Source organism: Rhodococcus sp. NPDC059968, from assembly GCF_042738615.1.
GTDB lineage: Bacteria > Actinomycetota > Actinomycetes > Mycobacteriales > Mycobacteriaceae > Rhodococcus_F.
Genome location: NZ_JBHWUE010000039.1, coordinates 1 through 57,671 on the forward strand (window position 1 = coordinate 1; position 57,671 = coordinate 57,671).

At 67.4% G+C, this 57,671-nt stretch carries 42 protein-coding genes and 1 pseudogene (1 of these 43 running past the window's edge); 10 read left to right on the forward strand and 33 right to left on the reverse strand.

The genetic code is table 11. The features are described 5' to 3' along the window. Nucleotides 1-12: 12 nt before the first annotated feature. From ACFWAY_RS27460 to ACFWAY_RS27470, 3 genes are all read right to left on the reverse strand, one after another. A complete protein-coding gene (locus ACFWAY_RS27460) occupies nt 13-1,536 on the reverse strand; it encodes a class I adenylate-forming enzyme family protein (RefSeq protein WP_378512866.1) in 1,524 nt (507 codons plus the stop codon). 80 nt (nt 1,537-1,616) lie between these two features. Further along, nucleotides 1,617-3,098, reverse strand: a complete 1,482-nt coding sequence (locus ACFWAY_RS27465; protein ID WP_378512867.1) for an MFS transporter — start codon at nt 3,096-3,098, stop codon at nt 1,617-1,619. Between the two features lie 3 nt (nt 3,099-3,101). Beyond that, nucleotides 3,102-4,064: a PDR/VanB family oxidoreductase gene (locus ACFWAY_RS27470; RefSeq protein ID WP_378512868.1), complete on the reverse strand. Its 963-nt coding sequence runs from the start codon at nt 4,062-4,064 to the stop codon at nt 3,102-3,104. Between the two features lie 149 nt (nt 4,065-4,213). On the opposite strand from ACFWAY_RS27470, the gene ACFWAY_RS27475 reads away from it, so the two are divergent. From ACFWAY_RS27475 to ACFWAY_RS27485, 3 genes are read left to right on the forward strand one after another with little or no spacing between them, the layout of a single operon-like run. Beyond that, nucleotides 4,214-4,993, forward strand: a complete 780-nt coding sequence (locus tag ACFWAY_RS27475; RefSeq protein ID WP_378512869.1) for an SDR family NAD(P)-dependent oxidoreductase — start codon at nt 4,214-4,216, stop codon at nt 4,991-4,993. A 21-nt stretch (nt 4,994-5,014) separates the two neighbouring features. Continuing rightward, nucleotides 5,015-5,920 (forward strand): alpha/beta fold hydrolase, encoded by a 906-nt coding sequence (locus ACFWAY_RS27480; RefSeq protein WP_378512870.1) that lies wholly within the window; start codon nt 5,015-5,017, stop codon nt 5,918-5,920. 35 nt (nt 5,921-5,955) lie between these two features. Continuing rightward, nucleotides 5,956-6,612, forward strand: a complete 657-nt coding sequence (locus ACFWAY_RS27485; protein WP_378512871.1) for a TetR family transcriptional regulator — start codon at nt 5,956-5,958, stop codon at nt 6,610-6,612. Between the two features lie 77 nt (nt 6,613-6,689). Here the strand turns inward: ACFWAY_RS27485 and ACFWAY_RS27490 are convergent, their stop codons facing one another. The 3 genes from ACFWAY_RS27490 to ACFWAY_RS27500 form a co-directional block, all read right to left on the reverse strand. After that, nucleotides 6,690-8,183 carry an aldehyde dehydrogenase gene (locus ACFWAY_RS27490; RefSeq protein ID WP_378512872.1) on the reverse strand — a complete coding sequence of 498 codons (1,494 nt, stop codon included), beginning with the start codon at nt 8,181-8,183 and terminating at the stop codon, nt 6,690-6,692. Nucleotides 8,184-8,201: 18 nt separating this feature from the next. Beyond that, nucleotides 8,202-9,026 (reverse strand): mycofactocin-coupled SDR family oxidoreductase, encoded by an 825-nt coding sequence (locus ACFWAY_RS27495; protein ID WP_378458348.1) that lies wholly within the window; start codon nt 9,024-9,026, stop codon nt 8,202-8,204. A 223-nt stretch (nt 9,027-9,249) separates the two neighbouring features. Continuing rightward, a complete protein-coding gene (locus ACFWAY_RS27500) occupies nt 9,250-10,239 on the reverse strand; it encodes a GNAT family N-acetyltransferase (protein WP_378458347.1) in 990 nt (329 codons plus the stop codon). A 200-nt stretch (nt 10,240-10,439) separates the two neighbouring features. On the opposite strand from ACFWAY_RS27500, the gene ACFWAY_RS27505 reads away from it, so the two are divergent. Continuing rightward, entirely contained in the window at nt 10,440-11,609 is a 1,170-nt protein-coding gene (locus ACFWAY_RS27505; RefSeq protein ID WP_378458346.1) for an SRPBCC family protein, read from the forward strand. A 52-nt stretch (nt 11,610-11,661) separates the two neighbouring features. Next, entirely contained in the window at nt 11,662-12,813 is a 1,152-nt protein-coding gene (locus ACFWAY_RS27510) for an acyl-CoA dehydrogenase family protein (RefSeq protein WP_378512873.1), read from the forward strand. Between the two features lie 341 nt (nt 12,814-13,154). On the opposite strand, the gene ACFWAY_RS27515 is transcribed toward ACFWAY_RS27510, so the two are convergent. The 9 genes from ACFWAY_RS27515 to ACFWAY_RS27555 all read right to left on the reverse strand — a co-directional run bounded on the left by ACFWAY_RS27515 (nt 13,155) and on the right by ACFWAY_RS27555 (nt 24,108). After that, a complete protein-coding gene (locus ACFWAY_RS27515) occupies nt 13,155-14,522 on the reverse strand; it encodes an MFS transporter (RefSeq protein WP_378512874.1) in 1,368 nt (455 codons plus the stop codon). A gap of 232 nt (nt 14,523-14,754) precedes the next feature. Further along, nucleotides 14,755-17,190: a CaiB/BaiF CoA transferase family protein gene (locus tag ACFWAY_RS27520; RefSeq protein WP_378512875.1), complete on the reverse strand. Its 2,436-nt coding sequence runs from the start codon at nt 17,188-17,190 to the stop codon at nt 14,755-14,757. A gap of 49 nt (nt 17,191-17,239) precedes the next feature. After that, the gene (locus tag ACFWAY_RS27525) at nt 17,240-18,691 is read right to left on the reverse strand and encodes an aldehyde dehydrogenase (protein WP_378512876.1); all 1,452 of its coding nucleotides are present in this window, start codon (nt 18,689-18,691) and stop codon (nt 17,240-17,242) included. Nucleotides 18,692-18,719: 28 nt separating this feature from the next. Then, on the reverse strand, nt 18,720-19,904 hold the full coding sequence (locus ACFWAY_RS27530) for a transporter (protein WP_378457795.1): 1,185 nt from the start codon (nt 19,902-19,904) through the stop codon (nt 18,720-18,722). Then, nucleotides 19,901-20,332, reverse strand: coding sequence for a Zn-ribbon domain-containing OB-fold protein (locus tag ACFWAY_RS27535; RefSeq protein WP_378457794.1), 432 nt, complete (start codon nt 20,330-20,332; stop codon nt 19,901-19,903). Before ACFWAY_RS27535 ends, ACFWAY_RS27530 begins: the two co-directional genes overlap by 4 nt. After that, nucleotides 20,329-20,646, reverse strand: coding sequence for a hypothetical protein (locus ACFWAY_RS27540; protein ID WP_378457793.1), 318 nt, complete (start codon nt 20,644-20,646; stop codon nt 20,329-20,331). The genes ACFWAY_RS27535 and ACFWAY_RS27540 overlap by 4 nt, the downstream gene beginning before the upstream one ends. 86 nt (nt 20,647-20,732) lie before the next feature. Next, nucleotides 20,733-22,220, reverse strand: coding sequence for an acetyl-CoA acetyltransferase (locus ACFWAY_RS27545; RefSeq protein ID WP_378512877.1), 1,488 nt, complete (start codon nt 22,218-22,220; stop codon nt 20,733-20,735). After that, complete coding sequence (locus tag ACFWAY_RS27550; RefSeq protein ID WP_378457791.1) at nt 22,217-23,254, reverse strand: LLM class F420-dependent oxidoreductase; 1,038 nt, start codon at nt 23,252-23,254, stop codon at nt 22,217-22,219. Before ACFWAY_RS27550 ends, ACFWAY_RS27545 begins: the two co-directional genes overlap by 4 nt. A gap of 44 nt (nt 23,255-23,298) precedes the next feature. Next, entirely contained in the window at nt 23,299-24,108 is an 810-nt protein-coding gene (locus ACFWAY_RS27555) for an enoyl-CoA hydratase/isomerase family protein (RefSeq protein WP_378457790.1), read from the reverse strand. A 133-nt stretch (nt 24,109-24,241) separates the two neighbouring features. On the opposite strand from ACFWAY_RS27555, the gene ACFWAY_RS27560 reads away from it, so the two are divergent. Beyond that, entirely contained in the window at nt 24,242-25,042 is an 801-nt protein-coding gene (locus ACFWAY_RS27560) for a glucose 1-dehydrogenase (protein ID WP_378457789.1), read from the forward strand. Nucleotides 25,043-25,106: 64 nt separating this feature from the next. On the opposite strand, the gene ACFWAY_RS27565 is transcribed toward ACFWAY_RS27560, so the two are convergent. The 12 genes from ACFWAY_RS27565 to ACFWAY_RS27620 all read right to left on the reverse strand — a co-directional run bounded on the left by ACFWAY_RS27565 (nt 25,107) and on the right by ACFWAY_RS27620 (nt 42,776). Next, nucleotides 25,107-25,850, reverse strand: a complete 744-nt coding sequence (locus ACFWAY_RS27565; protein ID WP_378457788.1) for an SDR family oxidoreductase — start codon at nt 25,848-25,850, stop codon at nt 25,107-25,109. Nucleotides 25,851-25,855: 5 nt separating this feature from the next. Then, nucleotides 25,856-27,379, reverse strand: coding sequence for a class I adenylate-forming enzyme family protein (locus ACFWAY_RS27570; RefSeq protein ID WP_378457787.1), 1,524 nt, complete (start codon nt 27,377-27,379; stop codon nt 25,856-25,858). 145 nt (nt 27,380-27,524) lie between these two features. After that, nucleotides 27,525-29,657: a molybdopterin-dependent oxidoreductase gene (locus tag ACFWAY_RS27575; RefSeq protein WP_378457786.1), complete on the reverse strand. Its 2,133-nt coding sequence runs from the start codon at nt 29,655-29,657 to the stop codon at nt 27,525-27,527. Next, nucleotides 29,654-31,276 (reverse strand): FAD-dependent oxidoreductase, encoded by a 1,623-nt coding sequence (locus ACFWAY_RS27580; protein ID WP_378512878.1) that lies wholly within the window; start codon nt 31,274-31,276, stop codon nt 29,654-29,656. The genes ACFWAY_RS27575 and ACFWAY_RS27580 overlap by 4 nt, the downstream gene beginning before the upstream one ends. Then, nucleotides 31,276-33,516, reverse strand: a complete 2,241-nt coding sequence (locus ACFWAY_RS27585; protein ID WP_378512879.1) for a molybdopterin-dependent oxidoreductase — start codon at nt 33,514-33,516, stop codon at nt 31,276-31,278. Before ACFWAY_RS27585 ends, ACFWAY_RS27580 begins: the two co-directional genes overlap by 1 nt. Beyond that, nucleotides 33,513-35,642: a molybdopterin-dependent oxidoreductase gene (locus ACFWAY_RS27590; RefSeq protein ID WP_378457783.1), complete on the reverse strand. Its 2,130-nt coding sequence runs from the start codon at nt 35,640-35,642 to the stop codon at nt 33,513-33,515. The genes ACFWAY_RS27585 and ACFWAY_RS27590 overlap by 4 nt, the downstream gene beginning before the upstream one ends. A gap of 4 nt (nt 35,643-35,646) precedes the next feature. Further along, nucleotides 35,647-37,053: an MFS transporter gene (locus ACFWAY_RS27595; protein WP_378457782.1), complete on the reverse strand. Its 1,407-nt coding sequence runs from the start codon at nt 37,051-37,053 to the stop codon at nt 35,647-35,649. An 88-nt stretch (nt 37,054-37,141) separates the two neighbouring features. Next, nucleotides 37,142-38,683 (reverse strand): class I adenylate-forming enzyme family protein, encoded by a 1,542-nt coding sequence (locus ACFWAY_RS27600; protein ID WP_378512880.1) that lies wholly within the window; start codon nt 38,681-38,683, stop codon nt 37,142-37,144. A gap of 193 nt (nt 38,684-38,876) precedes the next feature. Then, nucleotides 38,877-40,127, reverse strand: a complete 1,251-nt coding sequence (locus ACFWAY_RS27605) for a CaiB/BaiF CoA transferase family protein (protein WP_378512881.1) — start codon at nt 40,125-40,127, stop codon at nt 38,877-38,879. Further along, nucleotides 40,124-40,801 carry a PaaI family thioesterase gene (locus ACFWAY_RS27610; protein WP_378512882.1) on the reverse strand — a complete coding sequence of 226 codons (678 nt, stop codon included), beginning with the start codon at nt 40,799-40,801 and terminating at the stop codon, nt 40,124-40,126. The genes ACFWAY_RS27605 and ACFWAY_RS27610 overlap by 4 nt, the downstream gene beginning before the upstream one ends. 35 nt (nt 40,802-40,836) lie before the next feature. Then, nucleotides 40,837-41,598 (reverse strand): enoyl-CoA hydratase/isomerase family protein, encoded by a 762-nt coding sequence (locus ACFWAY_RS27615; protein WP_378457778.1) that lies wholly within the window; start codon nt 41,596-41,598, stop codon nt 40,837-40,839. Then, nucleotides 41,595-42,776: a Rieske 2Fe-2S domain-containing protein gene (locus ACFWAY_RS27620; RefSeq protein WP_378512883.1), complete on the reverse strand. Its 1,182-nt coding sequence runs from the start codon at nt 42,774-42,776 to the stop codon at nt 41,595-41,597. Before ACFWAY_RS27620 ends, ACFWAY_RS27615 begins: the two co-directional genes overlap by 4 nt. Nucleotides 42,777-42,847: 71 nt before the next feature. Here ACFWAY_RS27620 and ACFWAY_RS27625 point away from each other — a divergent pair, with 71 nt between their 5' ends. Next, on the forward strand, nt 42,848-43,450 hold the full coding sequence (locus ACFWAY_RS27625; RefSeq protein ID WP_378457776.1) for a TetR/AcrR family transcriptional regulator: 603 nt from the start codon (nt 42,848-42,850) through the stop codon (nt 43,448-43,450). 33 nt (nt 43,451-43,483) lie between these two features. Here ACFWAY_RS27625 and ACFWAY_RS27630 read toward each other — a convergent pair whose 3' ends face one another. The 5 genes and pseudogenes from ACFWAY_RS27630 to ACFWAY_RS27650 form a co-directional block, all read right to left on the reverse strand. Beyond that, entirely contained in the window at nt 43,484-44,086 is a 603-nt protein-coding gene (locus ACFWAY_RS27630) for a TetR/AcrR family transcriptional regulator (RefSeq protein WP_378512884.1), read from the reverse strand. A 176-nt stretch (nt 44,087-44,262) separates the two neighbouring features. Next, nucleotides 44,263-45,492 (reverse strand): cytochrome P450, encoded by a 1,230-nt coding sequence (locus ACFWAY_RS27635; protein WP_378512885.1) that lies wholly within the window; start codon nt 45,490-45,492, stop codon nt 44,263-44,265. A gap of 6 nt (nt 45,493-45,498) precedes the next feature. Continuing rightward, nucleotides 45,499-45,732, reverse strand: coding sequence for a ferredoxin (locus ACFWAY_RS27640; protein WP_378457773.1), 234 nt, complete (start codon nt 45,730-45,732; stop codon nt 45,499-45,501). Nucleotides 45,733-45,747: 15 nt separating this feature from the next. Then, nucleotides 45,748-46,620, reverse strand: coding sequence for an SDR family NAD(P)-dependent oxidoreductase (locus ACFWAY_RS27645; RefSeq protein ID WP_378457772.1), 873 nt, complete (start codon nt 46,618-46,620; stop codon nt 45,748-45,750). A gap of 304 nt (nt 46,621-46,924) precedes the next feature. Next, a pseudogene (locus tag ACFWAY_RS27650) lies at nt 46,925-48,543 on the reverse strand (FAD-dependent oxidoreductase); the annotation flags it as partial. A gap of 243 nt (nt 48,544-48,786) precedes the next feature. Between ACFWAY_RS27650 and ACFWAY_RS27655 the strand changes: the two are divergent. Next, nucleotides 48,787-48,984 carry a hypothetical protein gene (locus tag ACFWAY_RS27655; protein ID WP_378457771.1) on the forward strand — a complete coding sequence of 66 codons (198 nt, stop codon included), beginning with the start codon at nt 48,787-48,789 and terminating at the stop codon, nt 48,982-48,984. A gap of 78 nt (nt 48,985-49,062) precedes the next feature. Here the strand turns inward: ACFWAY_RS27655 and ACFWAY_RS27660 are convergent, their stop codons facing one another. Then, nucleotides 49,063-56,172 (reverse strand): amino acid adenylation domain-containing protein, encoded by a 7,110-nt coding sequence (locus ACFWAY_RS27660; RefSeq protein WP_378512886.1) that lies wholly within the window; start codon nt 56,170-56,172, stop codon nt 49,063-49,065. A 268-nt stretch (nt 56,173-56,440) separates the two neighbouring features. Here ACFWAY_RS27660 and ACFWAY_RS27665 point away from each other — a divergent pair, with 268 nt between their 5' ends. After that, complete coding sequence (locus ACFWAY_RS27665) at nt 56,441-57,403, forward strand: NAD(P)-dependent alcohol dehydrogenase (RefSeq protein WP_378457982.1); 963 nt, start codon at nt 56,441-56,443, stop codon at nt 57,401-57,403. A 122-nt stretch (nt 57,404-57,525) separates the two neighbouring features. Next, nucleotides 57,526-57,671, forward strand: partial view of an ANTAR domain-containing protein gene (locus ACFWAY_RS27670; RefSeq protein ID WP_378457981.1) — the 5' end (the start) only. It continues 229 nt past the right edge of the window; the window shows 146 of its 375 coding nt (coding positions 1-146); its start codon is at nt 57,526-57,528; its stop codon lies off the right edge, out of view.

Sequence of the window (57,671 nt, forward strand, 5' to 3'; positions counted from 1 at the left end):
CCACGACTTAGGTCATACACCAATCCGCCACCCGCACCACAGTTGACCAGCCATAACACCCTCCATGATCAACTTATCCAGGAAACTCCCGCTAGGGAGGCGCGGCAGTGGTTCGTTCCGGATCACGACGTATCGGGGCACCTTGTAGTCGGCGACGAGTCGGTCGCAGTGCTCGACGATGGCGGCTTCGTCGACGTCACCGGTCACCGTCACGATCGCGGCGGGTGTCTCGCCGAACCGCGGGTCCTTCGCGGCGATCACCGCGACTTCCTCGACTCCGTCGATCTCACCGATCACGCGCTCCAGTTCCACGGGTGAGATGTTGATTCCTCCCGTGATGATGAGGTCCTTGAGCCGGTCGACGAACTGCAGGCGCCCCTCGCTGTCACGGGTTCCCAGGTCGCCGCTGTGCAGCCAGCCGTCCCGCAACGCGGCCGCGGTGGACTCCTCGTCGTTCCAGTAGCCGGGCGTGACGCCCGGGCCGCTGAGGAGAATTTCGCCTTCCTCGCCGGGGTCGGCCTCGGTTCCGTCCGGGCGGACAACTTTCATCTCGGTGAAGATGGAGCCGTTTCCGCACGTCCCGGGGTGGTCGAAGGCCTCACTCACGAGAGTGGCGGTCGCGACTCCCCCGGCCTCCGTCATTCCATAGATCTGACGGAGCGCGACCCCCTTGTCTGCCCACCTCTGCAGCAGTGCGGGCGCGACGGCGGCGCCACCGACGATCGCCGTGCGCAACGATCCGAGGTCGGCGTCGTCGAATTCGGGTGCACGGGAGATGGCGTCGAAGATCAGGGGGACACCGAAGAGGGCCTGGACCCGGTGCTCGCTCAGCAATGCCGCGGCACGTCCGGGTTTCAGTTCGCGTTCGATGATGATGGTCCCGCCGAGCACGGTGGTCATGAGGAGACCCCACACGAGGCCGGGTGTGAAAACAAGCGGTAGTACCAGCAGTGTGGTCGCCCCGGGTCGCAGCCCGTCCTCTGTCAGTGACGCCTCGAAGACGATGTTCAGCAAAGTGCGATTGGTGCAGATCACGCCCTTGGAGAGCCCCGTCGAACCGCTGGTGAACAACAGCGCTGTCGGTTCGTCGGGCCCGACGTCGATCCGGAAGTCGTCGACGCCGCCCCGGCGCAGGGCGGAGAATTCGTCGAAGGGCAGCGCATCGAACGCCGCGCCCAGGACGTGTGTCGCGGCGACCGAGTCGCCGAACTCGGCGGGCGCAAGCACCAGCCGGGCGCCCGCGTCGTCGATCACCTTGCGCAGTTCTGCCGGCTTGAGCCGGGGATTCAGCGGTACGAGGACTGCACCCGCTTTGAGAACACCGAGGGCGATGGCCGGCCACTCGATCGAGTTCGGGCCGAGGACTCCGACTCGATCCCCCGGCTCGATCCCGGCCTCGACGACCCGGCGAGCGATTCGGCTCGACCAGTCCTGCAATTCCCGGTACGTGAGCGCGTCGTCGTCGACGATGATCGCCCGCTGGTCGCCCTTCGTTGCCGCCCACCAGTGCAATGCCGACCCGATTGTCGCAGCCATCTCCACTCAACCTTCCGCCGTCGCCGCCTGGCGACATCGATGTCACGGCACGCCTCGCGCCACCGCTCCAAACCTATGATCTATAGATTAACTGATACTGTCCCGAATCGGATACCCCGATCGGCAGAACTTCTCCAAAAGTGTTCCGCACAAGCGATTACCAGTCCGGCGGCTCCCGCCGCCGCTCCGCCGACCCAGAACGCGATCACGAAAGCCCGCTCGGACGCCAGATCCGTGCCGGCGACGGTCACGGACGCGAGCAGCGTCGCCACCAGGGCGCTGGCGAGCGAACTGCCGAAGGTCCGCGCAATCGCGTTGATGCCGTTGGTGACCCCGGTGAATTCGGAAGGCACGGTGTCGACGAGCAGCGCAGGCAGCACCGCACAGGACGCACTCACGAAGACGTTTATCACGACGAGCGCCACGATCACCTGCCACAGTCGGGTGTGGGCCAGTGCCAGCATCACGAATCCGGCCACCCCGATCCCGCAGGCCGCGATGAGCACGCGGTCGGCGCGGTAGCGGTGAACGAATCGGCCGCTCGCCGATGCCGCGACCACACCCACCACCGAACCGGGGAGCAGCACGACGAGGCTGGTACGCAGCACCGACGCGTCGAAGCCGTATCCAACGGCGGCCCGCGAGGCCTGGACGAACTGCGCCGAGCCCAGAAACTGGATGTACATGGCCATTCCGACGAGAAATGCCGCAAGGTGAGTGCCCGCGACGCGCCGACCGGACAGCAGCGGCGGCGGGACGAGGGGTGCCCTGGTCCGTCGCTCGTGTAGGTACCAGCCCGCCGAGACGACCACCCCCACTGCCGCGACACCGATCGTCTGCGGCGAGGCCCACCCCCACCGGCCGCCTTCGGCGAGGGCGATAAGAAGCGCGGAGAGCCCCACAGCCATCAGTCCGACGCCGGCCACGTCGACGCCGTCCCGGGACTGCGCCGCCCCGCCGCGAGGAACAGTCACCCAGGCAACGACCAGGGCGGCGAGGTTCAGTGCGACGAGCAGCGCGAACACCCGCCGGAAGTCCGCACCCTCGGTGTGCATCACGCCGGCGGCGACCATGCCGACTCCCCCGCCCACCGCCAGGATCCCCGACATCAACCCGATGGCGTTCAGGAGCCGGCGCGGGTCGAGGCGACCTCGCAGCACGGCGACGCCGATCGGAAACAGCGCGAACGACACCCCTTGGAGGATTCGGCCGAGGACGAGGAACGGAAGGTGGTCGGTGACGGTGCACAGCACCGAGCCGAGGAGTACCAGGACGAGCGTCCCCAGCAGAACCGGGCGCGGACCGCGCCGATCGGCGAGCCGGCCCAGGACCGGCGTGCACACCGCCGCGGCGAGCAGGTTCGCCGTGACCACCCAGCCCACGGCGGCCGAATCGACGCCGAGTTGCGACGCCATGGCGGGGAGCAGCGGCACGACCGCCGTCTGTATCACCGCCGTGGTCATGACGACGAAGCACAGCGCCGGCACCAGCACCCGATTGCGCTTCACGGGGCGTCGAGCCGGGTGCGTGACGGTGGCCGCCTCGGCGCCCTTCGTCGCCATCTGTCACAGATCCAGGATCAGCTTGGGTGTGCAACTGCGGGACACGCAGATCATCATGGCGTCGTTCTCCGCCTGCTCGTCTTCGCTGAGAACGGAGTCTCGGTGATCGGGGGTGCCGCCGAGCACCGCGACCTCGCACGTTCCGCAGGTACCCTCCCGGCAGGAGAAGTCGGCGTCGACGCCTTCCCGGAGGACGGCGTCGAGAACCGTCTCGTCCGCGGCGACCTGCACCGTTCGCCCCGATCGGCCGAGTTCGACTTCGAATGCGCCGTTGTCGCCAATTGCCAGAAGCTCCTTCGGCGCGAAACGCTCGACGTGAAGTGTGACGTGTGGACGTTCCCGGCACGCCGATTCGATGGCCTGCAACAACGGTTCCGGCCCACAGCAGTACACGACGGTTCCGGGCTCGACCTCGTCGAGGGCCGTGGCGAGATCGAGGTGGCCGTGCTCGTCCTGCGGCCGGATGAGCACCCGATCCGGGTGTCCCGCCGCGAGTTCTTCGGCGAACGCCATGCTCGCGCGGGTCCGTCCGCCGTAGAGCAGGCGCCACGGCGTTCCCTTCGCGTCCACTTCCCGCGCCATGGGGAGCAGGGGCGTGATGCCGATCCCGCCCGCCACGAACAGGTACGAGTCGGCGTCGACGAGCGCGAAGTGGTTTCGGGGGCCACCCACGGCGACGAGATCACCGGATTCGAGCTTGTCGTGGACGCGGATCGAGCCACCTCGACCGTCGGCCTCACGGAGCACGGCCACGGTCAGTGACATCGTGTCACCGGGATCCCCGCACAGCGAGTACTGGCGGGTGGTCGTGTCGTCGAGGATCAGATCGATGTGCGAACCCGGCGTCCAGGCCGGGGCCGCGGCACCCTCGTGGTCGACCAGCGTGAGTTGCACGACGCCGTCGGCAAGCGTGTCCTTACCGGCAACCTGCATCTGGCGCCGTTCCTGGTTCGCATTGCTGGTCATTCACACTTCTCGTTCCACTCGGCTCCGCTTGCCCTTAAATCTTATGCAATTAGGTTAATGCCGCGCAAGACGCCGACCGGAGATGTTGCCCCACGGCGACACCTGCGATAAACCTATACCTATTAGAATTCAGATGGGAGACCTCACTCATGAACCTGCCGGCAACCGAATCGGTGCTCGACCTGTTCAGCCTGACCGACTCCGTGGCCGTCGTCACCGGCGCGGGCAGCGGCCTCGGCGCGGGTTTCGCGTGCGCTCTCGCGGAGGCGGGCGCGGATGTCGTCATCGCCGCACGACGGCGCGACCGACTCGACACGGTCGCCCGATCGGTGACCGAACGCGGTCGCGACTGCCTGGTGATCCCCACTGATGTGACCGACCCACAGCACTGCGACGCGCTCGCACAGGCCGCGATCGACAGGTTCGGCAAGCTCGACATTCTGGTGAACAACGCCGGCGTCACCCATGCCGCACCCGCCACCCGCGAGCGGCCCGAGGACTACCGGGCAGTGCTCGATGTGAACCTCTTCGGCGCCTACTGGGCCGCGCAGGCCTGCGCCCGCGTCATGGGGCCCGGTTCCAGCATCATCAACATCACCAGCATGCTCGGCCTGGTGAAGTCCGTGCTCCCGCAGGCCGCGTACTCGTCGAGCAAGGCCGGGCTCATCGGTTTGACCAGGGATCTGTCGAACCAGTGGTCGAGACGGAAGGGCATCCGGGTCAACGCGATCGCACCGGGATTCGTCGACACCGACATGATCGGCGAGATGTCGGCCGAGACACTCGCGGCCTTCCTCCACGACTGTTCACTCGGACGGACCGCCACCCAGCGCGAACTCGACGCGGCGGTGGTCTTCCTCGCCAGCCGCGCCTCGGGCTACATCACCGGTTCGACGCTGGCCGTCGACGGCGGAACCTCCGGCCACTGACCGATGAAAGGCGACAACATCATGCCGATCACCACGCTTCGCACCGAACTCCGAGGCGACGGAGTCCTGCTCACCGCAGACCGGTGGGAGCCGACCTCCGCCGGGAAGGGGATCGTCCTACTTCTCCACGGCGGTGGGCAGACCCGCCATTCGTGGCAGCGCACCGGAATTCGTCTCGCCGAAAACGGCTGGTGCGCACTCGCGATCGATGCCCGCGGTCACGGCGAGAGCGAGTGGGCCGAGGACGGCGACTACGGAAGCGATGCCCACGCGCGAGATCTCGCCGCCGTCGTCGCCGGTCTCGACGAGCCGCCGGTACTGGTCGGCGCGTCCATGGGCGGAATGGCGTCTTTGCTCGCGCAGGGCGACCACGGCATCGGTCGCGCGCTGGTCCTGGTGGACATCACTCCCCGCGCCGAACCCGGCGGACTCGCCAAGATCACAGCGTTCATGGAGAGCGGTCTCACCGGTTTCGACACGCTCGACGACGCTCTCGACGCCGTCGTCGCCTACAACCCGCACCGCCGTCGTCCGCCGCGCATCGAGGGACTCCGCAAGAACCTTCGCAACCGCGACGGACGCTGGTACTGGCACTGGGACCCACGGATGATCACCTATCGGGGGAACAGCCTCGACGAGGCCGCGGCCCGGGAGGCACGGGCGCGTGCCGCGGCACGCGCGGTGACCGTCCCGACCCTCCTGATCCGGGGCGCTCAGTCCGACGTCGTCAGCGCAGACGGCGCACGTGACCTGCTGGAACTGATCCCCAGGGCCCGTCACATCGATGTCGGAGGCGCCGGGCACATGGTCAGCGGCGACGACAACGACCTGCTCAGCGGTGGTCTGCTCGATTTCCTCGACAAGGAGGTCGCCTACACCCATAAGGTGACCACGACCCGCTACGATTCACCTCACCATGCCAAATAACCACTCGAGCGAACACCCCCACCGGAAAGCCTGATATGCCCCGACCATCGAAGCCCCTGATCAGCCGTGCAGCTGCGGTGCAGGCGTCCATCGAGATCATCGATTCCGAAGGGCTCGAGGCATTCAGTCTGCCGCGACTGGCCAAGCACCTCGGAGTACAGGCGCCGTCGTTGTACCACCACTTCGCGGACAAGAGCGAAATCCTCTCCGCGGTGGCACGCCACATCGCCGGCGCCTCCGTTGTCCGTCCCCGCCGCAAGCCAGGTCCCGACTGGCCGGAGTTCTTCGTGGCGTTGAGCATGAATTTCCGTCAGGCAATTCTGCGGCATCGCAACGCGGCGCCGATCCTTCTGCAGTATCTGCCACGGGACATCCTGATCGGCACGTACGAGGACACGGCCCGATTCCTCCTGGACTCCGGAGTGCCGACGCATCTCCACGTCCAGATCCTGGACGGGATGGAGACGCTGTCGGTCGGCGCGGTCCTCACGGAGGCGATGCGCAAGCCGAGTACCCGCGCCACGATCTTCCCGAACGTAGATCCGGAGTCCCAACCCCTCCTCGCCGAAGCGCTCGCCGCCAACGAACTCTCGTCGAAGCGCTTGTTCGAGGAGATGATCCGCAGCTTCCTCCACGGCGTGATGCGGAACGACGCGGGCGCCGGACACGCACCCCAGGAACGCTCGGCTTGAATCGTCACCGTCGATGACCGAAGGGCCCCTGGACGATACTTCCAGGGGCCCTTCGTCATCTCTGCATCACCGGCCTGCTACCCGGTCGACGGAAGGTGGACCGTCTTGGTCTCGAAGAACTCCTCGAGGCCCTCGATCCCGCCTTCGCGTCCGACGCCGGACTGCTTGTAGCCGCCGAACGGCAGCGTGAAGTCGATGATGGCGGCGTTCACGCTGATCGTTCCGGTCCGGATGCGCTGCGCCACCTCGAAACCGTGGTCGAGATCGGCGGTGTACACCGCACCGGACAGCCCGTAGATCGAATCGTTGGCGATAGCGATCGCCTCTTCCTCGTCCTCATACGTGATCACGGAGATGACAGGCCCGAAGATCTCCTCCTGTGCGACTCGCATGTCGTTCCGCACGCCGTCGATCAGAGTCGGTTCGACGAAGAAGCCGTGCTCGACCCCGGCGGGGCGACCACCGCCGAGCACGATCGTCGCGCCCTCCTCCTCGGCCGAGGCGATGTAGCTTTCGACGCGGTCACGTTGCCGCTCCATGGCGAGCGGACCGAGGAATGTCGTCGGCTCCCACGGATTTCCCATCGGGAGGAAGCTCAGCGCACCCTTGAACGCCTCGATCACCTCGTCGTGGCGCTTGCGGGACACGAGAACACGCGTCAGCGCGATACAGGCCTGACCGCTCTGCATGCAGCCACCGATGGGGAGAGACTGCATGACATGCCCCAGATCGGCGTCGTCGAGGATGATCGCCGCCGACTTGCCACCGAGTTCGAGGGACACCCGCGCGATCCGCTCACCGGCGAGTGACATGATGCGCCGTCCCGCGAGAGTGCTTCCGGTGAAGGTGATGTGATCGACGGCGGGATTCGTGACCAGGGTTTCGGACACGTCGCGATCGGCGCAGAGAACGCTGACAACACCCTCGGGGAGCACACCTTCCGCCGTCAGTTCCCCGAGGATGTCGGCGAATACGGACGGCGACAGCGGGGCCTCCGGTGCCGTCTTGAGGATCACCGAGCACCCGGCGGCGAGGGCCGGGGCAACCTTGAACGCAATTGTCCCGATCGGCCCGTTCCACGGAATGATGGCCGCGACGACACCGGTCGGCTCCTTGAGGATCCGCGAGATCCCGCCGTCGGCCCGGGTCCGGTCCTCACGGGTGGAGAAGTCTCGGGCCACCGCGGCGACAGCGCGGAACAACCCGGCGGTCATCTGCTGGGTCGGGCCGCTGACGGCCACGGGGATGCCGACCTCGATGACCCCGAGCGGGGTCAACTCCTCGACCCGGCGCTCGAGCCGGTTCGCGATCTCGTCGAGGACGTCGGCGCGCTCGGCCATCGTGCGCGACGCCCACACGCCGGAATCGAACGACGCGCGGGCTGCCTGCACGGCTCGTTCGACGTCTTCCGCAGTGGCGCTGCGGATTCGCGCTGCGCGTTTCTCGGTCCATGGGTCGACGAGATCGATCCACTCGTCTCCAGTCGACTCCACCCATCGGCCGCCCACGAATACCTGCTCGCGATCGGCGATCTTCGGCGGCGCTGCGGCCGCTGATTCTGTTGTCGTCATGGTCGGAAACTCCTTCGCTCAGCGATTGTTGTAACCGGCATCGACCGGCAGGGTCACGCCCGTGACGTACCGCGCCTCGTCGGAGGCGAGGAACACGATGGCGTTGCTGATGTCGACGGCCTCGATCAGCTCGACCGGCATCGGATTCTTGTACGATTCGTCATTCGCGACCTCGGGGTGCGAATTCACGAACTCGCCGTATTCGGCATTGGCCACCATCGGGGTGTTCACACCGGTGGGATGCACGGTGTTGACTCGAATGCTGTGCTTGGCAAGCTGCTTCGAGTACAGACGCATCAGACCGACGACGCCGTGCTTGGCCGCCGAGTAACCGGCCTGACCGGGGAAGGTGTTCAGCCCGATGCTGGTCAGGCCCGCGGCGGAGCTGGTGATGACGATCGACCCACCCCGACCTCGCTCGATCAGCCCGGGCACGGTCACCTCGAGGACGTGCCACACACCGGTGAGCATCACGTCGATAGCGTCGTGCCACGCCTGCGGCTGATCACCGGGTCCGATGACGGGCATGATGCCGGCGTTGGGCAGGACGACGTCGACGTGCCCGAACTGTTCGATCCCGGCGTCGTACGCACGCTGGACGTCCGCCCGGTTCCTGACGTCGCCCACCGACGTGACGATGGAGCCGCCGGCCTCCTTGACCAGACGTTCGGTCTCGGCGAGGTCGTCGGTGGTGGCCATCGGATAGAACACCGAGTCGATCTGCTCACAGATGTCCATCGCGATGACCGAGGCGCCCTCCTCCGCCAGTCGCACTGCATGCGAACGCCCTTGTCCGCGAGCCGCACCGGTGACGAATGCGACCTTTCCCTCGAGTCGTGCCATGACGTGTCCTCTCGTGCTGATGAGTTCGTGAGATGTCGGTGGAGTGTGCCGAAATGTCGCGCGGTAGGCGCGGGGCTTGGGCACTGGATGTGAGCCTTGGGTTCGAGGTCCGTCGGCGGGACGCCCTCGTCACGGACATCGTTTGTGAGCCGCGTCACAGGACACTAGCGCGGCATTCGGCGTTCGTCAACAGTGGAACAAATATCGTCATACGTCTCATGCCTCAGAGGTAGCCGGGAGGCTCGTGCCAGTCGCCGACCTGGTAACACGTGTGCGCCTCCTCCTGCTCGAACGACAGCAACCGGCAGAGGCGGACGGCTCCGTCGTCCTCGGGATCGATTCTCATCAAGGCGATCTGGGCACCCGCGTCGCGCAACACCTCGAGCGCTCGCACGAGCAGGCCGGCACCCACGCCACCGCCACGCGACTCCTTCTCCAGAACCAGTGCCCGGATCCACGCCGCCCGCAGGTCGAGGTGCGTGTGCAGCGCCGGATCCAACCAGACGAACCCGTGGGACCGGCCGGCGTCCCCGGACGCGACAATCACCGAACCGGTACCGTAGGAGCGGCTTTCCGAGAGCTTTTCCAGCTGAGCCGACGGCATACCCGAGCGACTCAGCACGGCGTCGAGGGCCTTCTCCGACTCGGGGTCGTCCAGCACGCGCAGCTCCTCCAGCCGGGACCCTTCCGGGACGGTCACCGGATCGAGCGGAACCGCGAAGGGACCGGTCAGGCTGCGGAACAAGGTCCACAGCCGGCTGACCGACGGGATCCCGAACCTGCGCGTCAGGCGTTCGGCCGCCGGATGCGTGCCGAACGCCCAGGTGCGCACCGCGCGCGCGCCGGTACCCATCCAGCCGTCGGTCCGGTCCACGTCGAGGCCCAGTTCCTCGACGAGCAAGGTCGCAATCCCCCGCGATCGATAGTCGGGGTGCACGACGAATTGGACCGTACCGAGACCGTCGTCGTCCACAGCGACGTGGAGGTATGCCACGATCACGAGCGGCACATCCTCGAGAGCACTCAAACCCCTACGCGCCTTCACGGCAAGATGCGATACCCGCAACCCGTTCCGCGAATGAGCCGTGACCTCACGCGGTTCGATCCGCGAGAATCCCGCCTCGTCGTCATAATCCGCGGCCGCGGCCACCAGAGCGAGAACTTCGTCGCGGTCGTCGTCGGCGAGTTCCTCGCACCATTGACAGGAAATCATCCGTATCACTCCTCATCGGACGGTGTCACCTAAACCTAATGTTCATTGATAAAACCCGCAACGGCCGGACCTGCGAGGGTTTACACATAAATCTATGTAGGTTAGATTTACGAGGTCGATCCACACCGCATTCGGAGACGGTGGCGGGTAGCGGCGACAACGCCGGCCCATCGACTCCGCACGACACTGGAGGAAACGCAATGACCGAGGTCGGAGCACCCCGCGAGGAACGCATTCGCCGGGCCCTGGATCACCTGCGCAACGACACGACGGACGAATTCGACCACATCACCTGGTTCCGGCCGGAAGAGTTCACCGATCCGGCCGTGGCCAAGCAGGAACGCGATCTCATCTTCGGACGTGTTCCCTCGATCGTTGCGCACGGCTCCGAGATCCCCCGCTCCGGCGACTTCTTCACCCTGCAGATGCCGCGGAACAACATCATCGTGGTCCGCCAGCGCGATGGCGGAGTCAAGACGTTCGTCAACCTGTGCCGGCACCGCGGGGCCCTCCTCGAGAAGGAGGAGAAGGGCCGCTGCCGCCTCTTCTCGTGCCCCTACCACCGGTGGTCGTACGACACGGACGGCACCCTGCGGACGATCACCCGCGACAACACCTTCGGGGAAACCGACACCACGAACATGGGCCTCGTGGAATTGCCGACCGAGGAGCGCCACGGTTTCATCTGGGTCGTGGACGAGGCGAACGCCGAGATCGACGTGGCGGGCTGGCTCGGCGAGGAGATGGATACGATCCTCGCCGGTTACGACCTCGGTTCCAAGATCGCGTTCCAGTCCGAGGGATTCGACGAGCCGGTGAACTGGAAGATCATGCAGGACGCCTTCCTCGACGGATACCACATCCAGTACGCTCACCCCAATACCGCAGCCAAGCACATCCACACCAACGTGATGGCATTCGAGGACTTCGGCAGGCACTGCCGTTTCATTGCCCCACGCAAGTCGATCGATCGGTGGATCGAGGAAGATCCCGGCGACCGGAGCCTGGCCAAGGACATCACGGAAACCCACTTCCTGCTCCCCAACAGCACCCTGCTGCGGCAGCCGGATCACTTCCAGCTCCTCACCTTCCGTCCGCACCCCACCGATCCGCAGCGCTGCCGCATGGAGATGCGCTTGATCGTGCCGCCGGTCGCGGACACCGAAATGACCGAGGAAAGGTGGACTCGCCTGTGGAACAAGAACTGGGAGATTCTCCTCGCAGTTCTCCACGCAGAGGACTTCCCGCTCCTGCGGGACTCCCAGCACGGCATGACGAGCGCCAACGCCGGACGGATGGTGCTGGGCCAGAACGAGGTCGCCAATCAGGTGTTCCGTCGCGAAACCCAGAAACTGCTGGCAACGAACTGACAACATATGACGAGCGGGGCGCCCGGCGGGCGCCCCGCCGCAGGAGGAAAGCATGCAGAGCGATCTCTTCGACCGGGACCACGAACTGTTCCGCGAATCTGTCCGGGGATTCGTCGACAAGCACGTGGTTCCCCACCTCGAGAAATGGGACGCGGATCGCCTGATCGATCGCGAGACCTGGCTGGCAGCGGGTCGCCAGGGCCTGCTCGGACTGCCCGTCCCCGAGGCGTACGGCGGCCCCGGCGAACTCGACTACCGCTTCCGCTTCGTGATCCAGCAGGAGATTGCCCGCGTCGGCGCGTCGGCCCTGCAGTCCGGGTTCTCCACGAACGACGACATCGTCCTGAACTACCTGCTCCGTCACGCAAACGAAGAGCAGCGCCGACGCTGGTTGCCGGGATTCGTCACCGGCGAGACCATCGGTGCGATCGCGATGAGTGAGCCTGCCGCGGGCAGCGACCTGCGCGCCATCCAGACCACTGCCGTCGCCGACGGCGACACCTGGGTGATCAACGGGTCCAAGACGTTCATCACCAGCGGAATCCTCGCCGACCTGGTGATCGTGTTCGCAAAAACCGATTCCGCGGCCGGCTCCCGCGGCTTCAGCCTCTTCGTCGTCGAGGACGGCACGCCGGGATTCGCCCGCGGTCGCAAGCTGGACAAGCTCGGTCTGCACGCCCAGGACACTGCCGAGTTGTTCTTCGAGGATGTCCGCATCCCGAAGGAGAATCTGCTCGGTGAGGTCGGCTCCGGCTTCGCATATCTGATGCAGAGCCTTCCCTTGGAACGACTGGGCATCGGTATCGCCGCACAGGTGTCCGCCGAGGCAGTACTCGGATGGACGCTCGACTACGTCAAGGAACGCACCGCGTTCGGCAAGCGGGTCGGGGAGTTCCAAGGTCTCGGCTTCACGCTCGCCGACCTGCAGACAGCCGTCGAGGTGTCCCGCGCGTACATCGACCGGTGCGTACGTGAACACAATGCGGGTACCCTCACCGCCGTGGACGCGGCGAAGGCGAAGCTCTGGGCCACGGAACTACAGGGCCGCGTGATCGATGCCGGAGTGCAGTTCCACGGTGGCTACGGCTACATGATGGAGTACCCCGTCGCCAAGGCATACATCGACGCCAGGATCCAGCGGATCTACGGCGGCACCAACGAGATCATGAAGGAAATCATCCATCGAGATCTGATGAAGGCCTGAACGATTTCAGACAAGGGAAGGGGTGCGGCCGGGGATTCCCGACCGCACCCCTTCTCGCTGTTCTCACCCACTCACTCCCGGTCAGAATCTACACTTCGTAGGTACGGTGGCCTATTCGATCCAACACCCCGATGCGTTCCGCCGGGGATGAACGGGTCTACGACCGACATCACGCTCCGTATCGCCCGGAACATCCTCGATCCGACGACGGCCGTCTCCCCCACCTGCCATGCGGTTGCGCCACTGCCTGAACCATCGATCCACGCGCAGTGACCACGCGCAGCGAGGTGGACCGAGACTTTCCTCGGCCCACCTCCCACGCGTACGCAGATCCGTAGTTCCTAGTTCAGAGCTTCGGACGCATCGTTCTGCTCCGCGCCGTCGCGTGCCCGGTGCGCCCGCGACACCGAGAACCATGCGGCGGCGACACCAGCCACCGAAATCCCCACCAGCAGAATGCTCAGCGCCGCGGTGCTGCCGCCGTCGTTGAACGCGAGTTGCACCGCGAGGACCGGCACGAGCGCGGCGCCGAGAGCGTTCCCGAGTTCACGACCCAGCCCCAGGCCGCTGAAGGCATGACGGGTCTCGAAGAGTTCGGTGACGTACGCCCCCATCGGACCGAAGATGGCCGCGACACCGACACCGTTCCCGAGGACCAGAACCAGCCAGAACGCGGCAGAGCCATTGGCGTTCCCCACCAACCAGAACGCCGGGAACGCGAGGAGCGCGGAGAACACGAAACCCGAGATGATGACCGGTCGCCTGCCCACCCGGTCGGACAGCATCCCGAAAACGGGAATGAATGCCGCACAAGCGAGTTGCGCGAGCACCAGGCCGACCAGGATGTCAGTCTGCCCCATGCCCAGTTGGTTCTTGCCGAACGTCAGCATGAAGACGAGATAGAAGTAGCCGAGCCCGGCCTGCCCGAACACCATCACGAGTACGGACAGGATGGCGCGGGGTTGCCTGCGGATGACGTCGAGCACGGGCGAGGTGGTCTTGCCGTTCGACTCCTCGATGTGGCGGAATGCCGGGGTCTCGGGCAGCCGGGCGCGCAGCGACAGACCATACAGCAGAATCAGCCCGCTGAGCAGGAAGGGCAGGCGCCACCCCCACGACATGAACGCTTCTTCGGGGAGCGCAGCCGACACCCCCAACAGGGCGCTGGTGCCGAGGACGCCACCGATGGACGCTCCCGCGCCTGGCAACGATCCGAGAAGTCCCCGTCGACGCTGCGGCGCGAACTCCACCGCCACCAGCGTGGCGCCTCCGTACTCGGCGCTGGCGCCGATGCCCTGAAGGATCCGCAGCAGCACGAGGAACGCCGGTGCCAGCCAGCCGATCTGCTCGTAGCCGGGCAGCAGGCCCACGAGCATCGTCGCGGCCCCCATCATGACGAGGGTGAAGACGAGAATCTTTTTCCGCCCGATCCGGTCACCGAGGCTGCCGAGGATGACGCCGCCGATCGGCCGGACGAGGAAGCCGACGGCGAATGTCCCGACCGCCTGCAGCGTGGCGAGGAACGGGCTCGCACCGGAGAAGAACACGCTCCCGAATACCACCGACGCGGCCGAGGCGTAGAGGCTGAAGTCGTAGTATTCGAGCAGAGTTCCGACGAAGGCGGCGCGGCTGGCTCGTTTAGAGTCGCCCGCCGAGTTGGCACCGGCCGTAGTTGTACCGTCTGCGGTGGTGGATGGGCTGGTTGTCATGCACACACTCCGTGTCGTGCGGTCTCGAAGAGTTCGAGAATGGTTGTGACGGATGCCACGTTAACCAATACCCATTAGGTTTGTCTACGCTTTACCCTCGAGTCTTTCGATATCGACCCGAACCCTGGTCAATGATCTCGATCATGTAGCAGCTCAACGGATTCCGGACAATTCTGCATCGCCTGGTTCACGTTGACACCGGCAGGATCCGAAATGAACTGTGCGGGTCTTGTCACCTCGCAGCAGTCGCGGTAGATGCTGCCACCCCGATCAGCCGCCGAGCGGCGGCGGGCGGTTGCAGGATTCCTTCCGCCACAAGATGATCCACCTCGTCGGGCGTCATGCCCAGCAGCTCCTCACAGATCTCGCGGGTGTGCTGCCCGGCAACCGGCGCCTGCCGCAGCGGCGGATCGGGGATGGTCGAGAATCGCGCGACGCGGGCCGCGGTGGGCAACGCCTTGGGGAGCAGGTCGTGGTGCGTGGCAGTGTAGGCCACCCTGGCCGCCAGGTGCGGATCGGTGAGCAGTTCGGGAAGGCGAAGCATCATCCCGGCCGGAACGCCCGCCGACTGCAGCTCCGCGACGGCCTGCGCGGGAGACCGCGTCCGCAACCATTCCTCGAGAACGTCGTCGACGTCGACTCGGTTCCTGATCCGCTCGGCCCGTGTGCGGAACGCCGGAGCATCCGCCAGTTCGGGCCTGCCGATCGCGGCGCACAATCGAGCCCAGTCGTCGTCGTCTCTCACCGACACGACGCACCATTCGTCGTCACCTGCACAGGCGAAGACTCCGGAGGGCGCCGCGAAGGCATCGGAGTTGCCGGGTGCGGAGACGGTGCCGGGGCGCAGCGATTCGGTCACGAGTTGAGCGCCGAGCTGGACGAGCGCGGTGTCCGCCTGCGCCACCTCGAGCGCCGCCCCCTTGCCCGTGCGCGTGCGCTGGATCAGCGCCGCGAGCACCGCGATCGCCGTGACGTGGGCCGCGATGTGGTCGGGGTAGACAGTCGAGCCGTCGCAGAGCAGTTCCTCGTTCCCGGGGTACCTCCACAGCGCGGACACACCGCACGCCGCGCGAACCAGGGGGCCGTACCCGAGCCGGTTGTTCCACGGTCCGGCACTGCCGAACGCGCTGCTCTCGGACACGATGATGCGGGGATTGAGTGCGGCGAGCTCGTCGTACGAGAGTCCCATCGACGCGAGTGTGCCGGGCTTGAAATTGGCCAGAACCACGTCGGCCTCGACGACGAGGCGACGGAACAGCTCCCCGCCCTCCCGGCTGCGCAGATCCAGACCCAGGCTGCGCTTGTTACGGTGCCCCCAGGCCACGGAGGCGGCCAGCGCGGCGCCGCGCTTCGACTGGCGCAGCCCGTCGGGGAACTTGGCGTTCTCGACCTTGATGACATCGGCCCCGTAGTCCGCGAACTGGCGGCTCAGTTCGGCACCGAAGACGATCACGCCCAGGTCGAGGACGCGAAGACCTTCGAGGGGCCGCGAGCCGGGCTGCGCCGTCCCGGAAGGCTCGCCGGTGTGGGTCTCCCACTTCGCCTCCGGCGAGCTGTCATGCTCCCCGACCGCGGGCGCTGGGGTCCTGATTCCGAGGCGTGCGCCGTCGACCGACACGTACCCCGTCGGAACCCGCGCGTGCACCCCATCGGCGATCTCCACGTCCGCGAGCGCACCGGCCACGTCGAAGTGCTCGGTGGTCAGCACTTCCCCGAGCGAGAGGACGCCGCCGACCGGCACTCCCCTGGCCGCACCCTCCGCGACGAGTTGATCTCGGGTGCGGGTCGCGAAGAGCACCTCGATGAGGGGGTGCAGGGTGTCGGCGGCGGCGAACCGGGCCGGAATCGTGTCGTACTTCGGATCGGCGAATTCTTCGGGCTCGCCAAGCCATGTGAACATTCCCCGCCACTGCCGCTTGGCCAGCAGGCAGATCCGCACGTGTCCGTCGGCGCACGGGAACACCGGGTAGAAGTTCGACGCGTCCGGTCGCCCGCGGGGAAAGTCGTCGGAGCGTCCCGCGGCCGCGGAACCCTGCGTCCCGAAACCGGGATCGAAGCCGTGGACGAGCGCTTCGAAGGCGGACAGATCCACCACTTGGCCGCGCCCGGTGCGGATCCGATCGTAGTAGGCGAGCAGCGCCGACCAGGCGGCGTGCATCCCCACGGTTTCCTCCACCAGACCTGTCGGAGGAAGCAGGGGTTCGGCTCCCGGAGCGCCCGAGCGGGACAGCACACCACTGAGCGCAAACAGCACCTGCTCCGTGGCCGCCCAGTCCCGGTACGGTCCGGTCTGCCCGAACGGGGTGACCGACACGCACACCAGTGCCGGTGCGAGAGCGGAGAGTTCGGCCGTACCGACTCCCCGCGCACTCAGCAGTCCCGGAGCGTGCGATTCGATCAGGATGTCGGATTCCGCCGCGAGTCGCCGGAGCCGGTCCCGGCCGGCGGCATCGTCGACGTCCACGACGATGCCCCGCTTGTTCGCGTTGCGGAGCGCAAACGGGATGCTGACACCGTCCACCACGGGCTCCGCACGACGTGAGCGGGCGCCGCCCGGACCTTCCACCTTCGTCACCTGCGCACCGAGGTCGGCGAGGTACCGGCCACACGATTCGCCGAGGCCGTCGGTGAGGTCGAGAACGCGGACACCGGTCAGCGGTAGCGTCATCGTCTGCTCCGTTCGATCATGTCTGATAGTCGATGAATAGCGTTTTTGTTCAGCGTGTTCCGAAGTAGACGGACTTCGTGGCGAAGTACGGGTGCAGGCCCTCCGGCCCGAGTTCGCGTCCGAGACCGGAGGACTTGACTCCGCCAAACGGTGCATCGAGGTCGAGGGCGTAATGGTTGACACCGACGGTCCCGCTGTGGATGCGGGCGGCCAGTGCGAGGCCGCGGTCCTCGTCGGTGGTCCAGACCGTACCGCCCAGGCCGTATTCGGAGTCGTTGGCGATCGCGACGGCCTCGTCCTCGTCCTCGTAGGGGGTGATCGCCAGAACGGGCCCGAAGATCTCCTCCTGGGCGATGCGGGCGGAATTGTCCACGTCCACGAACACGGTCGGTTCGACGAACCAGCCGAGGGGTTGCGAAGCTGGTACGCCCCCGCCGGTAGTCGTGCGGTAGCCCGCACTGCGCCCGTCCTCGATATAGCCGAGCACGCGCTCGCGCTGGGCAGAGCTGACCAGCGGACCGATCGCGGTGGTCTTGTCGAGTGGATCCCCCACGGCGAGGCCCCGGACGGTCTCGGTGACCGCCTCGACGACCTCGTCGTATCGTGCTCGAGGGGCGAGGATCCGGGTGCTGGCATGACACGTCTGACCGTTGTTCACCAGCGAGACCTCGGCGAGGTTCGCGGCGAAGACGGACAGGTCGGCGTCGGCACCCACGATCGCAGCGGACTTTCCGCCGAGTTCGAGAGTGACGGGGCGCAGCAGCCTGCCACACACCTCGCCGATCGCTCGTCCCGCCGCCGTCGAACCGGTGAACGCGACCTTGTCGACCCCCGGGTGCTGCACCAGGTAGGCGCTCGCCTCGCGGCCCGCGGGCACGATGTTCAGGACGCCGGGAGGCAGACCGGCCTCCTCGGCGGCATCCGCGAACGCGAACGCGTCGAGCGCGGTTTCGGGGGCGGCCTTGAGCACCACGGTGCAACCGGCCGCGAGCGCGGGCGCGATCTTCATCGCGGCGAGGGGTTGCGGGTAGTTCCACGGGGTGATCGCGGCGACGACCCCCACCGGCTCCCGCCGGACCACCGTGCGCCCGCCGAATGCGCTGGGACGGACGTCCTCGGACGCCGCGTCGCGGACGAGCGCGGCGTAGTAGCGGATCATGGCGGCGGGCCCGAAACCGTTGACCCCGGCGGACAGTGAGATCGGCATACCGTTCTCGCGGCTCACCAGGGTCGCGGTGTCGCGACCGCGCTTCTTCAGGGCGGACGCGAAAGCGTCGAGAACGTCTGCGCGAGCGCGGTTGTCGAGTTCGCCCCATGGTCCGCGGAGTGCGTCGCGTGCGGCGGAGACGGCGGTGTCGATGTCGGCGGCCGAGGCGACGGCCGAACGTCCGAGCACCTTCTCCGTGGCAGCTTCGACGACGTCGACCGTCGCACCCTCCTGCGGGGCGACCCAACGGCCACCGATGAACAGCGCGTCGCGGTCCACAGTCATGTTGTCCATGTCGATCCTTCTCACAGAGTCGGTGGTGCTACAGCACGTCTTCGTGGGCGAAGAGCGTCGAGCTGACGAGCGGCGCCATCGGACCTCCGATGAACAGTGACGTCTTGGCGTGTGCCACGGGATTGGTCGAGGTTCCCCGGATCTGCCGCACCGCCTCGACCGCGAGGCCCATTCCGTTGACGAACGAGTCGGCGATGTTGCCACCGCTCGTGTTCACGGGGAGCTTGCCCACGCCCGCGGTGAGATTGTCGACGGTGAGGACCTCGCCGGCGGCGGGACCGGACGGCGCCAGGCCGTGGTCGATGAGGGCCGCGACGGCGGGCCCGCTGAAGTTCTCGTACACCTGGACGACGTCCACGTCGTCGGGTCCGAGACCGGCGGCGGCCCACAGCCGGTCCGCGACGCCGGGCCGGCCCGCGGTGCCCGCGAATCCCGCTGTGGCGTACTGGTCGTCGTTGTCGATGATCGAGGAGTAACCGCCGGGGGCCCCCTGGGCGCCCGCGAGGACATAGGCGGGATCCGGTCGCAGCGACTTCGCCCTGTCGGCGGAGACCAGCACCACCGCGACGGCTCCGTCGCTCTCCCGCGAGCAGTCGTACAGGTGGAACGGTTCGGTGATCAGGCGGGACGACTCGTACGTCGCCTCGTCGAGCGGCTTGCCGTAGCCCTGTGCGGTCGGATTGTTCTGGGCGTGCCGGTACGCCGCGAGTACCAGGGCACGCATCGTCTCCCGTGGCACTCCGTCGTGCTCGAGCAGTCGTTGTGTCCGCAACGCACATACCTGGGCGGGCGAGCCGACGCCGTGCGCGAGGAAGTGCGGACCGTAGTGGTACTTCGCGTATCCGAGACGTCCGGTGTCCGCCTGCGCCATGGCGCGATAGACGACGACGCAGTCGGCCTGCCCTGCGGCGATCGCGACAGCGGCATTGTTGATCGCGGCGGCGACCGTTCCGCCGCCACCGCCCCACATCATGTTCGACCACCGGACGTCGTCGACCCTCAGCGCGCCGCCGATGACCGCACCGTCGTGGCCGCCGCCCGCGTAGGACACGAATCCGTCGAGCTCGCGCGGCGAGATGCCCGCGTCGGAGCACGCGGCGAGGATCGCCTCGAGGGCCATCCTCAGTTCGCCCGCCGGGGCCTCGCCGCGGCGGTAATGCAGTTCGGACACGCCGACTACGGCGGCCGCCCCGCGCATGGTGAGTGCACTCATGCCTGCGCTCCTTCTGTGGATCGACGCCAGCGCAGCAGCGGCCAGGTCGCGCCTTCGTCGTGCTCGATGTGCCCGACGACCGGGTCGCCGATGCGGATGGCGTCGGTGTCGGCGCCGGTCAGTATTCCGAGCACCCGGCGGTGCCCGGCCTCGGGAAGCTCCACGAGGACCGTCACGTACGGGACCCGGTCGGCCAGTTCGGTGATGAACGGGTACCAGCTGCGGGACCAGCTGTACACGGTGCCGACGGGCGTCACGGCTTCCCAGTTCGGGTCGAGGGTGTGGCAGGACCCGCAGACCCATTGCGGTCCCCAGATCCAGGTCTTGCAGGTGCCACAACGCTGGAGTCGCAGCTCACCTCGGGTGAGCCCGTCCCAGTACGGTTGGTCGAGGCCGTCGGCGGACGGTCCCCACGGTTCGTCCGTCATGCGGGCTGCCCTTCGTCCGCGGGGAAGTTCTCGAGGGCCGCGGCCAGCCACCGGCCGTCGTGACGCTCCCAGATCGATCTCAGGCCGATGACGCCGTTCGGGGTCGTGTACACCGTCTCGCCGATGCGGCGGTCACCGTCGGCCCGGACGTCCTTGATCTCGAATCCGTCGACGTCGCCGCGGGGAACGGTGACGCCGTCGAACACAGCAGGCAGATTCGCCTGCACCATGTCGGCCAGGGCGGCCTTCATGTCTCCGGACACCACGTATCCGACATGCCGTTCATACAGCTCGCGGAAGTCTTCGACAGACATTCGAAACTCCTTTTCTCCGTGAGGCCCTCACGCCTCACGGCGGATGCTCTCATTGCCAATACCTTATGTCGTTAGGTACACCGGAGTCAATCGTCCGCGAACCGGAATGTCCCGTCGGCGGCGACGGCCACCTCGTCCCGCGCGACGTCGACGCTGATCAGCCGGTCGAGAGCGTCCGCTTCCGTCGTAGTGGCCAGTGTGCGTTCACCGGTCCCGGTCCGCACCGCCACGAAGCCTCGCTCCGGGGCCCCCTCCCGCCCGTGCACCACGGTCCAGGACTCGATCGAGCCGGTCCCGTCGTAGCTCGTGAGCGCTGCGGTGGTCGGTTGCGCATCGACTTCGGACTGAACGTCCTGACGCCGGAACCCGTCGCTCGGCGGCTCGGTCCGATAGACACCGAACGCGTGCTTGGTGAGGTAACCACCGTTCGCCGTGATCAGCCCGTACGTCCCGGGCGACGCGCGCAGTCGGGTGGCCAGCGTGGCGATCGCGTGGGTGCTGTAGTTGTTCCACGGGCCACCGGCGAAGGTGAGGCCTCCCGTCAGCGTCAGCGCTCGACCGGGATCGTCGAGCGGTAAGCCCAACTCGGCCGCGGCCACCTGGACGGCCGACGGGAAGCACGAGTACACGTCCACGTGCGCGACGTCGTCCCGACCGATCCCCGACAGTTCCAGCGCCCGGGCCCCGGCGATCCGGATGGCGGGTGACCGGTCGAGCGCATCCCGCTCGGAGATGTCGTACGCGTCGTGCGCCTCGGTTCCGGCGTGCGGGAAGACCCACCGGTCGCGCGAAATTCCAAGGCGGGTGGCGACCTCGACCGAGCAGAGCAGCAGCGCCGCACCCTGCTCCACCATGTTGTTGGAGTTCATCAGCTTGGTGTACGGCCGGCTGATCCACCGATTGTCCTCGGACGGCGTGACGATCTCGTCGGCCGTGTATTCACGGGCGGTCCAGGCATACGGGTTCGTCGACGCCACCTTGCTGAAACCCGACCAGAGTGCGCCGATCGCCGCACGGTGATCGTCCACCGAGCGTCCCGACGAGATCCGGAGGGCCTGTTCGAACAGGGGGTACACATACGCCGGCCGGTCGAGGCCGATCCTGGCCTGACCGTCGAAGACCATCGGAACCTCGGGAACGAGGATCTCCGCGGACGGAACCGAGTCGTCCTGCACGGTCCACTCCGGGCGAACGCCCTGCGAGCGCAGCTTCATCCGGGTCCGCCACGACTCGGCGCCGCCGACGAGGACCACGTCGGCGCGGCCCGCCGCGATGTCCTCGGCTGCCCCGTTGACGAGGACCTGCGGGCCGCTGCCGCCGCTGCCGGTGTAGCCGGTGTGCCGGACGGCGGCGCCAATGCGTTCGCCGACCAGTGCGCCGGGGTCGCGATAACGCCACGACAGCATGCCGATCAACCGGACCGAATCGACGAGTTCGAGCAGGCGGGACGATCCCGCTTCGGCGGCGGCGGCGCGGGCCGCCGCGACGATGAGATCGACGGGCTCCACTCCCCCGGTCCGCTCGTTGATCTGTCCGCCGCCGACGAGGATCGGGGTTCGCGGATCGAGTGTCACGACATCACCGCCTCGAGGATGCGTTCCCGATTCTCCGGCCTGGGCCAGCCGCCAAGGATCAGCGTGGTCAAGCAGGTGGGCTTCCAGCGGTTCACGATGTCCTCACAAATCTTGTCGGCGGGTCCGATCAGCGCGACGTCCTCGACCATCTCGGTCGGAACAGCCTGTGCCGCGAGATCGGGCCGTCCGCGCAGGTACAACTCCTGGATCTCGGCACACGCGTCGGCCCAGCCCATCCGGGTGAAGACGTCGTTGTGGAAGTTGGCGCCTTTCGCGCCCATTCCGCCCGCGTACAGTGCGACGACGGGTTTGATCTTGGCCGCGGCCTTCTCCACGTCGTCGTTCTCGATCAGCCAGCACACGTTCGCGATCTCGAAGTCCGACTGCGTCCGGCGTGCCCCGTCCCGGCCGAACCCCTCGGCCAGCGCGGCGCGGTAGAACTCGTCGCTCTTGGGTGAGAACCACAACGGGGTCCAGCCGTCCGCGATCTCCGCCGCCAGCGCCACGTTCTTCGGCCCCTCGGCCCCGAGGTAGACCGGGATGTCTTCGCGCAGCGGGTGAACGATCGACTTCAGCGGCTTGCCCAGGCCGCTGCCACCGGCGAGGGGGAGCTGATAGTGCCGCCCCTCGTAGGTCACGGGCTTCTCCCGAGCCCACACCGCGCGCATGATCTCGACGTACTCGCGGGTCCGCTCGAGCGGGCGGGGATAGGGTTGCCCATACCAGCCTTCGACCACCTGCGGGCCGGACGCGCCGATACCGACGATCACCCTGCCCCCGCTGAGGTGGTCGACCGTCTGCGCGGCCATGGCCAGGGCGGTCGGCGTCCGCGCCGAGATCTGACAGACCGCGGTTCCGAGCTTGATGGTGGAGGTGCGCGATCCCCACCAGGCCAGCGGCGTCAGCGCGTCCGATCCGTAGGTCTCCGCCGTCCAGAAGCTGTCCACGCCGAGCGCCTCGGCCTCGCCGAGCATACGTTCGACGTTGCGCGGCGGTCCGGATTCCCAATATCCCACGGCGATACCGACTTTCACCGTCGCCCCCCATTCTTGTCTCGACTCGTCACAGCTGTCGCCCTTCAATGGTTCTGATAGACCGGCGGGCGCTTCTCGAGAAACGAGTGCACGGCTTCGCGGTGGTCCTTGGTCATGGCGGCGAGGATCTGGGTCCGGTTCTCCAGGTCGATCGCGGCGCGCAGGCTCGGAACCTCGAGGTTGGACCACATCACCTCCTTGGTCATCCACACGCCGAACGGGCTGTTGCGCGCGATGTTCTCGGCGGTGTCGAGCGCCGCGTCCAGCAGTCGCTCCGCCGGTTCGACCGACGACACGATGCCGACGCGCTCGCACTCGGCGGCGTCGACGGGGCGTCCGGTGAGGAGAATCTCTGCCGCCCTGGAGAATCCGATCATCCGGGGCAGCAACCAGCTGACGCCGATGTCGCAGCTGGACTGTCCGCGGTTGATGAACGACGCATGCAGTGCGGCGGTGTCGGCCATGAGCCGGACGTCCGCCATCAGCGCCAACGCCATCCCACCTCCCGCGGCGGCGCCGTTGATCGCGGCGATCACCGGCGGCCTGGCACCGCGGAACGCCTCGACGAGCGATGCGATGTGCTGCTGGACGCGCATGCCCGCCTGCGCCCTGCCCTCGCCGTCGGCCGCGCCGGGCGGGGTGCCGTAGCCGCGCAGGTCGATTCCCGCGCAGAACGCCCGCCCGTTCCCGGTCAGCACTATCGCGCGGGTCTCGGAGTCGTGGCGGACGTCGGCGAGTACCGCGTGCAGCGCCTCGACGAGTTCGACGTTCATTGCGTTCAGGGCGTCCGCGCGGTTCAGGCGGATCAGCAGAACGCCCGGCCGCGGCCGTTCGGTCAGTATCAGTTCGGACATCCGGGGCCTTCCCCTCGTCTGGTTCCGACGGCCTCCACTTCGCATTGGCACCGTCGACATATCAAGCTAATACCTTTAGGTTAATACCTCAAGATCCACTGTTCGGACGGACGTCGAGGAAGGACACGACACAATGACGGAACTGCACGGCAAAGTGGCGGTGGTGACCGGTGGTGCGAGCGGAATCGGGGCTGCGACCTGCACACTTCTCGCGGAGCGGGGTGCTCGGGTGGTGGTCACGGACATCGACGACGAACGCGGCGAGGCGGTCGCGGCCACCCTCGGCGAACACGGCGTCTATCTGCACACCGACGTCACCCGCGAGGAGGATGTCGCGGCGGCGGTCCGCACCGCGACCGAGCGCTTCGGACGCCTCGACGCGATGGTCAACAACGCCGGGCGGGTCGGCGCCTGGACGTACGTCGCCGACACCACCGTCGACGAGTGGGACTCCTCGTTCGCCGTTCTGGCGCGCAGCGCCTTCCTCGGCACCAAACACGCCGCCCGGGTGATGCGTGAGCAGGGGTTCGGCACCGTCGTCAACGTGTCGTCGGTGGCGGGCGTGCGCACCGGCTTCGGCCCGCACCCGTACGGCGCCGCGAAAGCCGCCGTGCTGCAGATGACCCGCAGCGCCGCACGCGAACTCGCGGAATTCCACGTCCGGGTCAACGCCGTCACCCCGGGTGGGGTCGCCACCCGCATCGTCGGCCACGGCGCCGGGCTGGAGGGCGGCGCTCTGGACGCCAGCGTCGACAAGGTACGGCAGGGGCTGGCGTCGTTCCAGCCGATCCCCCGCGCCGGCGAGGGTCACGACATCGCCGGCGCCATCGCCTATCTGGTCTCCGACGACGCAACATTCGTGACCGGGCAGAACCTCGTCGTCGACGGGGGGCTGACCCTCGGGAAGGCGTGGCCCGCCAACTACAGGCGCTGACGCACCCGTGCGCACTTCCGGTAGTCCTGGCTACCAAAAGTGCGCACGGGCAGCGGAGCTGCCTTCAGATGCCGACCGGACCGCCGAGCCATACGCCGACCTCCTCCCCGGACACGTGCCTGCCGTCCTCGCTGACGAGGAAGGACACAGTCGACGCAATCGACTCGGCCGGGATGCGCGGCCAGTGGGCGGCGAGGGTTTCCACCGCGTTCTCGCCGCCGGAGCTGATGATGTCGGTCTCGACGAATCCCGGCATGACCGTGTTGACCGTGATGCCGCGGCGCGCCACCTCGAGCGCCATCGACCGGGTCATGCCGACCAGTCCCGCCTTCGCGGCAGAGTAGGCGCTCATGCCCGGGGACGGTCGTCGCCCGCCGGACGGGCTGCTGACGAAAATGACGCGGCCCCAGCCGCTGTGGTACATCGCGGGCAGCGCGGCGTGGGTGCAGTAGAAGGCGCCGCTGAGGTTGACGCCGATCACCCGGTCCCAGTCGCTCGGCGACTGCTTGCGGGCCGCGCCCGCGATGTTCATGCCCGCGTTGTTCACCAGCACCGTCGGCGCGCCGAGTTCGGCCGTGGTCTCGGCGATCAACTCCTCGGCCTGCGCCGCGTCGGACACGTCCGCGCGAATCGCCGCCGCCCGGCCGCCGCCGGCGACGATCTTGTCCACCACATCCTGCGCGTCCGCCGCGCTGGACGAGTAGTTGACGGCGACCGCGAACCCGTCGGCCGCCAGCCGACGGGAGATCGCGACCCCGATCCCGCGGCCTCCACCGGTCACCACCGCCACCCGCTGTTGCTGCGCCATCGCCGTCACCGCACCTTCGGGTAGGTCTGCGGAACATCGGAATACGTCTCCCGCAGATCCCGTTTGGAGATCTTGCCGCTCGCCATCCGGGGCAATCCGCCGTCGACGAACACCACGTACCGTGGCACCTTGTAGTCGGCGAGGTTCTTGTTGCAGTACTCGACGATGTCCGCCTCGGTGATTCCCTCGGCCTTCTTCACGATCGCGGCCGGGGTCTCGCCGAACCTCTCGTCTGGCACGCTGATCACCGCGACCTCCTCGACACCGGGCAGCCGGTTGATCACCTGCTCGATCTCCGCGGGCGAGATGTTGAGGCCACCGGAGATGATCATGTCCTTGAGTCGGTCCACGAACGTGAGGTAGCCGTTCTCGTCGAGCTTCCCGAGGTCGCCGGTGTGCAGCCAGCCGTCGATCAGCGTGGATCGGGTAGCGTCCTCGTTGCGCCAGTACCCCGGCATCATGCCCGGGCCTCGCAGCAGGATCTGGCCTACTTCTTCAGGGGCGCAGTCCTTTCCGTCGGCGTCGACGACGCGGATCTTGGTGAAGATGCCGCCGAACCCGCACTTGTCGGGGTGCTCGGCGGCCTCGTCGCGGGGCATCGCGGTGGCCGACCCGCCGATCTCCGTCTGCCCGTAGATCTGCCGCAGCTGGACGCCCCGGGCGAGCCACGTACCGACCAGTGCCGACGGCACCCGGGCACCCCCGACGTGGGCCGTGGTCAGGTGGCTCAGGTCCGCGTCCGCGAATCCGGGCACGCGGGCGATCTGCTCGAACAGGATCGGCGGTCCGGTCAGGGTGGTGGCACGACTGTCGATCATCACCCGCAGCGCGGCCTCGGGGTCGAACCCGGGCTGCAGCAGAAGGGTGCCGCCGTGCAGCACGGTCCGGGAGATGCCCCAGATGATCCCGGCCGCGGTGAACAGCGGCAGCACGAGCAGCGGACGGAAGCGGTTCTGCTCGATCGGCTCCATCAGCGCCCACTCGTGCATCTCGCCGGCGATCGTCGCGTGCGTGAACACGACACCCTTCGGCTTGCCCGTGGTGCCGCTGGTGAACACGATCGCGGTGGGCGCGGACTGCTCCGTCACCGGCGTGCGGAACGGCAGGTGCGTGCCGCCGCGGAGTGGCCGCACGTCCCGCTCGAACTCCACGACGGCGAAGGTGCCGCGCGCCGCGTGCACCTCGTCGAGACGCGGGCGCAGGATCCCGTCGCAGTACACGACGGACGGCTCGCAGTCCTCGATCAGGGCGGTCAACTCACCGGCGAGCATCCGCTGGTTGAACGGCGCCGAGATCGCGCCCACCTTCATCGCGCCCAGCGCGGCCACGCACCACTCGAGCGAGTTGGTTCCGAGGAAGCTGACCCGGTCCCCGGCCGTGACGCCGCGGGCGGCGAGGTCGTGGGCGACGCCGTCGGCCCAGGTGTCGAGTTCGCGGTAGGTCACCACGTCGCCGGCGAAGTCGATCGCCGGCTGGTCGGGGACGGTTCGCACCCAATAGGTGAGTGCGTCGATCACGGTTCCGCTCATGGAATGCCTCCCGGAGGTATCGGCGCGGCCGGTGTCGGTCCGGCCGCCGCGCAGGACGGTGCGGCCATAGGTCCACACAGCATGCTCTGCGTCACAACGGTAAATCTAAAGACATTTGGTTCAGATGACAAGATTCACGCTAGGTTCAGCGCCGGACCACGTCGACATTGATCCCGGTGAGCTGCGACTGGTTGCTCAGCGGGTCGTAGCCGTCACGTCCCGTGGGAGCGAGCCGGTTGACGTTCACACCCGGATTGCGCCTCGCGACGTCCAGCCCTCGGGCCGTGCCCTGACCCCAGCCGTGTGTCATAGCCACGACCCCCGGACGAAGGGTGTCGTCGCACACCAGCACCGCGTCGACCTCCCCGTGCCGGTTGCGCACGGTGACGTCATCGCCCTCGACGAGTCTCCTGTGCCGCGCGTCGTCCGGGTTCATCCACAGCGGATTGCTGTGGTGGACACCCTGTTTAAACACCGGAAGGTTGTGCAGCCAGCTGTTGACCATGTAATGGGTGCGCCGGGTGATCAGCTTGAGTTGGTCGGCGGGCTCCGCGGCCAACTCTTCGAAGATGCGCTCGACGGTCCGGTACGAACGCCGAAAGATCCTCGGGCAGCAGTCGATCAGGCCGTCCTCGTGCTGAACCGCGATGTCGAAAACGTCGGAGGGCACGGCCTCCGGCAGCACCGCCGTCTGGCACGGCATCGTCGCGAGCACGTCGATGCTCAGACCCGATTCCCGCATCACGGCGTCCACCGCTGCGAACGGATTCGGTTCCGGCTCGTCGAGCAGTGTCGGGACACCCATCTCCTGCTGAATGCGGGACAGGATCCACCAATCGTCGCGACGCTCCCCCTTCGCAGGCACCACCGCGGGCGTGTACTGCACGTAGGGTTCCATCGCGACGCCCATGGTGTTCAGGAAGTTGACGTCCTCCCGCTCCAGCCAATCCGTGGCCGGCAGAATGTAGTCCGCGACCTCTCCGGTAACCGTGCGGTACAGGTCGACCGTGACGATCAGATCGAGTTGCCCGAGCGCGCGGCGCAACCGCTCGTCGCCACCGACCGACAGCAGCGGGTTGCCCGACACCACGATCAGCGCGCGAATCGGGTCGTCGGGGTTCTCGATGAACTCCGGCAACAAGGCTGCGGGCAGATCACCGCTCACGGTCCGCATCTCCCCGAACGGGCTCTCGAAGAACGGGTCCTCCCGCTTGCGTTTCGAGTTCTGCACCACGTCGGCGACGCCGCGGGAGTAGATGTTGCCGCCGCGCCTGCCGAGGTTGCCGGAGAACAGGCTCACCATGGTCAGCATCCAGTAGGCCAGTGCGCCCTGACGGCCCTGGTTCACACCGGTGGCCATGTAGATGCTCGCACTCGGCGCCGCACAGAAGTCTGCCGCGACCCGGCGGATCGCGTCGGCCTCGATTCCGGTGACCGCGGCAACCCGGTCGACGGGATACCGCCGGACGAAGTCGAGCAGCTCGTCGACGCGTCGCGCGTGACGTTCCACCTCGGCCCGGTCGTACCCGATCCGGAAGACGATCTCGTGCAGGATCCCGGCGAGGAAGTAGAAGTCGCTGTCCGGCTTGATCAACAGCACGTCACCGGTCTCCGGCGACGACGACTCGATGCGGCGCGGGTTGACGAACAGCACGGTCCCGCCGCGCTTGTTGACCGCCCGGATCTTGGCCATCGGATCCGAGATGTGGATCAGCGTCATGTGCGAGACCTGCGGATTGCTGCCGAGGCACAGGAAGTAGTCGGTGTGCAGCAGGTCGGGGATCGGATGTGCCATCGACGCGCCGTAGATCGCCTCGCTGGCAGCGTATTTGGCGGACGTGTCCTGCGTTCCGGCACTGAACCGCATTCGGGTGTCGAAGCCGCGGGCGATCGTCGCGGCGTTCGCGTAGTAGGCGCCGTTGAACGCGGACGGATTGCCCTGATAGACGGCGAGGGCGTTGCGGCCGTGCTCGCGGCGCACTTCCTGGAGTCGTGCGGCGATCTCACGCGCCGCGACGTCCCACTCGACGTGCTCGAAGACACCGCGCTCCTCGCTCCGCGGGTTCGTCCTCTTCAGCGGCCGGTCCAGCCGGTCCGGATCGTGATGGACCTGGAGGTAGTGCACGCCCTTGTGGCACGAGAACCCCCGATGCACCGGATGGGTCTTGTCGGGCTGCAACCGGACGACCTCGTCGCCGCGTACCTCCGCGAGCAGTCCGCACCCTGGCTCGCAGATCCGGCAGAACGTGTGCACGTGCGTCGACTCGGCCGGGCTCATCTGCTGGCCGCACCAGCGACGACGGCCGCCTCGCCGGCATCCACGATCTTGATGCGCGGCCGGCCCGCCTCCCGCCCCCGCTCACGCTCGAAGCGGTCGATCGCGCGCCAGTCCGCGCCACCGAGGGCGTCAGGTCGCCGAGCCCGCACCAGCGCCGTCAGGTCCGCCGCGGCCGCGGTCCGCGCGGCGAGCAGACCCGCGTGGTGATCGTCGAGCAGGGCCTCGACGGTCTCAGCGGCGCAGTAGCGGTTGGTGCCGATCACGCCGGTCGCACCCCGCTTGATCCAGCCCGCCACGTACTGGCCGGCGACGGGGTGCCCGGTGCCGGGTTCGACGACGCGGCCCGCGGCGTTGGCCACGGTTCCGGCGGTCTCGTCGAACGGGAGGCCGGCGATGGGCAGCCCGCGGTAGCCGACTGCCCGGAGTACCAGCCCGCACTCGATCCGGTCCACGGTGCCTGTGTCGGTCACCGTCAGGGCCGCGGTTCGGCCGTCGCCCATCACTTCCCGAGGGGCGGTGCCGAAGCGCAGCACGATGCGCTTGTTCCCCGGAGTCGCCTCCCGCCGGGAGTACTCGTCCAGGATCTTCAACTTGGCCGGTGCGTCCGGGCCTGCCGTCACCGGGCCGTCGACGAGGACGTCGAGGCCGGGCAGCGAGCCGAGCGCGAGCAGTTCGGGGGTGGTGCAGGCCGCGTGCTCGGGTCCACGTCGGCCGAGCACCACCACTTCCTCGATCCGGCTGCCGGCGAGTGCGTCGAGCGCGTGATCGGCGATGTCGGTGCGGCGCAGCGTCTCCACGTCGGAGACGAGAATGCGGGCGACGTCGAGCGCGACGTTGCCGTTGCCGACCACGACGGCGCGCGACGCGGTCAGGTCGAACGTGCGGTCCGCGTGGTCGGGGTGACCGTTGTACCAGGCCACGAACTCCCGGGCGGCGTGGCTGCCCGGCAGGTCCTCGCCGGGGATGCCGAGGCGGCGGTCCCCGGCCGCTCCGGACGCGTGGATCACCGCGTGGTGGTGGGCCAGCACCTCGTCGATCGTCACGTCCCGCCCGACCTCGACGCCCAGGTGGAACGTGAAACCGTCCCGCCGCGCGGTGCGGTCGAACACCCGGTCCACCGTCTTGGTGTGCCAGTGGTCCGGCGCGACGCCGAACCGCACCAGTCCGCCCGCGACGGGCAGTCTCTCGAACATGGTGACCTCGGCCGCGATGTCGCGGCGGGCCAGCAATTCCTCGGCGGCGTAGAACGCCGACGGTCCGGATCCGACGATCGCCACCCGCAGCGCCGGGGGGTCGGCGACGCCGGCGGTCGCGAGTGCGAGAGGAAGCGGCTGCACGTGCGCCCCCGGCGCCGCGGTGCGCGGATTCCGTTGGAAGTACTCGGCATTGATGTCGCGGTACCGGTCGATGTCCGGCGCGGCCGCGTCGCCGGGGACGATCGCGTCTACGGGGCAAACATCGGAGCAGGCTCCGCAGTCGATGCAGGCGGCCGGATCGATGTACAACATCTCGGTGCGCTTGTACTCCCGCTCGGCGGGGGTCGGGTGGATACAGTCGACCGGGCAGACCGCGACGCAGGTCGCGTCGTTGCAGCAGTTCTGGGTGACCACGTACGCCATCAGGGATGCTCCTCGCTCGTGCGCGTCACCGTGACCGGGACGCCGTTGAAGATCGGGGACGCCGTCAGCGCCTCGAGGTCGGTGGTGTCGTCCACCAGCGCGTTGTAGTTGCTGCCCGGGACCGAGGCCGACCGGGACGTCCGCAGTCCCGGCCCGTCGTGGCCCCACCCGTGGGGCATGCTCACCACTCCGGGACGCAACGCGTCGTCGATCCGCAGTTCCGCGGTCACGGTGGTGACGCGGGAGGTCACCGCCACCCGGTCGCCGCCGACCAGGCCGCGCTCTGCCGCGTCGTGCGGGCCGATCAGCAGCGCGCACTGGCCGCCGTCCGTCTGCGGCAGCGCGTTGTGCAACCACGAGTTCATGCCCCGACGCTGGCGCCGGTTGATCAGCAGCAGATCCGGGGCCGGCCTCGCGATGCTCGCGCGCAGCCGCGGCAGATCCGCGGCGATCATCTCCGGCATCAGGTCGATCCGGCCGTCCGGCGTGCGCAGCACCTCCGGGAGGCGCGGCAGCAACGGCCCGTAGTCGATGCCGTCCGGATTGTCCTCCAGCAGCGCGAGGGTCAGCCCGTCCGGATCGCGGCCGAAGCGGTCACCGTACGGTCCGCTGCGCAGCCGCAGGTCCAGCAGACGCTGAGGTCCGTGGCGGCCGACGGTACTGCGCAACGCGCGTTCCGGCTCGCAGCCGACGAGTCTCGCGGCGCGCCGGGCCGCGACGGCGGCCACCTCGTCGTCCATCTCCTCGACCGGACGGTCCGGGGTTCCCTTCGCGATCCCGGCCAGCCGCAGCAGGATCTGCCATTCCGCCAGTTCGCCGTCGGCGAGGTCGAGCAGCGGCGGGGTGTAGCGGGCGACGTTCCGAATCTGGAAGTGCGCCAGCGTCACGTCGTGGTGTCCCCGGGTGGTCACCGGGGGCGGGGGCAGGATGACGTCGGCTTGCCGGGTGGTCTCGTTGAGATAGCAGTCCACCGAGACCATGAACTCGAGCGCACCGAGTGCGTCCTCGATCGCGCCGCTGTTGGGCAGGGACCGGGCGGGGTTCCCGGCGAGGGTGATGAGCGCCCGGGTGCGGCCCGGTCCCGGCGTGAGGATCTCCTCGGCGAAACACACCGCGGGCAACTCCCCCATCGCCTCCGGCAGGCCGCGTACCCGGGACCGCCACCGGTCGAATGTCAACGCCGGCGGTCTGGTCACCGGCCAGGTGTTCTGCCCGCCGGCCGGCGGCAGCGCGAACATCGCACCGCCGGGGCGGTCCAGGTTGCCGCTCACGATCGTAAGTACCTCGACGAGCCAGTTCGCAAGGGTGCCGAACTCCTGCATGCAGGTGCCGATCCGCGAATGCGCCACCGCCGCAGGCGCCGCGGCGAACCCGCGGGCGACCGTCCGGATCAGCTCGGTGTCCACCCCGCACGCGGCGGCGACTGCTTCGGGGTCGAACTCCGCCGCCATCGCCAGCGCGTCGTCCAGACCGTCCACCATCGCCGGGACCAGTTCCGGTCGGGCGCGTCCCTCGGAGGCGATCACCGCGAGTACACCGAGCAGGAACAGAGCATCGGTGCCGGGGCGGATCGGCACGTGCAGGTCCGCGACCTCGGCGGTGCGGGTACGCACCGGGTCCACCACGACGAGGGTGCCGCCCCGCTCGCGCAGCGCCTGCAACCGGTGGTGCATGCCGGGGGCGGTGACGGTGCTGCCGTTGGAGACCATCGGATTCGAGCCGAGGATCAGAAGGTAGTCGGTGCGGTCGAGGTCGGGCAGGCTCATCCCCAGCCCGGTGCCGTACAGCAGCATGTGCGCCAGGTTCTTCGGCCACGTGTCGACGCTGGCCGGCGAATAGATGTTCCTGGTGCCGACGGCGCCGATCAGCTCGCCCAGGTAGAAGGTGGCGTCCAGGTGGTGGGCGGCCGGGTTGCCGTGGTAGATCGCGCAGCTACCCGGATCACCGGTGACGAATTCCGGTAGCCTGCTCTCGATCTCGGCGAACGCCTCGTCCCAGGTCGCCTCGCGGAATCCACCGCCCGCGGTGCGCAGAAGCGGTGTCCGGATCCGGTCCGGGTCGCCCTCGATGCGCCCGAGGCCGAGCCCCTTCGCGCAACTGTGCCCGGCGCTCATCACGTCGTCGGGGTTCGGCGCGACCCGCACGATGTCGCGGCCTTCGAGTTCGACGAGCAGACCGCAGGTCGATTCGCACAGTGGGCAGATGCGGTGTCCGGCTTTCGGTTCGGTGTCGGTCTTCACACGTCCTCCTCGGGTGCGGCCGGCCCGACCGCGACGGGAACGGCGGTCATGGTCGGCATCGCGTTGATCGCCTGCACTCCGTCACCGGTTCCGGTCAGCACGTTCACGTTCACCCCGACGTCGTCCCGCGGGTCGACGCTGCCGAAGCAGTGTGTCATCGACACGGTGCCGCGGGCGAGGGTGCGGTCCGCCCGCGCGGTCGCGCGCAAGCGTCCGGCCGCCGAGCGCACGGTCACCTGCTGTCCGTCGTCGATCCCCAGAGCGGCGAGGTCGTCCGGGTGCAGACACGCCGGATTGGCACCACCCGGAACGAGCCCCGGCACCCTGGTACCGGTGGAGTTCACGGCCTCGCGTATCCGGCGCACCGTCAGGAGGAGCGGAAAGTGTTCGACGACAGCCGTGTCCGCCAGCGCCGCGCGCAGCTCGGCGCGCACGTCGGCGGGCATCAACATCAGCCGGTGCCCGGCACCGTCCTCGGTCACCGGACCCACGACTGCGCCACTGGGGCCCGCAAGGTGTCCGTGCGGGGCGCCGACCACGTCGGCGAACGGGACCCGTCCCCGCTCGGCCGTCATCGCCAGCATCTGCTCGGACGTCGGCGGCGCGTCGGGATCGAGAATGCGGCCGGCGAACTTCACCGGCTGCCCCGAGGCGGCGGCGAGGTCGAGGAAGAACCGCCAGTCGTCGACGACGCCGGGCGGCGCCGGCACGACAGCGGGGGTGAACTGCGCGAACGGACGCGGGAAGAACGGTTCCATGATCGCGGTGTGATCGGGGCGTTCGTACATCGTGGTCGGCGCGATCACGTAGTGCGCGAGCCGTGCGGTGTCCGACATGCGCGGGTCGACGCACACGAGCAGGTCCAGTGATCGCAACGCGCGCAACGCCTTCCCGCGGTCGGGGAGAGCCGCGGCCGGGTTGCCGCCGGAGACGATCAGCGCCCGCACGCGGTCGGGGCCGGGTTCGAGGATCTCGTCGGCGAGGATGCCGGACGGCAGCTCACCGCGCATCGCCCGCACCCCGTCGATGCGGCTGCGGAATCCGTGCTCGTAGGCCCGGGTGGGCGGGGTGACCTCCGCGCGGGCGGGCACGTGGCGGGTGAGGACGGCGCGGTCGTCGGCCCGCTCCCCCTCGCGCAGGTACCGGCCGCACACCACGTTGAGGGCGGCGACGAGGTGCTCCGCGAGGTTCGAGTGCGGGCCCATGCACAGCCCCGTCCCGCTGGTTGCCATCCCCCGGTTCCCGCCCGCGAACATCCGTGCCGCGACGCGGACCCGGTCGGCAAGGATGCCGCAGATCCGCTGCACGACGGTGGGAGTCACGTCAGCCACCGCGTCGACGAGACAGGCCAGGTCGGCGGTGTACCGGCGACAGAAGTCGGCGTCATGGAGATGTTCGGTGAGGACGACGTGGAGGAGACCGGCGAACAGTACTGCGTCCGTCCCCGGTCGGGGCGCCAAGTGCACGTCCGCCAAGGCCGCGGTCTCGGTACGCCGCGGGTCGACGACGATCAGCCGCAGTCCCCGCTCCCGTGCGGCCCGCAGGGTGACGGACGGGTTCTGCACCACCGCACCGTCCCCGTCGCCACCGTTGCCGGAGACGACCGGGTTGGTGCCGGCCAGCAACCACACGTCGGCGTCCTCGAACCGCTGCCGGCCGCCCCGGTAGGTTCCCATTCGTTCGGCGACAACCCACTTCGCGGACTGGTCGATGGTCATCGTGGAGAACAGCTTGTGCGACCCGGTGCCCCGGAACCAGGCCCTGGCCATCGGTGGGGTGAGTGCGGCGAAGTTCTGCTGCGTTCCCATGAACAGCGCGACCGAATCCGGTCCGTGGCGGTCCACGATGATGCGCAGCCGGTCCGCGATGTCGGTGACGGCCCGCGCCACCGGCACCGGCGCGTGGGTGCCGGCGGCGGTACGCCGCATCGAGGTGGTCAACCGGTCCGGCCCGTGGACCAGATCGCCGCCGCGACGCCCCTTGGGGCAGGTGTACCCACCGGAGATCGGATGGTGCGCGTCGCCGAGAACCCGTGCGATCCGCCCGTCCTCGACGTCGAGCAGGACCCCGCACGAGGAGGCACACAGCCTGCAGAACGAGGTACGCCGGGACGTTACGGGTGGCATCGGTTCAGTGCGCCTCGGCCGGCACGGCCGCCGACTCCGCGACCCCGGCCACGGTGCGTCCGCGCAGACGTTCCCGCACGAACAGCCCTCCGAGAGTGAGGACGGCCAGGGCGGTCGGCACGATCATCAGCAGGAAGATGGTGCGGGCGTCCATTCCGGCCGCGATCAGGGCGGCGCCGAGTGTCGGCCCGGCGATCGATCCGATCCGCCCGACTCCCATGGCCCAGCCGATCCCCGTCGAGCGTGCCGCCACCGGATAGATCGAGGCGGCGATCGCGATGATGCCTGCCGAGCTGCCCGACATTCCGAATCCGACGACGCAAATCGTGATCAGCAGCAGCGTGGAGTTCGCCAGGAACATCGCGACGGCGCCGATGAACAGTGCCCCGACGGTGTAGCCCGCCATCACCACCGCGTAGGCGGCGTCCGAGCCCCGGGACCGGGCCCACGCGGCGCCGACCCGGTCGGTGATCCACCCGACGGACAGCGCGCCCGCCATACCGCCGAGATTGAACAGCGCGGCGGCGAGGATCGCGTGGGACGCGCTCTGCCCGGCCTGACTGAACAGCGACGGCATCCACCCGAACAGGAAGTAGATCACCAGGAAGTTGATGACGAACACCACCCACAGCAGGATCGTGTCCAGCGCCCGACCGCCGGCGAAGAGTTCCCGGATGGGCGATTTCGTGGCCACCGTGGCATCCACCGTGAATGTCACCGACGCGCTGATTCCAGCGTGTGGGGCGATCGCCGAGAGGATCTTCGCGGCGCCTGCGTGATCACCGCGGGCAGCGAGGAACTTGCCCGACTCCGGCAGCCCGGCCCACGCCAGGGCCGCGACGATCAGCGGAAGGACGCCGCCGGCCACGAAGATCGACTGCCACCCGTACGTCGGGATCAGTTGAGCGGCAGCGAGTCCGCCGAGGAAGCCCCCGAGGGACATGCCCGCAACGACGATGGTGACCATGGTGGAGCGGCTGCGGGCGGGGCTGTACTCGCTGGTCAGTGCGATCAGGTTCGGGGTGACGCCACCGAGCCCGATTCCGGCGAGGATGCGCAGCACGATCAGCACACCTATCGACGGCGCGAACGCGGACGCGAGCGTGAACACCGCGAACAGCACGGTGCACAGCAGGATCACCCGGCGCCGGCCCCACCGGTCGGCGACCGGACCGAACAGCAGGCTGCCCACGACCATCGCGCCGCTGCTGAGTGCCAGCAACAGTCCGAACGACGCCTTGGACAGGCCCCAGTCCTCGGACAGCGCGGGAATCGCGAATCCGATCAGCTGGGCGTCCATGCCGTCGAGGATCGCGAGCGCCAGGCACAGCGCGATGGCACGCTTCTGGAGGGCCGACACCGGTGCGGTGTCGATGAGTTGGGAGATGTCGACTTCACGAGTGGGGGCCACGACGTGTATTCCTCTCGGGTGGGGGAACCGCGGGGGATGAAGCCTCGAGCTGGATGGGCAGGCCGAAGGCGTGCCTCGAAGTCATGCTTCAGACCGGCGTGACGGTGCCGTCGACCGCGAGCGCGCCGGCGGGTACCTCGGGAAAGCGCTGGCGCAGTGACGGTTTGGCGAGCTTGCCGGAGAACGTGCGCGGCAGCGGCTCGCCGAGGGCGACGGCATGCTTGGGGCGCTTGAACTTTGCCAGGTTCTCGCCGGCGACCTCGGCGATGTCGGCGACGATCTCGGCGGCGGGACGCTCGCTGTGGAACACCACCATCGGCACCTCGCCCCACCGGTCGTCCTTGACCCCGATGACGGCGAGATCGACCAGACCGTCGATGCCGTGCAGCGCCTTCTCGATTTCGGCGGGGTAGACGTTGAGTCCGCCGGAGATCAGCATGTCCTTGCTGCGGTCGACGATCTTGAGGAATCCGCCCTCGTCCTGCATGCCGAGGTCGCCGGTGCGCAGCCACCCGTCGCCGAGGGTCGCCTGGGTGGCCTCGGGCTTGTTCCAGTACTCCCGCAGCACGTGCTCGCCGCGGACCAGGATCTCGCCGACCTCGCCGGCCGGGGTATCGACTCCCGGTTCACCGATCCGGATGTGGGTGCCGACCAGCGGAAGCCCCGCGAAACCGGGCCGCGACACGGCGTCCTCGTAGGCGAGGGTCGAAACCATGCCGGATGCCTCGGTCAGGCCGTAGCACTGGGTGAGCGGGATGCCGTGCGAGCGGTAGTAGTCGAGCAGGTCCAGGCTGACCGGCGCGCCGCCGGTGCCGGCGAAGGTGAACTTCGCGAGCTGACGGGCGCCGAAGTCCGGCAGCATCGTCATCCGTTCCCAGATCACCGGGACGGTCGTGGTGGCCGTGATCTGCTCGCGTTCGAACGTGTCGAGAGCGATCTCCGGGTCGTACTCGCGCAGCAGGACCATCGTGGCGCCGGGCACGACGACGAGCTGCATGAAGATCGACAGGACCGAGCCGGTGTACACCAGCGGGGCAGAGCACAGCACCCGGTCCCGATGCGAGAATCCGAACGTGATCGACTGCGAGATGCCTGGGGTCATCGCGTTGCGATGGGTGATCAGGGCGCCCTTCTGCACGCCGGTGGTCCCCGAGGTGTAGCAGATGAAGCCGGGGTCGTCGGCGGCGATGGCGACGACGGGCGCGGTTCCGGGGTCGATCAGCCGCTCGTACGGCGGATGGGCACTGCCCCCGATCGCGTAGGTCTCGAACTCCGTCTGCTCGGCGGCGACCTCGAGCAGCGGCGCGAAGCCGTCCTCGACGATCACCACGCGCGGCGCGGAGTCGACCACCATCGGCGCCAACTCCTTGGCGGTGAGCCGGAAGTTGAGCGGGACGCTGATCGCGCCGAGCTTGAGGGTCGCCAGGATGACATGCGCGAGTTCGGGACGATTGAGCATCATCACCGCCACGCGGTCGCCCTTGCGGACTCCACGGGCCGCCAGTCCGCGGGCGAGCGCGTCGGTGATCGCGTCGACCTCGGCCCAGGTCTGCGATGTGTCCCCGAACACGATGGCCTGCTGCTGCGAACGCGTCTTACCCCAGAACCGGGTCAGGTCCGCGAGATTCATCTGTGCTCCTCATGCTCGTCAGCCGGGTGTGACCACCCTCACTTCGTGTGCCGTAAACCTAACAGCTGTAGGCGAATGACGCAATGCTCGATTCGGAAATTTCGGGCACCCGGTAGAACCGGCCGTTCGCACGAAAACAACACCCACACAACATATTTCGTGTGGGTGTCGTTTTCCTGCGGGATGCGCCCGGTCAGCCGGCGGGAGGCACCTCGCGCCGAGCACTTCTCGGGTCGGTCGCCGCCGAGATCCGCTTGTCGTCGTACCGAGCCACCGAGCGCAGCACCTCCGCGGTGTCCGCACCCACGATCGGTGGCAGCGCGGGCGCGAACTTCTCCCCGGCGACACGCACCGGGCTGACCACGAACTCGAGCTCGCCGACCCCCGGGTAGTCGACCCGGTAGGTGTTTTCCCGCGCCCGGAAGTGCGGGTCCGCGAGCATGTCGGCCACGCTGTTGACCGGACCTCCCGCGATGCCGTGTTCGAGGAACAGTTGCACCCATTCGGCGCGGGTGCGCTGCGCGAAGATCTCCGTCAGCGCGCGCCACACCAGGTCCGCACGGGCGGCGGCGCCCTCGTCGGTGCTGGTGAGGTCGACGCCGACCAGGTCCCGGCGCCCGACCGCGACCAGGAAGTTGTGCCAGAACTTCTCCACGTGCGACCCGAACAGGATCGCCTCGCCGTCGCTGGTGCGGTAGGCCTCGAGCCGTGGCCAGTCGGGCAGACGGCCGTCCGGGAGCCAGGACGGACGCGGCATCGAGCGATCCTTGTTCAGCTCCGCATCCACCAGGTCCGGCATCCACGCGGCCGCGACGTCGATGCCCGCCACCTCGACGTGGCACCCGACACCGGTGGCTCCGGCCTTGTGCAGGGCAGCGAGCAGCCCCATCGCCCCGTACGCGCCGAGGGCGTACATCGCGATCGGCGGCGTGGTGGAGCCGGCCATGCCCTGGGTCGGCGGCTCTGCGGGAGTGTTCACCTCGCGGAGCCCGGCATAGGCGTCGAATACGGGACCGCCGGTACCCAGAACCCGGTACGGGCCGTCGGTGCCCATGCCCGACACCGTGCACAGCACGATCTTCGGATTCACCTGTCGCAGTTGCTCGTAGCCGACTCCGAGCCAGTCCAGGTAGCCGCCGCGCATGCCTTCGACGACGGCGTCACACGAGCGGGCGAGGTCGAGGAAGGCCTGCTTGCCCTCGGGGCTGCGCAGGTCGAGCGCGACGGACTTCTTGCCGCGGTTCCACCGAAGGTGCATGAACGCCGGTCCGTCCGGGTCGCCGATCGCCCGGCTGCCCCCGATGCGCACCGGGTCGCCGAGCGGCCCCGACTCCACCTTGATCACCTCGGCGCCGAGGTCCGCGAGGTGCCCACCCAGCGAGGCCGGGGCCAGCTGAGCGACCTCGAGGACCCGCACTCCGTCCAACAGCGAGTACCCACTCATGAATCCTCCTCCACTCCCCGACCCACGGCCAGCGAGACATTCTGTGTCTGTTCAGGTTTCAGTTCGATCCAAAGTCCCTCGACGTCGGCCACGAGAACGTCTCCGTGATACATGGCACCGCGCATGAACCGCTTGCGGCCGTCCTGGCCGGCGAACTCCGCCTCCACCCGCAATTCGACGTCGAGTGGCGCCGGCGCTCGATAGTTGACGTGCAGGTACGCCGTGCGGGCCCACGGTCTGCCGCTGCTGTTGGCGAGGCGCGCGAGGATCTCGTCGAAGATCAGCGGCGTCACGCCACCGTTCATCGCGTATCGCCCGGAATGGAATCTGCCGACGACGACGTGCCCGCGCGCCCGGGTGTCGGTCACCTCGTCGAGATGGAGGGACGGCGTGAGGGTTTGCGCCCACCCCGCGAGGTCCCAGCGCCGGCCGGAGATCTGCTCGTCCTCACCGACCTCGAACTCTGCCAGCCGGGCCGCGAGGTCACGGAGCGTTCGCGCTGCCCGGCTCGCCGCGTCCGGGGTGGGGCGGCTGCGAGTGACGGCCTCCTGCACCGCGCGCAGGGCGTCGGTCAGTTCCGCGAACTCGTCGTCACCGCCGGTAGTCGGTTCGAACGGGTCGTCCCAGCTGGGACTCCAGATGTCGTCGGCAGTCGAGACGGTGGCGGCGTCCATCCGGACCTCACTTTCTGTGGAGGAAGAACCACGAATCACTCTGCGCGACTTTCGAAGTACGAGCTGAACATGTCCTCGACCGGGCGTGGTCGAAGGGTCGTGCGCGACACGACGTTCTCCCGGTCGTACCGGCTCCGCAGACCGTTCCCCGCTCCCTCGAGCAGCAGCGCCTTGATCTCGCGCATCGATTCGGGAGGCTGAGCCGCGATCTGTTCGGCCGCTTCGAGCGCAGCGCCGAGAACGTCGCCGTCGGCCGCGTACCGGGAGACGAGCCCCATCCGGAAGGCCTCCTCGCCGGTCACCGCCCGCGAGGTCAGCAGTAGATCGCGGGCCGGCCCGGCGCCGATCAGCTGGTCGAGGACCCACGTCAGGTTGGCCCCGCCGTACTTCGCCGCGGTGACGGTGAGACGGGTGCCGGGGCCTCCCACCCGCAGATCCGAACACACTGCCAGCAGGGTTCCCGCGCCGTAGGCCATCCCCTGGACCGCGGCGACCGTCGGTTTGGGGAACGTCAAGTACCGCCACAGCAGCTCTTCCCGTTCGAGCATGCTCAGGACTCCGGCATCCGGGGTCATCGCGCGGAGTTCCTTCAGGTCGTATCCGGCGGAGAACGCAGTCGCGCCCTCTCCCGCCAGTACCACCACCCGAACGTCCGGGTCGCCCGCCGCTTCCGCGAGCGCGGCATCGAGCTCACGTTGCAGCCCGAGCGAGATCGCGTTGTGCACGTCCGGCCGCGCGAGGTCGAGCTGCAACACCCCGGGAGCCGGGGACGATCGACGCAGGTCGCCCGACGTCACCTCGCACCGCCGACCGCGGCCTCCTGTCGAGCGACCTCCTCGGCATCCCGGGTGATCATCTTGTGGAAGACCTGACCGGGGAGCTCGTTTCGTCCGTAGATCAGCTCCTCGACCTGCCCGTGCGCCGCGTTGGCGGTGATCGTCTTCGTGACGAACCAGTCCTCGGCATGCAAGGTCTCCATGAGGAGTTCCCAGTTCTTGTCGAGAATCCGCTTCTCCCGCGGCGTCTCGGGCTCCTTCGGGGAGAGCAGACGGATGGTGCAGTACGACACGTTGGGGTCTTCGGTGTCGGGAACGATCGTCCAGATCTCGAAGTGATTGGGCTCCGTCACGAGCATGGTGCCCGGATAGATCGTGTAGTTCGCGAGGGAGTAGTCGCGGACGTCGAACGAGTCCGGATCGGCACCGCGAACCTCGGTGATCGACTTGCGGGCCACGACGATTCGCCACGATCGGTCCACCAGGTCGTACGCCGTGATGTTTCCCTCGAGATAGTTGCACACGGTCTTGGTGTGCAACTGGCACAGGTGGTACGAGTCCTGCACGCCATCGACGGCGATCTTCCAGTTCATGTCGAGCTTCCAGGTCTCCTTGCGCACCTGGAACGACTCCGTCATTCCGGTCGACGTCACCTCCGCGTCGTGCTTCGCGCCGAGAATCGCGGCGATGTCGAGATCGGCTCCAACCGTCGGAACCACCCAGACGAGACCGTGCCGTACCTCGCAGGGAAATTCGACGAGCCCGTACTGCGAGCGATCCATTCCGTCGAAGCCCTCCGCGTGGGGCATTCCCCGCAGATCACCACCGCGACCGTACGCCCAGTTGTGATAGGGGCAACTGAAGACGCGTTTACAGCCCGAATCCTCGAACTCCACCTTCGCGCCCCGGTGCCGGCAGACGTTGGAGAAGGCTTTGACACTGCCGTCCGTCTGTTTCACCACCAGCAGTGGCGTGCCGATCAGCTCGGTCGTGACGAAGTCGCCCGCCTTCTTCAGCTCGTCGACGTGGGCAACGATGTGCGGCAGCCGTCGGACCACCTTGCGCTCACGTTCGGCGAGTTCGGGGTCGTTGAACACCGAGAACGGCACTCGAAGCAGGTCGTCCGCGTAGTCGGTGCTGTTGTTGTCGACATGTGCGATCAGTCGCTCGGTGAGTGTGATCTTGTCTTCGCGCTCCATACACCGAGAGTGGCACATGAGACATTCATTGTCTAGCGTCTCATGCAAATTCGGGACGGTACTGTTTGCTCGTGGCTGCAAGGACTGGAAACGACCCCGCGACCGACGTCCGCTCGACGATCCTCGCTGCAGCGGAGTCGTGCTTCGAACGCTTCGGAATCACGAAGACGACCATGGAAGACGTCGCACGCGCAGCGGACATGTCCCGCGCGACCGTCTACCGATACTTCTCGGACCGCGAGAGTCTGATCATCGAATCGGTCGCCCGGCGCGCGCGAAAGAACATGAAGCCGGCCCGCGCCTTCATCGCGAAGTGGCCCACCATCGAGGAGCGCCTCGTCGAGGGCATCTGCAACAACGTCGAGAGCGGCCTCCGGGACCCCATGGTGCACCTGCTGGTTTCCCCGTCGGAGATGACGCTGGCGAACTCACTGCTCACCACGTCGGGCAAGGCCGTCGAACTCACGAGTGAACTGTGGGAGCCGATTCTGCGCGAAGCCCAGGAGGCAGGCGACATCCGCGCCGACGCCGATCTGACACTGCTGTGCGAGTGGATCTCGGAACTCGAGATCATGTGCATCAGCCAGCTCAACGGCGGCACCGGCTCACTGGAACGGTTCCGCGAGAAGCTACGCGCCTTCCTCATCCCCTCGCTGTTGCCTGCCGGCGCCTGAGTCCGCGATGGACGACGCCGCCGGCGGCGGGAACTACGGCAGGAAGGCAGGTAGGACGAACCGCCTCATCATCTGCCGGTGCGAGGGATCGCTCGGGTCCGAATTGTCCAGTCGCGGTGCGAGCATCAGCTGCACGAGGGTGATCCAGGAGCACGCCTCGTCAGTGTCGATATCCGCTCTCATCTCGCCGCTGGACTTGGCGTCGTCGAAGATCGGCCCCCAGAGTTCGGTGGTCAGACTCGTTGCGAGGGGGATGGTCTCGAGCCACGAATCCCCGCCGACGTGTTCAGGACTGACGAGTATGCGCACGATCGGATCGTTGATTCCGTCGTAGACCAGGTAGATGAGGCCTTCGATCAGCCTGTCCTCGAACGTTGCACACCCCATCAGGAACTTCCGGCCGCGTTCGAGCGTCTGGCGCGATCGCCACCTGATCAGCTCGGTCGTGAGCGTTTCGCGATCTTGGAAGTACCGGTAGACGGTCGGGCGTGAAACGCCAGCCTCCTTGGCAATGTCCTCCATCGTGGTCTTCGAGATTCCGAAACGAAGAATCATCGTCTGGGCAGCCACAAGTATCTGAGACCGTGCGACATCGGCGTCCTGACTCAGCACGCCGGCGGTCTTCCTTCTTGCCATCCTCGCTCCAGACACGGTCACTTCCGACCAGCCACCCCGACCAGTCACGATACAAATGACAGTACACGTAAGATGTTGCATCTCCGGTGCCGGCGGGCCCAGCCCATTACACCAAAAGAACGAGACAGTTGTCCGAAGTCCCACGGGACAACGGACGACTGCCTCGAATCTCGGCCTCAGGACGAGGGTGTGAAGGTGATCGGGAGTCGGATGCAACCGCGTACCTGGCTCGCATGCAGGATCGGCGGGTCCTCCGGAACGAGGCGGTAGTCGGGCAGGCGCTGGTGAATCTCCTCCATGGCCAGCTTCAGCTCGATTCGTGCCAGGTGAGACCCGATGCACCGATGCGGCCCGGCACCGAAGGACAGATGACGATTGGGCGATCGGTCGATCCTCAGCTCGTCCGGATCCTCGAACTCGGCGCCGTCGCGGTTCGCCGAGCAGAGCAGCACGATGAGCTGGTCTCCCTCCGCGATCGTGACTCCGCCGATCTCGACGTCGCGGGTCGCTCGCCGGCCCGCGATGACGGCGGCCTCGATCCTCAGGATCTCTTCGACCGCCGCCGGGACGGTGTCGGGATCGTCCACGATCTCCTGCCTCTGACCCGGATTGTTCGCCAGGTGGATGATTCCCCAGGCAAGTGAACCCTGGACAGTGTGCAGACCCGCGATGAGCAGAAGGAAGAACATGCGGTAAAGCTCTTCGTCGGTGAGGAGCCGTACCCCGTCTTCCATCTCGATCGGGGTGTTGATGATCTGTGCGGTCAGAGTGTCCGAGGTGGTCTCACCCGAACGTACCCCGGCCACGATGGCACCGAAGTATCCGAAGATCTGGTTGGCCGCATCCTCGCGCGCCTTGGCTGATTGTTCCTCCGTTCCCCCGGGAATACCCTGCAGTGCGATGTCTGTCGTCTTGGTGAACATCTCGGCGTCTTCGAGCGGCCAACCCATGAGGGCGAGGAACACTCGCGTCGGCAACTCGTGAGCGAACTCCGAGATGAACTCGGCTTCACCGCGTGCCGCGAAATCGTCGATTAGCTCGTTGATGACGTCACGGATCCGGGGCTCGAGTTCCTTCATCCGCTTGGGACTGAACAGTGGTTGCAGCGCCTGCCGGTAGTACGCGTGCTCCGGCGGGTCGAGTTCGATCGGGATGAACTTCCCCTGACCCGCGTTCACGAGGTTGTTCGGGTAGCTGGAGAATGTTTCCGGATCACGCAAGACCTGGTGGATCTCCTCGTAGCGCGTCACGATCCAGTGTCCGCCGTGTGCCTTCGAGTACACGACGGGGCCGATTGCCCTCAGCGCCGCAGCTCGTTCCTGAAACACATCCTCAGGCATCGCCAAGGACTGGTCATAGACGTCGAAGTCCACGATGAGCTTGTCGGGTAGATGGGTAGTCGTCACTGCTTCTCAGCCTTCCGAAGTCGGGTGTTCGACGCTCAGCGCGCGTTCGGGGCACATCTCGACGAGGGCACCCAGTTGGTCTCGTAGTTCCTGTGGAACCGGTTCGGCAACGACCACGGGGTAGCCCTGGTCGTCGCTGTCGACTATTTCGGGCGCCGAACCGTAGCAGAGGCCGTGTCCGGCACACGCGGATCGGTCGACCTTCAACGACAGCGCACGCTTCTGCGCATGAATGGTCATCGACGGACGCTCCACTCAGTCGACGGAAAGCGTCGGATTCGGTGCGTCCTCTTCGAACATCATTGCCACACGTGACAGGGTGCCGCCGTCCGTCGCAGGCAGCGTCAGACCCGAAATGTACGCGGAGTCGTCCGACACGAGGAAAAGTGCGACCTTCGCATTGTCCACGAGCGACGGCGGACGCTGGAGCTTGAGCGGAATCGGCGAGACACCCGGATCCCACGGCCCCGCGGTCTCCTCGTAGGACTGGCCGATCACCGGGGCGCCCGGACCCATCAAAAAGTTCGGAGACATCCCATGCGTGGGAGCGAGAGCATTGACGCGAATTCCATAACGTCCGAGATCCAGGCTGAGCCCGCGAACCAGGCCGTTGACACCGGCTTTCGTCGCCGAGTACATCGCAATACTGTGATAGGCGGCGAAGGAAGCCGCAGACGACGTTGCCAGGATGGTGCCACCACCGTTCGCCCGCATCGCCGGCACCGCAGCCTTACAGGAGTACACGACGCCACTGAGGTTGACCCCGAGAACGTACTGCCAGTCGGCATCCGTGAGGTCCTGGAACTCCACGTGCTCGCCGCCCGCCACCGACGGCACACCGCCACGGGAGACGACACCCGCGTTGGCCCACATGATGTCGAGCTTGCCGAACCGCTCGACGGTCGTCTCGACGCTGCGATGGACTGCGGCCTCGTCACTCACATCGGCGGTGATGGCGATCGCCGTTCCACCTTGCTGCTCAACCAATTTCGCCGTCTGCTCGGCCCGGTCGCCGTCGATGTCGACTACCGCCACCTTCGCACCTTCCGATGCGAACAATTGTGCGCCCTGGCGTCCGAGCCCGGATCCACCTCCGGTAATGACGGCGACTCTGTCCTGAAGTTTCATGTGAACTCCTCTGTGATGGTTCGTCAGATTCCGGAGACTCGCGGTGCGGGACAGCGTCCAACGCAGTTGGGTGGCGCGACTTTCCGATCCTCGACGGCGGGGCTGTCGCCGCTCGAGTGGATCGGGTGCGGGCCGCATCTCCGATCCAAATAAACCTTATATCGTTAGGCTATGAGACGTCAATCACTTTCTCGGACGCGCGGCGAATCGGCGTACCTAGGTAATGTCAGCCAGAAATAACTGTACGCGAAGCGATTTCAATCATCGAGGCGGTATCCACCAACTTCACACGCGGCCGGCACTACTCCCTGCCGAGCCGCCGCTCGTACGCGTCGATCGCTTTCCATCCGTCGTAGTCGATGCACTCGGGCCTTCGATCCGCGACCAGTCTGCGGAGCTCCTGCCGACCGCCCCAGGGTGCCGTCAATCGACCGCCATGAAAGTCGTCGACGAGTTTGTCGACCGTTTCGGCGGCACAGGCCTTGTTGGTTCCGATGACACCGGAGGGACCGCGTTTGATCCACCGACGGTATACACACCGGGCATCGGACTCCCCGAGTTCGGATCCAGCACACGGCCTCCGTCGTTCGGCATCGTGGATCGTGCGCCCGAGACAGGGATTCCTGCGACCGGGATCCCCCGGTACCCCACCGACCGAAGGACCAGGCCGCAGTCGATGTCCTCGACCACACTCGTCGCCACCGCCCTCGAGTGGCCCTCCTGATCCGGAACCAGCTCGTTGCGGATCAGGCGGATCCCCTCCACCCGGTCGCGTCCCAGCACCTCCACCGGAGAAAGCAGATAGCGCAACGTAATACGTTTTCCTCCCGGCGCGGCCGAGGCAGTCGCAAACTCCGCGACGATCCTCGATTTCATCGCGCCGATCGAGCCGGGGTGCCCACCGGGTGACGACGGCGTCGACGCCTCCCGCGCCACGTCGCCAGGTTCCGCCGCGACATTCACGCCGGAAAGGTAGCCGAGCGCAAGCAACTCCGGAGTCGAATACGCCGCTTGCGCCGGACCTCTCCGCCCGACCACGAACACTTCCTCGATCCTGCTCACCGACAACGCTTCCAATGCATGCCCGGCGATATCGGTCTTCGACAGCTCGGCCGCACTCGCAACGAGCACTCGGGCCACATCCAACGCGACATTGCCGTTTCCGATGATGACTGCACGCTCGCCCGACAAGTCGAAGGGACGGTGCGCGTGATCGGGATGACCGTTGTACCACGCCACGAATTCCGTTGCCGAATGACTTCCGGGCAGGTCCTCGCCGGGAATCCCCAATGCGCAATCAGCAGGGGCGCCGACCGCGTAGATCACCGCATCATGATGTGCGAGCAACTCGTCGTGAGTCAGGTGTGCGCCTACCTCGACATTCAGGTAGAAGTCGACGTTCTTCCGCGACGCCGTCTTCTGAAACAACGAGGCAACCGCCTTGGTCCCCTGATGATCGGGTGCGACACCGAATCGGATCAGCCCGAACGGGGTAGCAAGCTTCTCGAAGAAGGAGACTTCCACGGCAGGACCGCTTCGCGACAACAGGCTCTCCGCCGCGTAGCAGCCGGACGGCCCGGACCCGACGATCGCCACCCGCAGCAGTGCGCGTTCTGATACCTGGACCACCGCAGCGACAGGCGGTTCGGCAGCATAGATGGGCTGATTCCGGTTGGCGTAATAGGCCGCGTTGATCTCCTCGTAGCGCAACGTTTCCGAAGTCAGGTCGTAGTCGGGAACGATCGCGTCGACCGGACACGCATCGATACATGCGCCGCAGTCGATGCAGCCGACCGGATCGATGTACAGCATCTCCGCGCGACCGTAGCCGGGCTCGTTCGGAGTCGGATGAATACAATCGACGGGGCACACCGAGACGCAACTCGCGTCGTTGCAGCAGGATTGAGTTACTACATGAGCCAACGTGAGCTCCTATCGCCTCATGACCGGATCGGTGGAAAGCGCACGTTTGTCACGTTTAACAGTGATACAAAATACGTTAGATGTCAGACTTACTATGTGTCAAGCCTCACACCGAGGCGGTGATCTCGGGCGACGAGCGATGGGGTGCCGATCCGGCCATGGTCGGCACCCGAGAGCGGGTGGTCATGCCCCGCCCGGTGGGGACATGGGAACTACCGGTCCTGTGGCCCGCCCCTGATCTGCATGACCACCGACCGGTCCGCCACGCGCGACCCGGGCAGGAGCATCTCGCGACGCAGTTCGAACCGGTGCACGCCGTTCAGGGTGCGCAACCAGACGGCCATGATCGGTGATGCGCTGATTGCCGACGTCGGCGCGTTCGGCAATCGCGCGGCCGTCGATGCCGAGTTCGTGATGGATCACGCGTTTCAGGCCGGATGAGACCGTCCGCGCGGCCCGGGGCGGGGCGCGGGCGCGCTCGCCACCGGATGCGAGTACGCGCCGCCTGGGCGTGAGCGCCTAGGACAGGGCGAGCCGGCGGTCGGCGAGGTTCACGTGGTGTGCGAGGACGGGGCCGATGCCGGCGAGCGCTTCCGGGCTCGTCATCTGCTGGTGCGTTACGGGAACGGCGTGTTCGAGGATCGCGCCACTGATGTGCGGCCTCCACGCGGAGACGCCGGTCGGCGCATCCACCGAATCCGCCGCGCCGACGTACAGCAGGTCTAGACCGATCGGTGTCGACGGACGGTGCGCGAGGGCGAGGTCGACCGTCTGGGTGAACACCCGGTGGACGGCATCGAGGTCGTCCACGGTCACAGCTGCGAACAGTCCGCCGGTGCGACGCAGCACTTCCACCGCTCGATCCGTGGTCGCCGCCGCATCCTCCTCACCCGGGACCACCGCGCCGAACTCCGCCAGAAGCGCTGCGACGGTAGGCTTCTCCGTCGTGTGACCGTATCCTCCGGTCAGGTGTGTGTCGAGCATCGCGAGGGTGGCCACCTCGTCGCCGTCATTCGCGAGCTGCACCGCCATCTCATGGGCGATTTGACCGCCGACCGAGTAGCCGACCAGGTGATACGAACCGTGCGGTTGCACCGAGCGGATCCGTTGGACGTACCGAGCGGCGAGATCCTCCAGGGAATCGACACGCAGGTCCGGGTCGGTCAGCGCCGGGGACTGCAGCCCGTACACGGGACGGTCGCCGAGATACTGCACCAGTCCGGTGAAGCACCAGGCCAACCCGATCGCGGGATGGATGCAGAACACCGGGCTGCCGGTTCCGGTGGTGCGCAGCGGCAGCAGCACATCGAGCGACCGGTCGGCGGCATCCTCCGCCCGGGCGTCATCCGGCGCCGTGGCGATCATGTGCGCCAGGGCTTCCGGCGTCGGATGGGTGAAGATCCACTGCACCGGCACGGCGCGCGCGGACGATTCGGCGATCTGGGCGATCACGCTCGTCGCGGTGAGCGACGTGCCACCGAGCGTGAAGTAGTTGTCGTCGAGGCCGACCCGGTCCAGTCCGAGCCCCTCGGCGAACGCGGCGGCCACAACCTCCTCGGTCGCGTTGCGCGGTGCCCGGTACGCGGCGCGCGCCGCGGTGAAGTCCGGCTCCGGCAGGGCGGCGCGGTCGAGTTTGCCGTTCGCGGTCACCGGCACGGCGTCGAGCACCGTCACGGTCGCGGGGACCATGTGCGGGGCCAGCCGCGCACGGGCGTGCGCCAGGACCGCGGACGTGTCCAGTAGCGAACCCGCAGCGGGGACGACGTAGCCGGCCAACCGGTCGCCGCTGGTGTTCACGACGGCGCGATCGATACCGGGGTATCCGAGGAGAGCCGATTCGATTTCGCCGAGTTCGACACGGAAACCACGAATCTTGACCTGAAAATCCGAGCGACCCACATACTCGAGCACCGGCCCACCCGCCGAACGCCGCCACCGCACCACATCCCCCGTCCGATACATCCGCTGCCCCGGCCCACCGAACGGATCCGCAACAAACCGTGCCGCCGTCAACCCGGACCGATTCCGATACCCCCGCGCAAGCGCCGGACCCGACAAATACAACTCCCCCGCCGCCCCGAACGGCACCGGCCGCAACCGCCCATCCAACACCAGCTCACCGAAACCACGAACCGGACCACCCACCGTCACCGGCTCCCCCACCACCAAACCACCACTGGCATTCGACATGATCGTCGCCTCCGTCGGACCGTACGCATTGAACATCCGCCGACCCGGCGCCCACCGAGCAACCAACTCCGGCGGGCACGCCTCACCCGCCACCACCAGCGCACCCAACGCCCCCAACCCGGCCGGATCGACCGACGACAACGCCGTCGGCGTCAACACCGCATGCGTCACACCCTCCCCCACCAGAATCCGCGCCAACTCCTCCCCACCGTAAACCGTCGCCGGAACCACCACCAACCGCGCACCCATCCCCAACGCCCACACCAACTCGAACACCGACGCATCGAAACTCGGTGACGCACAATGCAACACCCGAGCCCCCGCACACACCCCGAAACCCGAACGCTGCGCAGCCACCACATTCGCCAACCCCCGATGCGTCACCACCACACCCTTCGGCACACCCGTCGACCCCGACGTATAAATCACATACGCAGCCTGACCCACCCGCACCGGCGCACCCCGATCCACATCCGTCACCACCCCCGCCGACACACCACCAAGCCGCGACACCGTCACCGCGTCATCGAGCACCACCCACCGCACCGAACCCGGCAACCGATCCCGGACATGCGCGAGCGTCACCCCCACCACCACACCCGAATCCACCAACATGTGCTCGATACGCCCCGCCGGATACTGCGGATCCACCGGCAAAAACGCCGCCCCCGTCTTCGCCACCGCCCACACCGACAACACCGACTCGACCGACCGCGCCACCGCCACAGCCACCACCGACTCGGCGCCCACCCCCACCTCGAGCAACACCCGCGCCAACCGATTCGACACCTCATCCAACTCCCGATACGACACACGCCGATCCCCACACACCACCGCAACCGCATCCGGATCCACCGCCACCGACGCCGCCAACAACCCCGGCAACGACACCTCCGACACCGACACCTCACCCACCACCGGACTCAAGCACTCCAACTCCGCCACCCCGATCACGGCGATGTCGCCGATCGGGCGGTCGGGTGACGCCGTGACCGCGTCGAGGATGCGGACGAACTGGTCCGCGAAACCGCGCACGGTGCTCGCGTCCAGGATGTCGGTGGCGAAACCGAACGCCGCGGACATTCCGGCGGGCGCGCCGGTTCCGTCGAGGTTCTCACTCAGGGTCAGGTACAGATCGCATTTGGCGACCTCGACACCGGCGTCGACGACCTCGACGGTCAACCCGGGCAGTTCGAGGCGGCTCTCTTCGGTGTTCCGGAATTCGAGCAGCACCTGGAACAGCGGTGTGTGCGCGGTCGATCGCACCGGGTCGACCGCCTGCACCACCCGGTCGAATGGCACCTCCGCGTGTCCGAACGCCCCGAGGTCGGTATCTCGGACGTGGGTTACCAGGTCGGTGAATGAGCGCTCGGGTGCGACGCGGGTCCGCAGCACCACGGTGTTGACGAACATTCCGACCATCTCGTCCAGTGCCGCGTCGCCGCGACCGGCGACGGGCGTGCCCACCGCGAGGTCCGTCTCGCCGCTCAGCCGGCCGAGCAGGACGGCGAGCGCGGCGTGCGCGACCATGAACAGTGTCGAATCGTGGCCCCTGGCGAGGTCGGACAGCTTATTGTGCAGGTCCGCGCTGATCGCGAACGGCACGGTGGCGCCCTGTGCGGACCGCTGCAGTGGGCGCCGGCGGTCGGTCGGCAGCTCGAGCAGCTCGGGCATCCCGTCGAGGGTCCGGCGCCAGTAGTCCAGCTGCGCCGAGATCGGCGAGTCCGGGTCGGTGTCGCTGCCGAGGGTGCGGCGTTGCCACAGCGCGAAGTCCGCGTACTGCACCGGCATCGGCGCCCACCCGGGCGGACGTCCGTGCGTACGCGCGGTGTACGCGACCATCACGTCGCGGGCAAGCGGCGCCATCGACGACCCGTCCGCCGCGATATGGTGCAGCACCAGGACCACCACGTGCTCGTCCGGACCGACCCGCAGCACCGCGATGCGCATCGGGACGTCGCGGCTCACGTTGAATTCGGCCGACGCCAGAGGCACCAGCTCGGTGCGCAGCGCCGCCTCGTCGGCCACGATGACCGGGGTCAGGTCGAGGGTCACCCGATCCGCGGCCAGCACCACCTGGTGCGGGCCGTCTGCGGACCCGGGATAGACGGTACGGAGGGGCTCGTGCCGTTCGACGACGTCGCCGAACGCGGCGCGCAGCGCTTCGATGTCGAGTTCGCCGGTCAGGCGCAGCGCGATCGGAACGTTGTAGGCGGGCGAGGTCGTGTCGACCTGGTTGACGATCCACATCCGCTGCTGCGCGAGGGACAGCGGCACCCGGTCGGGGCGCGGGCCCCCGGTGAGGGCGGGACGCGCCGCGGTGCGGCGATCCGCGGTAGCGGCGCGGACGGCGAGCTCCGCCACCGTCGGCGCCTCGAACAGCTCCCGGACACCCAAGCCGACGCCCAGAGCGGAATTGATGCGGGCAACGGCGCGGGTCGCGCTCAGCGAATTGCCGCCCAAGTCGAAGAAGTTGTCGTCGAGGCCGGCCCGGTCGAGTCCGAGCACCTCTGCAAAGACGTCTGCCACGACACGCTCGGTCGCGTTGTTCGACGCGCGGAACACGGTGCGTACGATCGCGAAATCCGGGGTGGGCAAAGCCTGCCGGTCCAGCTTGCCCACCGGGGTGAGCGGCAGTTCGTCGAGGATCACGATCGTCGCGGGAACCATGTGGGCGGGCACGAAGCCGCGCACATGGTCGGTCATATCGGCGACATCGGGTTCGCCGTCACCGGACGGCAGGACGTAGGACACCAGAACGGTGTCCCCGGACGGGGCGGTGCGGCCGAGGGTCACCGCGAACGCGACGCGGGGATGCCGTGTCAGCGCTGCGTCGATTTCGCCGAGTTCGACACGGAAACCACGAATCTTGACCTGAAAATCCGAGCGACCCACATACTCGAGAACCGGCCCACCCGCCGAACGCCGCCACCGCACCACATCCCCCGTCCGATACATCCGCTGCCCCGGCCCACCGAACGGATCCGCAACAAACCGTGCCGCCGTCAACCCGGACCGATTCCGATACCCCCGCGCAAGCGCCGGACCCGACAAATACAACTCCCCCGCCGCCCCGAACGGCACCGGCCGCAACCGCCCATCCAACACCAGCTCACCGAAACCACGAACCGGACCACCCACCGTCACCGGCTCCCCCACCACCAAACCACCACTGACATTCGACATGATCGTCGCCTCCGTCGGACCGTACGCATTGAACATCCGCCGACCCGGCGCCCACCGAGCAACCAACTCCGGCGGGCACGCCTCACCCGCCACCACCAGCGCACCCAACGCCCCCAACCCGGCCGGATCGACCGACGACAACGCCGTCGGCGTCAACACCGCATGCGTCACACCCTCCCCCACCAGAATCCGCGCCAACTCCTCCCCACCGTAAACCGTCGGCGGAACCACCACCAACCGCGCACCCAACCCCAACGCCCACACCAACTCGAACACCGACGCATCGAAACTCGGTGACGCACAATACAACACCCGAGCCCCCGCACACACCCCGAAACCCGAACGCTGCGCAGCCACCACATTCGCCAACCCCCGATGCGTCACCACCACACCCTTCGGCACACCCGTCGACCCCGACGTATAAATCACATACGCCGCCTGACCCACCCGCACCGGCGCACCCCGATCCACATCCGTCACCACCCCCGCCGACACACCACCAAGCCGCGACACCGTCACCGCGTCATCGAGCACCACCCACCGCACCGAACCCGGCAACCGATCCCGGACATGCGCGAGCGTCACCCCCACCACCACACCCGAATCCGCCAACATGTGCTCGATACGCCCCGCCGGATACTGCGGATCCACCGGCAAAAACGCCGCCCCCGTCTTCGCCACCGCCCACACCGACAACACCGACTCGACCGACCGCGCCACCGCCACAGCCACCACCGACTCGGCGCCCACCCCCACCTCGAGCAACACCCGCGCCAACCGATTCGACACCTCATCCAACTCCCGATACGACACACGCCGATCCCCACACACCACCGCAACCGCATCCGGATCCACCGCCACCGACGCCGCCAACAACCCCGGCAACGACACCTCCGACACCGACACCTCACCCACCACCGGACTCAAGCACTCCAACTCCGCCACCCCGATCACGGCGAGCGGGGTGCCGGGGTCTGCGGCGAGCAGTTCGTCGATCAATCCGACGACGCCGGCGTGATGCGACCGCCGGTCGTCGTCGCGGTAGCGGTACGGGTTCGCCTCGAACTCGACAATCGTCGACGTCGGAGTCCCGCTCCGGTACACGTTGACGGACAGGTCCGGGACGGGACCGGTGGTGAGGATCCGGAAGTCTCCGGTAAGCGACCCGAACGTGAGATCCTGATCGAAGAGCATCACGTTGATCATCGGTCCCGAGATCCTGCGGGCCTCGGCGGACACACCCAGATCGCGCAGAATGTCCTCGACGTTGCCGCGCTGGTGCCGCATCGCTCCCATCAGTTCGTGCTGGACCCGGGTCACGAGGTCGCCGACGGTGTCGTCGGATCGGACCTGCACCCGCAGAGGCGCAACGTTCGCGAGCATGCCGCCGGAGCGGCGCAGTACAGCGGTGGTGCGTGCGGACAGCGGAATGTCCACGAGCACGTCCTGCCGTCCCGTCCGCCGCGAGAGATAGCAGGCGAAGGCGGCGATCAGTGCTGCTGCTGCCGTCGCGCCCGGCCGGCCGTCGGTGTCCTCGAGCCGCGCGACGGTTCCGGCGGACAGCGCCGTGCGCACGGTCAGGCTGTGGGCGGCCGGCGGAGCGTCGATGTCGGTCAGGGAGGTGCCGTTCGTGCGTGTGTGCAGACGTTCGGCCCAGTAGTCACGGTCGGACGCGAATCGGTGGGACGCCCGGTAGTCCCCTTCGAGGCGGTGCAGGGTGTGCAGGTCCGCTGCACGGTTCGGTTCGAGCTCGAGGCCTTGTACCGCCGCGGTATACAGGGCGGCGACACGGTTGACCATCGTCATCGCGGCGTATCCGTCGAGGGCGACGTGGTGGATCCTGCTGTACCAGAGGTGCCGCTCGTCACCGACCCGCAACAGCGACGATTCGCACAGATAGTCGTGCTCGAAATCGACTCGGGCCGTGTAGTTCTCCTGCATCCACGCCTCCGCGGTGGCCATCGGGTCGGATGCACTGCGGAAGTCGACGATTCCCATGGCCGCATCGGCAGGCGGATCGACCACCTGGTGCGGCTCACCGTCGACGTCGACCAGACGCAGGAACACCGACTCGTATTCGTGGCCGGCAACGAGCGCTACCTCGCGGAACAGATCGACGTCCAGCGGCCCGCGAATGTCGACGTACTGCGCGATGCAGATCGGGACGTCCGGGGCGAGCTGCTGCGCAAACCACAGCCCGTGCTGTGCCGCAGACAGCGGGAACGGATCGGATCGATGCTCTCGGTAGTTCACTCGCGCAGCGTGTTCCATCAAATCACCAACCTGGGTGCTTGCGCCGCTGGGTCGACGGCGGGACGCTCGGTCCTTCTGGGCAGGGGCAGCCGGATATACCGACGCCACTACAGTCCCGCGGATCGCCGTGCGCGAGAACACACCCTAGGGGTGTGGTGTCGACACCCTGCCCGTCGGCCAAACCCCACGACGAGGATGCCGGAGAACTATGCTTGGCCGTGAGGTGTTCGAGGCGTGATTACCCCGGTCGCCGCAGAGGGAGGCCGCGATGAAGGCGATCATCCACACCCGGTTCGGCGAACCCGAAGTACTCGAGCTCGCGCAGGTCCGGAAACCGACGCCCAAGGACAGCGAAGTCCTGGTGAAGGTCCACGCGACGACGGTGACAACAGCTGAATGCAAGATGCGCCGGGGCGAGCCGCTCTGGGGCCGGTTGATCCTCGGGCTCCGAAGGCCACGAAGGAAACTGCGAACCCTGGGTCTGGAGCTTGCCGGAGAGATCGAGGCCGTCGGGAAGGATGTGCACCGGTTCCAGCCGGGCGATGAGGTATTCGGGTTCACCGGTTTCGATATCGGCGCCTACGCCGAGTACAAGTGCCTTCCGGAAACCGCCTCGCTCGCACTCAAGCCGGTCAACAAGACCTACGAAGAGGCCGCCGCCGCCGTCGACGGTGCCACAACCGCACTGTTCTTCCTCCGGGACAAGGCGAAGGTGCGAACCGGACAGAAGGTCCTCGTCAACGGCGCCTCCGGCAGCGTCGGCACCTATGCAGTGCAACTCGCCAAGTCCTTTGGTGCGGAGGTCACCGGCGTGTGCGGTCCGCACAACATGCAGATGGTGAAGTCCCTGGGCGCCGACAAGGTCATCGACTACACCACAGAGGATTTCACCGAGAACACCGACGCATACGACGTCGTCTTCGACGCGGTCGGCAGGAACTCGTTCGCTCGATGCAAGGGCTCGCTCACCGAGCACGGATGCTACGTACCCACATCCGGGCTGAACAACAATGTTCTATCACTCTGGACGTCGATCCGAGGCGGTAGGAAAGTCGTCACCGGTATGTCCGTCCGCAAGAGCGACGCATTGGCGTACATCAAGAAGCTCCTCGAAGCGGACAGATTGCGGATCGTCATCGACCGCAGCTATCCCCTGGAACACATCGTCGAGGCGCATCGGTATGTCGACACCGGACACAAGAGTGGCAACGTCGTCATAACCGTGGCCTAGCCGGGCCTCCCCAGAGATCGGGTTCCCAACCCCACGCGTATGCCCACATGAACCAGCACTCGGGTACGCACGTTTACGAGATCGCGACCTGGGGGAATCTCCTAGACAAAGGACGGTGCCAGATGTTGAAATCCGAGAACCCGAACCCCGTGCGGCCCACCCGAAGCTTCCTCGACCGGCGCCGCGGGCCCTCCGACCGTGAACTCTTGACCACCGCGAAGGCAGTGCTGATCACCAGCCGCGGCTACAGCGATGCCCAGGCGTTCGA

Bases quoted from the DNA above. Each gene is read 5' to 3' on its own strand.
- ACFWAY_RS27460 (WP_378512866.1), bottom strand. From the start codon at position 1,536: ATGGCTGCGACAATCGGGTCGGCATTGCACTGGTGGGCGGCAACGAAG.
- ACFWAY_RS27465 (WP_378512867.1), bottom strand. From the start codon at position 3,098: ATGGCGACGAAGGGCGCCGAGGCGGCCACCGTCACGCACCCGGCTCGA.
- ACFWAY_RS27470 (WP_378512868.1), bottom strand. From the start codon at position 4,064: ATGACCAGCAATGCGAACCAGGAACGGCGCCAGATGCAGGTTGCCGGT.
- ACFWAY_RS27475 (WP_378512869.1), top strand. From the start codon at position 4,214: ATGAACCTGCCGGCAACCGAATCGGTGCTCGACCTGTTCAGCCTGACC.
- ACFWAY_RS27480 (WP_378512870.1), top strand. From the start codon at position 5,015: ATGCCGATCACCACGCTTCGCACCGAACTCCGAGGCGACGGAGTCCTG.
- ACFWAY_RS27485 (WP_378512871.1), top strand. From the start codon at position 5,956: ATGCCCCGACCATCGAAGCCCCTGATCAGCCGTGCAGCTGCGGTGCAG.
- ACFWAY_RS27490 (WP_378512872.1), bottom strand. From the start codon at position 8,183: ATGACGACAACAGAATCAGCGGCCGCAGCGCCGCCGAAGATCGCCGAT.
- ACFWAY_RS27495 (WP_378458348.1), bottom strand. From the start codon at position 9,026: ATGGCACGACTCGAGGGAAAGGTCGCATTCGTCACCGGTGCGGCTCGC.
- ACFWAY_RS27500 (WP_378458347.1), bottom strand. From the start codon at position 10,239: ATGATTTCCTGTCAATGGTGCGAGGAACTCGCCGACGACGACCGCGAC.
- ACFWAY_RS27505 (WP_378458346.1), top strand. From the start codon at position 10,440: ATGACCGAGGTCGGAGCACCCCGCGAGGAACGCATTCGCCGGGCCCTG.
- ACFWAY_RS27510 (WP_378512873.1), top strand. From the start codon at position 11,662: ATGCAGAGCGATCTCTTCGACCGGGACCACGAACTGTTCCGCGAATCT.
- ACFWAY_RS27515 (WP_378512874.1), bottom strand. From the start codon at position 14,522: ATGACAACCAGCCCATCCACCACCGCAGACGGTACAACTACGGCCGGT.
- ACFWAY_RS27520 (WP_378512875.1), bottom strand. From the start codon at position 17,190: ATGACGCTACCGCTGACCGGTGTCCGCGTTCTCGACCTCACCGACGGC.
- ACFWAY_RS27525 (WP_378512876.1), bottom strand. From the start codon at position 18,691: ATGGACAACATGACTGTGGACCGCGACGCGCTGTTCATCGGTGGCCGT.
- ACFWAY_RS27530 (WP_378457795.1), bottom strand. From the start codon at position 19,904: ATGAGTGCACTCACCATGCGCGGGGCGGCCGCCGTAGTCGGCGTGTCC.
- ACFWAY_RS27535 (WP_378457794.1), bottom strand. From the start codon at position 20,332: ATGACGGACGAACCGTGGGGACCGTCCGCCGACGGCCTCGACCAACCG.
- ACFWAY_RS27540 (WP_378457793.1), bottom strand. From the start codon at position 20,646: ATGTCTGTCGAAGACTTCCGCGAGCTGTATGAACGGCATGTCGGATAC.
- ACFWAY_RS27555 (WP_378457790.1), bottom strand. From the start codon at position 24,108: ATGTCCGAACTGATACTGACCGAACGGCCGCGGCCGGGCGTTCTGCTG.
- ACFWAY_RS27560 (WP_378457789.1), top strand. From the start codon at position 24,242: ATGACGGAACTGCACGGCAAAGTGGCGGTGGTGACCGGTGGTGCGAGC.
- ACFWAY_RS27565 (WP_378457788.1), bottom strand. From the start codon at position 25,850: ATGGCGCAGCAACAGCGGGTGGCGGTGGTGACCGGTGGAGGCCGCGGG.
- ACFWAY_RS27570 (WP_378457787.1), bottom strand. From the start codon at position 27,379: ATGAGCGGAACCGTGATCGACGCACTCACCTATTGGGTGCGAACCGTC.
- ACFWAY_RS27575 (WP_378457786.1), bottom strand. From the start codon at position 29,657: ATGAGCCCGGCCGAGTCGACGCACGTGCACACGTTCTGCCGGATCTGC.
- ACFWAY_RS27580 (WP_378512878.1), bottom strand. From the start codon at position 31,276: ATGGCGTACGTGGTCACCCAGAACTGCTGCAACGACGCGACCTGCGTC.
- ACFWAY_RS27590 (WP_378457783.1), bottom strand. From the start codon at position 35,642: ATGCCACCCGTAACGTCCCGGCGTACCTCGTTCTGCAGGCTGTGTGCC.
- ACFWAY_RS27600 (WP_378512880.1), bottom strand. From the start codon at position 38,683: ATGAATCTCGCGGACCTGACCCGGTTCTGGGGTAAGACGCGTTCGCAG.
- ACFWAY_RS27605 (WP_378512881.1), bottom strand. From the start codon at position 40,127: ATGAGTGGGTACTCGCTGTTGGACGGAGTGCGGGTCCTCGAGGTCGCT.
- ACFWAY_RS27610 (WP_378512882.1), bottom strand. From the start codon at position 40,801: ATGGACGCCGCCACCGTCTCGACTGCCGACGACATCTGGAGTCCCAGC.
- ACFWAY_RS27620 (WP_378512883.1), bottom strand. From the start codon at position 42,776: ATGGAGCGCGAAGACAAGATCACACTCACCGAGCGACTGATCGCACAT.
- ACFWAY_RS27630 (WP_378512884.1), bottom strand. From the start codon at position 44,086: ATGGCAAGAAGGAAGACCGCCGGCGTGCTGAGTCAGGACGCCGATGTC.
- ACFWAY_RS27640 (WP_378457773.1), bottom strand. From the start codon at position 45,732: ATGACCATTCATGCGCAGAAGCGTGCGCTGTCGTTGAAGGTCGACCGA.
- ACFWAY_RS27645 (WP_378457772.1), bottom strand. From the start codon at position 46,620: ATGAAACTTCAGGACAGAGTCGCCGTCATTACCGGAGGTGGATCCGGG.
- ACFWAY_RS27655 (WP_378457771.1), top strand. From the start codon at position 48,787: ATGACCACCGACCGGTCCGCCACGCGCGACCCGGGCAGGAGCATCTCG.
- ACFWAY_RS27665 (WP_378457982.1), top strand. From the start codon at position 56,441: ATGAAGGCGATCATCCACACCCGGTTCGGCGAACCCGAAGTACTCGAG.